This window comes from Snodgrassella alvi, from assembly GCF_002777425.1.
Classification (GTDB): Bacteria; Pseudomonadota; Gammaproteobacteria; order Burkholderiales; family Neisseriaceae; genus Snodgrassella; species Snodgrassella alvi_B.
Genome location: NZ_MDVC01000092.1, coordinates 1 through 40,520, shown reverse-complemented (window position 1 = coordinate 40,520; position 40,520 = coordinate 1). Strand labels below are relative to the sequence as shown.

Genomic DNA, 40,520 nt, shown 5'->3' with positions numbered 1-40,520 from the left:
GATTGCGCTGTATCTGTTTGTGTTGCAGCCGGCTGTTGCGGTCGTATTTGAACTGGGTGTTCAGGCGTCCCTGAGTGCGTAATACTTCGCGGTGCAGGTTGTCGCGTTCGATGTCGCTGATGATGTGGCCGTCGATGTTTATCTGGTGCAGGTGGCCGGAACCGTAATAGAGGTTGTTGATGGTGCGCCCATCCGGCAGGGTGGTGGCGATGCGGTTACCCAGTGGGTCGTACTGGTGGCTGAGGGTGCCCTGTGCGGTGGTTTCGCTCAGCAGGTTGCCCAGCTGGTCGTAGCTGAAGGTGATGAGGTCGGGTTCAGCTTCTGCGGGCAGGCCGGCTTTTTTGTAGCCGACTTTGATAAGGTTGTCGGCTTGGTCGTACTGGTAGGCGGTGTTGCCGTCGGTGGTGTATTTGCCGATCAGGCGGCCGATGGCATCGCGTTTGAAGCGGTGGGTGATTTCGGCACTGCTGCCGGCAGCAAAGTGCACGGCGCTGACGTTATTCAGTGCATCATAGCTTAGTTGTTGTTTACGCCCGTCCAGATCGGTCTGTTCGATCAGGCGGTCGGCAGCATCGTATTGAAACTGGTAGTGTTCGCCGTTTTCGTTGATGAGGGTGTTGAGGCGGCCATAGGCATCGTAGTTAAAGCCGAGTTTGCGTCCGGCAGCATCGATGCGGGTGTGTACCAGTCCGCGCGGGTCGCGCTGGTAGTGGGTGCTGTGGCCGGCTGGGTCGGTATAGGTCAGTAGCTGGCCGGCACTGTTGACGCGGTAGTGTTCCTGTCTGCCGTCGGTTAAGGTTACGCCGGTGAGCTGGCCGGCGGCGTTGTACTGGTATTTGCTGCTGTTGCATTGGGCGTCGGAGATGGTGCTGAGGTTGTTATGCGTCGTAATTGAGTTGGGTGGTGGTGCCGGAGCAGTCTCTGTGTTGGATTAGTTGGCCGTTCTGGTTCCAGCGCAGGTATTTTTTGCCACCGCGGGCATCGGTTATTTGACTATCTGGCCATGCTGGTCGTACTGGTAGTGGGTACGCTGTTTCATGGGATCGATAACGCTGCGCAGGTTGCCGCGCTGGTCGTAGTAGTAACGCCATGTGCTGCCATCGGGGTCGACGCTGATGGTGGGTAAAGCCCAGTGTGGCAGCCACTGGGTTTGGCTGGTACGGCCGAGGGGGTCGGTTTCTTCAGTTTGACGTCCCTGTTCGTCGTAACTGTAGCGCCACTTCCCACCCTGCGGATCGGTGACGCTGATCAGTTGCTGGTTTTCGTTCCAGTCAAATTCGGTGGTCTGCCCTAGGACATCAATGTAACGGGTGAGTTGATAGACTTCGTTCCAGTAATGCTGGCTTACTCGACCCAGGCTGTCATACGCAGTAGTCAGGCGTTTGCTTAGGTCATACTGGAAGCGGTAGTCTTCCAGACGTTTGCCATCGGCTTCACTCCAGTGACGGATGACGCGCCATTCGATGCCATCTGATCCGCTGAAGCTATCCCACTGGTAATGACACTGCAAGCCGGTGGGCAGGCGGTGGTAGTTCATGCGCCGGCCGTTGTCGTAGGCAAATTCTCTGGTGGGGCGGTTTTCTGCATCGATGACTTGTTGCAGGTCACCCTGTTCGTTGTAGTGGTACTGGCTCAGTAGCTGGCTGCTGCCATCGGCTAGTTCTCTTTTGATGTGGGTGACGCGCTGGGGATGGCGTTTATCCTGATAGTGCAGGGAGATGGTGGCGGTGTTGTTGTCGGCGCTGATGTGGCTGATGCGGCTGTGCTGATCGCGGTAGATAAACAGGTGGTTGTCGTTGCGGTCTTGCAGCAGGGTGAGGTAGAGGCGATTAGGCTGGTTGGGATCGGGTTCAAACAGGCGGTAGATGCCGTCATCGTCTTCGATGATCCAGCGATTCTGTTGGCCACGGCGGATGGTGAGGTTTTCGTTTACGCCGCGGATGCCTTCGCCCGGCTGCAAGGCTTCGATCTCAAGGCGCCGGCCTTGTTCTTCTATGTAGACGGCGGAGCAGGAGCCGTCTGGCTGCGGGGAGATTTCCATTTCTACTTCATAGGGGACGCTCCAGCCGGCGCCGAACATGTTATGGGTTCGTTCGTCTCTGCTGCTGTAGAAGCGTTGCCATTCGATGGGGAAATGGGCGGGGATGGTGAAGTCGAGTTCTTCCTGGTCTGTAAGTATTTTGGCGCCGGTAGGTAGATGGACGGGATTGCCTAGAAAAACAGTTGATGCAGCCCTTGTCCCTTGTGCTGTAAGATGGCTGAGAGCAACACCGGTGAAAAAATCTTTCCCAAAGCAGACTATTTTGGTACACAGTTTTCCGGGACGCAATATCGCTGTTGCTACGGAAACTATCAGGTTGATGGGATGTTTGCCGCTTTTGATTTCGCGCACGACAATGGGTTCACCACCGATGCGCACGTTGTTGGAAACTCTGACGCCACCTTTGCAGTTGTCGGTGACTTTGGCTTCGCAGGTGCTGCGGTCGTTGCTGCGTACGGCAGGCTGGCCGTTGATGTAGACTTTGCTGGAGCCTTCGGCCATGTATTCGGCACTACCGGTTAATGTGCCCCAGCCTGCGCTGAGTATGTCGATACCGCCTTCGATAATGCCAAGTGGTGAGATATCTGGTAATTTCTCGGAGTATTTGCTACCCAGATCGGAGAATGAGGATGGGTGTTTGTGGCAAATGATTTTGTCGTCTTCTTTAGGGACAGCCCGTGGGTCTGGAGAGGCAACGGTGGGTCTGACCATTTCTTTGGCTATTAGTGCTGCACCACCAAAGATGCCAGCAGCAATATCGATGAAGGTTGTGGGTTGTTGCGGTTGTTCGCTGCTATCGACTAGTTCTATGCTTGGGTCTATTGTACCTGCGGCGCGAGCTGCTGGTTTGCCGTTGATATGGGTGTTGGGTGAACCTGTTTTGATTCTGCCATCTTCGGAGGGAGGAAATAAGCCACTGACCCAGTCTGCTAACTATGATATCTTGGAGTACCGCCAGAAACGCCCATAACTACGCCGACAAGTGCCCCCAGAACAAGGGCGCTAGTGCCGCCGGTAAATGGAGCTCCCAGTATTAGGAAACTGGCGGCAGCGGTAAGAGCCGTATAGCAGGCTATTTCTACGGCGGCACCGGCGATATCGGCAATTAGTGAGGTATGTAGAAGTACATCGCCCTCTCGGGCAGCCCAGTAAGCTTCTCCCACGCTTATGTCTCCTTTAGGTTGTCATTTGCTTTGGTTGACTTTGTATCTGAAAGCAATATTTTAATTATTTCATATTTTAGTTCATATTTGTTAATTAATGGCTAATAAATAAATTTATGTGTTGTATTTAAGCTTTTTTGTAAATGAATTGATGGTTAAAATAAATCCCTACTATGATTGCATAGTAGGGATTTATTTTAAATTTGAATTGATTTTTTATTCGACTGTTACCGATTTTGCCAGATTGCGCGGTTTATCCACATCGGTGCCGCGTGCCAGTGCGGTGTGGTAGGCCAGTAGTTGTACTGGTATGGTGTGGACGATTGGGGAGAGTACGCCCATATGGCGCGGGGTGCGGATGATATGGATACCTGTGCCGGCGGTAAATTCGCTGTCGAGGTCGGTGAAGACGAAGAGTTCGCCGCCGCGTGCTGCTACTTCCTGCATGTTGGCTTTGACTTTTTCCAGCAGGCTGTCGTTGGGCGCAATCACGACGACGGGCATGTTCTGGTCTACCAGTGCTAGCGGGCCGTGCTTGAGTTCGCCGGCGGGATAGGCTTCGGCATGGATGTAGGTGATTTCTTTGAGTTTCAGTGCGCCTTCTAGGGCGATGGGATAGTGGATGCCGCGGCCAAGGAAGAGGGCGTTGTTTTTGGCGGCAAACTGGTTTGCCCAGCTGGCGATTTGCGGTTCGAGGTTGAGTACGTGCTGTATGCTGCCGGGCAGCAGGCGCAGTTCGCTGGTGTATTGTTCTTCTTCTGCGGGGGTAACCAGCCCGTGCATTTTGCCCAGTGTAACAGCTAAGCCAAATAGGGCTACTAGCTGGGTGGTAAAGGCTTTGGTGGAGGCCACGCCGATTTCGGCACCGGCACGGGTATACAGTACCAGCTCGCTTTCGCGTGGCAGGGCTGATTCCATGACGTTGCAGATGGATAGGCTGTGCTGTATGCCAAGTGATTTGGCATATTTGAGTGCTTCCATGGTGTCGAGGGTTTCGCCGGACTGGGAGATGGTGATGATGAGTTGCTCGGGGTCGGCGATGACTTTGCGGTAGCGGTATTCGCTGGCAATTTCAACATCGGTGGGTATCTGGGCGATGGCTTCGAGCCAGTAGCGCGCGGTAAGGGCGGCATAGTAGGAGGTGCCGCAGGCAAGGATTTTGATGCTGCGGATGCGCTCGAAGATGCTGGCGGCGTTGGCGCCGAAGTTTTCGGGCTCAAAGCCGCCAACGAGAAATACTTCGGCGGTGTCGGTGATGGCTTTGGGCTGTTCGTGAATTTCTTTCTGCATAAAGTGGCTGTATAGCCCCAATTCGAGGGAGGCTAGTGACAGCTCGGACATTTTGATTTCGCGCTCTGCCGGCTGGTTGTGTTTGTCGAGCAGGATGTCGATGCCCTGTGTGGATAACTGGACGATGTCGCCATCTTCAAGAAAGACAACGCGGCGGGTGTAGGCGATAACGGCAGAAACATCGGAAGCGATAAAGCTTTCGTTTGCGCCCAATGCTACCAGGAGGGGGCAGCCCATGCGTACGGCGATGAGTTTTTCGGGGTTGTCTGTGGCGATAACGCCGATGGCATAGGCGCCTTGAAAACGTTGGCATGCGGTCTGTACGGCCTGAAATAGGTTGCCGCTGCTGGTGTGGGTGTATTCGTAATGAATGCTGTGGGCGATGATTTCGGTATCGGTTTGTGAGGTAAATTCATAGCCCAGTGCTTGGAGGCGGCTGCGTTCGGTTTCGAAGTTTTCGATGATGCCGTTGTGGACGATGGCAATCAAATCATTGGAGATATGCGGGTGGGCGTTGGGCTCGGTAACGCCGCCGTGGGTAGCCCAGCGGGTATGGCCGATGCCAAGGGAGCCTTTGAGGCCGGCGGCCTGAGCGGCTTCTTCCATGAGTTTGACGCGGCCAACGCGGCGAACGCGCTTGATGCCGTCTGGTGTCCATACGGCGATGCCTGAGGAGTCATAACCGCGATATTCCAGCCGTTCAAGACCGCTGGTAAGAAATTCTACTACGTTATCCTGAGCGCGAATGGCGCCGACTATACCACACATGGTTTATCCTTTTGCTACACAGGCAGGTTGGGTGGTGCGGATGCGGGATTGTGGTCAGACGGGGCTATGTTGTTGCTGTTATGGTTTGATGCAGCGGTGGTAGCTTGTCTTGTGTGCATCGCAGTGCCTGTTGATGCTGTTTCCATTTTGTTTGAGAAGATGATTGTAATGGAAATGGCGGGTTTGCACAGTAGTGTTTGTTAGTGGTGGCTGGTGCTGAGGGGTGTATTTGGCTGTGCTGATGGTTTATGGTGGTGGGTGTTTGGGGTAAATTGTTTTTATTTATCAATTATTTTGTTTTTTGTGCTGCTGGTGCTGGCCGATATTTGCTCTGGCTGTATGTTGTTGGTATTGATTTATGCTGTCACTTTACTAATGTGTTTTGACTTAAATATGGGGTGTTCAGGCGCTGTGATTAATTGGATTAATGGGGATGGTTGTGCGCGGGCTGGTGACTGCCTGATAGATTTTTTTTACGCCGTCGGGGCAGGCGAGGCAGTCGCTGCATTTGTTCTGGTTACAGGCTGGCTGGCTGGGGGTAAGCTGGCAAATGGTGCCTTTTCTGAGCCAGAAGGCGAGCATTTGCTCCATGGCACTTTCCTGTACTTGAAAATGGCGCGCTAAATCTTGCAGGCTAGCCTGTCCGATGGTGAGGAGGTAGTCGCGAATGGCGGTGATAAGCATATTCTGGTAATCCTCTGCGGGTGTGAGTTGGTGGGTGATTTCTGTTGGTTGGACTATTGAGTGCAAATAGATAGTGATGATATGGGAAATATCACTATCTGTTTGGGTAAATATGTTTGATAGTTGGTAAAAATAGTTTGTTATTTAGTGGCAGCCGTTGTTTGTGCTGCGCGGGCTGGTTTTTATGGTTAGCTGGCTGGTCTGCCACCGGCTGCCGATGAGTTTCATGGCGCAGACGATGATGCTGAAGAGGCAGGCTACGCCGCCAATCCAGTAGGGGGCGCTGCTGCTGTGGCTAAGCTGGTGGTACTGATAATAGACGGTGGCGCAGCTCCAGCCGGTGAGAAATGTCCAGCCAGCGACAAACAGCATCCAGCGCGCGCCTGCTTCGCGGTAGATGGTGCCAAGGGCGGCGGCGCATGGGGTGTACAGTAGGATGAATATGAGGTAGGCCATGGCTGCGGTACTGCTGCCAAAGGAGGCTTCTAGTTTGGTAATGGTTCTGGCGCTGATGTCCATATCCTGCTGTACGCTGTCGGCGCTCTGGTCTAGTGCGCTGAAGCCAAGGGGGTCGAGGAAGGAGCTGGCCAGTTCTTTGATGTTGGTGGGAATGGTTTGCAGGGCTTTGATGACGCCGGCTTGCAGATTGAAGTGTTCTTCGCCGCCATCTTCTTCTGCTTTCATGGAGTACAGGGAGTTGAGGGTGGCAATAACGGCTTCTTTGGCAAAGATGCCGGTAAATATGCCTACGGTAGCCGGCCAGTTGTGTTCGCTGATGCCCATGGGGGCAAATACGGGGGTGATTTTCTGGCTGGCTACAGACAGGACAGACTGGCTGCTGTCGTTGTGGCCGAAAGAGCCATCGCTGCCGAGGGAGTTGAGCAGGCTGAGGATGGTTACCATGAGGACGATGGCTTGTCCTGCGCGGAAGATAAAGCCTTTGAGGCGTGACCATGTGAGGTAGAGCATGCCGCGCAGGGTAGGCAGACGGTAGGCGGGCATTTCCATGATGAATGGGGTTATGGCGCCCGGCAGCAGGGTGTGTTTGAGGATGAGGCCGGTGAGGATGGCCACGCCAATGCCGAGCAGATAAAGGATAAATACGACGGTGGAGGCGTTGTGGGGGAAGAAGATAACGGCAAAGAGGGTATATACCGGTAGTCTGGCACCACAGGACATGAAGGGAATCATGCTGATGGACATGAGGCGGTCGCGGGTGCTGTCGAGGGTGCGTGTGCCCATGATGGCGGGTACACCACAGCCGAAGCCTACCAGCATGGGTACGAAAGCTTTGCCCGGTAAGCCGATGGCGCGCATGCCTCTGTCGACTACCATGGCGGCACGCGCCAGATAGCCGGAATCTTCGAGAAACGACAGGCACAGGAACATGGCGGCAATAACGGGAATAAAGGTGGCGACGGTCTGTATCCCGCTACCGATGCCATTGGCGAGGATGGCAATCAGCCACTCTGGTGCGCTGATTTTGGTAAGCAGGGCGGAAAAGCCGTCGACAAATATGGTACCGAAAAGGATGTCAAAAAAGTCGATGAATACGGAGCCGAATTTCACTGCTACCATGAACATGAGGTACATGATGAGCAGGAAAAACGGGATGCCGCTGTAGCGGCCAAGGGTGATGCGGTCGATTTTGTCGGACAGCGACAGGTTGGCTTCGCGTGGTTTTTCGATAATGCTACGGCTTAGCTGGTCAATGGCATCGTAACGGGCGCTGGCCAGTGCGATGTCGATTTCGTAGTTGCACCAGTCGGACAGGGCATCGCGGCACTGTTGCAAGGTGTGGTTTTCTGCTTCGCTGAGGGGGATGGGATTTTGTTTGAGTAGCAGTTCAATCAGTGCCCACTGGTCGAGCTGATGAATGGCGCTGTCTGCGGGCAGTTGTGCCAGATGGTTGCGGATGATGCTGCTGTATTTGCTGCCAAGGGTGTCGAATTGCGGGTGAGCCGGTACGGGATGGGTAATGGCTGCGGTTATGGCCTGGTGCAGTTCGGACAGGCCGGTTTTTTTGGCGGCAGAAATGGCGATAACCGGACAGCCGAGCTGCTGGGTAAGGGTGCTGATGTTGATGTTTTCGCCTATGTTGTGCAGGGCGTCCATCATGTTGAGTACCACCAGCATAGGCCGTTTCAGGTCGAGAAGCTGAAAGGTGAGGTAGAGGCTGCGTTGCAGATTGGTGGCGTCGATGATGTTGATAATCAGGGTGTCGGGTTCGTTGAGGACGAATTCTCGCGCTATCATTTCGTCCTGTGAGGCGGCTATGTCGAGGTTTTCGATGGCATAGGTGCCGGGCAGGTCGACGATTTCAATTGGTTGCTGGTTTATCTGGATGCTGCCGGTTTTGCGCTCGACGGTGACGCCCGGCCAGTTACCTACTTGCTGGCGGGAGCCGGTAAGGGTGTTGAAGAGGGTGCTTTTGCCGCTGTTGGGATTACCAATTAATGCAATTTTCATTTTTTTACCTCAACTACGCTAATGGCTTTTGCTTCGCTGCGGCGCAGGCACAGGTAGAAACCACGGGTTTTGATTTCCAGTGGGTCGCCCATGGGGGCGGTGCGGATAACGGTGACGTGGCTGCCGGGGGTGATGCCCATGGCTAACAGGCGGCGGCGAAATGGCATGGATTCAGGCAATAGGCGGGTAATGACTGCCGGTTGCCCAAACGGTAGTTGATCGAGGGTAAGTGTTGACACTGCGCTAAACCTTAGGAAATAGGTATTGTGTTGTTGTTCTTAGTGGGAATCATTTTTATTGTACATGATATTACTTTTGCTTGTTAATTTGCATGCATGGATGGCTAAGGGAAGCTGCGGTGTTAGGAATTTGTGTCAAGTTTTTGGTAATGGATGTGATTATTATTTAGTTTATAATCTGGGTATGTTTAAGTTTGTGGTGACTATGTAATTTTGAGCAGGCTGATTCAGTGGCTGTGTGTGCCTGTTGACGGTGAATGCTGGTTAAAAGTGGGTGCGGCAGATGGTTTTCAACCCGTTATGCGGCTGAGGCATGACGGGTTGATGGTGCGGGTAAGGGCTGGTTTATTCTTTGGCCGGTTTTTCTGGGCGTTGCCATTCTGGCAGGGTGGTCTGGCGGCTGCGTGCCAGTGTCAGTTTGTCGGCCGGACAGTTTCTGCTCAGGGTGCTGCCTGCGCCAGTGGTGGCACGGTCACCGATGGTGATGGGCGCAACCAGCATGTTGCCGGAGCCGATGCGTACCTGATTGCCGATGATGGTGCGGTATTTGTTGACGCCATCGTAGTTGCAGGTGATGGTGCCGGCACCGATGTTGCTGTGTTCGCCGATGGTGGCATCGCCCAGATAGGTAAGGTGGTTGGCTTTGCTGCCATAGCCGATGTTGCTGTTTTTAATTTCGACAAAGTTGCCGATGTGCACAGCATCGCCAATCTGTGCCCGTGGGCGCAGACGGGCAAATGGGCCAATCTGGGCGTTGCTGCCAATGATGCAGTTATCCAGATGGGAGTTGGGGTGAATGGTGGTACCAGCGCCGATGATGGCGTTTTTAATCACGCAGTTGGCACCAATGGTAACGTTGTCGCCCAGTTCTATGTTGCCTTCAAGTATCACGTTGATGTCGATAACTACGTCCTGCCCGTGGGTGAGCTGGCCGCGTAAATCAAAACGTGCCGGGTCGCGCAGGGTAACGCCAGCCTGAAGCAGAGCGGTGGCCTGCTGCTGTTGCAGGATGCGTTCCAGTTGTGCCAGTTGCAGTTTGTTGTTTACACCTGCTGCCAGCCATGAAGCGCGTACTTGTAGCGGATGTACGGGGATGTTGTCCTGCTGTGCCAGTGCAATCACATCGGTGAGGTAGTATTCCTGCTGGGCGTTATGGTTTTGCAGGGCATTAAGCCATTGTGCCAGTTTGTGGTTGGGTAGTACGAAGATGCCGGTGTTGGTTTCGCGGATGGCTTTTTCGGCGGTGCTGGCATCTTTTTCTTCGACAATGGCTACAACGTTGCCCTGTTCACGAATGATGCGGCCGTAGCCGGTGGGGTTGTCGAGCACATCGGTCAGCAGGCCAATATCTTCACCGGCGGTGCTGAGTAAATCTTGTAAGGTTTGCTGGTCAATCAGGGGTACGTCGCCATACAGAATCAGGGTACGCCCGCTGCTGCCCAGATGCGGCAGTGCCATTTTTACCGCATGGCCAGTGCCTAGCTGCTGGTTTTGCTCAACCCAGTGCACATCTGCCTGAATGCGTTGCCGCACCAGTTCTTTGCCATGGCCGATGACGACGCTGATGTTGTCGGGGTGGAGGCTCTGGGCAGTGTGGATAACGCGCTCCAGCATGCTGATGCCACCGATTTCATGCAGCACTTTGGGCTGGCGGGAGTACATGCGGGTGCCTTTGCCGGCAGCGAGGATAACGATATTAAGGGGTGTAGTAGGCATAAATCAGTATGTATTCAGATGTATAAACGGGCTGCCAGAATTCATGTCTGATTCCGGCAGCCCTGTGTATGGGTGTATGTGGATTATTCGGCACTGTTGTCTGTGTTTGACCAGTGGGTATGTGCCGGCAGTTTTTCGTTGGCATCACCTACACTGGGTTTCATGACATGAGGTTCGGGACGCATGCTGTTGTAACGCATGTTGTGCGAGTAGGTACCATCCTGATATACCACTCGTGTACCCGGCTCGTATTTCTGGCGTAGTCTGGTTTGGCCGGTGGCATCCTGATAGGTTTCCCATGTACAGCCACTGAGAGCCAGTAAACCGCATAATAAAGAGATTCCCGCACGCATGGCGTTGTCCTTTGTGGTTGGTGATTTATATCTGTTATTGTAGAGAATTTGTGTGCTGGCGTATAGCGCTTCACAGTAGGTCTGAGGCGATGCGCAGCAGGCCGGACATGTCTGAGGCTGTGGCATCGGTTTCAGGGGTGGGATGGCTGTGCTTTCCATACCATACGGTACGCATACCCAGTGCATGTGCGGTTTTCAGGTTGGCCAGACTATCGTCTACCATAATACATTGCTGTGGCTGGATATGCAGTTGCCGGCACAGGTTGTGGTAGGCTTGGGGGTGAGGTTTGTAGTGCAGCTCAATGTTGTCTGTGCCAAGCAGGGCATGGAAGTGTGGCTGGATTTGCATGGTACTGACCAGTGCCTGTACATAATGGCTGGGGCCATTGGAAAAAACTACTTTGTGTCCGGGCAGGTGTGCCAATGTGTACTGTAGCTGTGGCATGGGCTGTAACAGGGGCAGAATCTGTGCCAGAGGATGACAGGCAAGCAGAAAATCGTGCAGGTTTATTTGGGGATGGTGCAGTCTGAGCCCCGCCAGTGTGGCGCCGTAATCCTGCCAGTATTGCTGGCGCAGTTGTGAGGCTGCTGCGCTATCCATGTGCAGGTTAGTAGCCAGATAGGCTGTCATGTGCTGATTGATAATGCTGAAGATGCCTGCATCCGCCTGATGCAGTGTATTGTCAAGGTCGAATAGCCAGTAATGGGTTGTCATGATTTGTAAGTTGGCGTCAGGTTTGTACTATGTACACGTAAAACAGGTATGATTGTACACAGGATATGGATAATTTTAAGTGCAGGAGGCTGGGATGAAGGCAGGTAAGTGGTTAATCGGGACATTATGCATGCTGATGGCCGCATGGGCACAGGCGCAGCCTGAAGTACGTCTGGCGGTGCATGATTCTTTTGCTTTGCCCAAAAATGTTCTGGCTCAGTTTGAGCAGGATAATCAGGTTAAATTAACCTTGATTAAGGTTGGCAGTGGCAATGAGATGCTCAATAAGCTGATTTTAACGCGTGCCAAACCGATTGCCGATGCGGTGTATGGTCTGGATAACAGTAATATCAGCAAGGCACAGCAGTTTAAGCTGTTTGCTGCCAGCCAGCCGGCCAGCCGCGCGGTAAACGTGGACTTGCCGCAGGTGCTGGCAGTGGATTATGGCTATATTGCCATTAATTATGATAAGGCCTGGTTCCATAAACACAAGAAACCTTTACCGCGTTCGCTGGAAGAGCTGGCCAGCCCGGCTTACAAGGATTTGCTGGTGGTGCCCAGCCCGGCCACTTCAACGGTGGGGCTGGGGTTTCTGCTGGCCAATATTGGTGGCCTCGGTGAACAGGGCACGTGGCAGTGGTGGGCAAAAATGCGCCAGAACGGGGTGAAAGTGACCAAGGGCTGGAGTGAGGCTTATTACACTGATTTCACGCTTAACGGCGGCAGCCGGCCGATGGTGGTGAGCTATGCTTCCAGTCCGGTAGCCGAGGTGTATTATGGTAAAGGCAAATACCAGACACCGCCAACTGGCGATTTGCGTTTTAAGGGTGCGGTATTCCGCCAGATTGAAGGTGCTGCGGTGCTGAATAATGCCAGCCAGCCGGTACTGGCGGCGAAGCTGGTGCAATATCTGCAAAGCAATCAGGTGCAAAGTGCTATCCCTACGTCAATGTGGGTTTATCCGGCGGTGAAAGGGGTGAAGCTGCCACATGTATATGCCCATATGAGTATTCCTACTTCTGTTGCCCTACCGAGTATGGCTGATATGGCTGCAAAACAGCAAGGCTGGGTGAAACAGTGGGTGAAAGTGGTGCAACGCTAGGCAGATGTTGGGCGCTGCTCTGAAATAGGGCTGTTTGCCATTGCTAGATTAGGGAATAACAACAGGGCATGGTGGTGCCCTGTTTGATTGTATAAACGGTGAATTTAAAGGTAATGAACAGGTGCATATGAAGGTAAACGGCATTAAAGCAAACGCTGGTGGTATGGCGCAAAAAGTGCTGCTGGGAATGCTGTTACTGTTGCCGCTGCTGTTTTTACTGGCTATGGTGCTGCTGCCGTTGTGGACGATGCTGCAACAAACGGATGCAGACAGTTTCCGTATGGTTTGGCAGGATGAGTATTTGCGCCGTTTACTGGGCTGGACAACTTGGCAGGCCGCTATCAGCAGCGGGCTGACTTTGTTGCTGAGTGTGCCGGTGGCGTGGGTGGTTACCCGTTTGCAGTTTGCAGGCCGAAGCTGGGTGTTGCGTTTGCTGATGCTGCCATTTGTGATGCCGACGCTGGTGGCTGGTGTGGGTATTCTGGCGCTGTTTGGGGCGCAGGGGCTGTTGTGGCATGGCTGGGAAGAAACGCCGTGGTTATTGTTGTATGGGAATGTGTTTTTTAATCTGCCGGTGATGGTGCGTGCGGCCTATCAGGGCTTGTGTCAGGTACCGGCGACGCGTTTGTATGCAGCGCAGACTCTGGGTGCAGGGGTGTGGCAGCGTTTTGTTCGTGTTGAGTTGCCACAGATGTTGCCATGGCTGGCCGGTGGTATGTGCATGGTGTTTTTGTACTGTTTCTCTGGTTTTGGTTTGGCTTTATTGTTGGGGGGTGAGCGTTACATTACGCTGGAAGTGCAGATTTATCAGTTGATTGCCTATGAGCTGGATATGGCACAGGCCGGTGTGCTGGTGCTGTGGACGCTGGCAACGACTTTTTTGGCGGGCATTGCACATGCCTGTCTAAGTAAATATACGACACAAACGGCTATGGTACAGATGCTGCCTGCGCAAAAACCGACTGCACGGCAGAAACTGGCGCTATTGCTGGTTTTGCTGCTGTTGCTGGGTTGTTGTGTGCTGCCCTTGCTGGCAGTTGGCTGGCGTGCCGTGCTGGCAGGCAGTTCGTGGCTGGTATTGCTGGAAAGTACTACATGGCAGGCACTGCTGAATACTTTACGCTTTACTGTAATGGCGATGGTGTTAGCCCTGCTGCTGGGTTTTACGCATGCGGCATTGGCGCAGCGGCTGGCGTGGGTGCGCAGTCTGACATTTTTACCATTTATGGTGTCGCCGGTGTGTGTGTCGTTTGGACTGTTGTTGTGCTACCCGGGCTGGACGGCATCATTAAGTATGCTGGTATGTACCTATGCGTTGCTCGCCTATCCGTTTATTACCAAGGATATACTGGCGGCGTGGGACAGTCTGCCGCGCAGTTATACACAGGCCGCGCGAACATTGGGAGCCAGTCGCATACAGCTGTTGCTGCATGTGATTTTGCCGTTGTTGCGGCCAGCCATGCAGCGCGGGCTGGCACTGGCTGCGGCCACTTGTGTAGGGGAGTTTGCGGCCACGCTGTTTTTGTCGCGGCCTGAATGGCAGACGTTAACTACGCTGATTTATCATTATCTGAGCACAGCCGGCCGTGATAATTATGACCGTGCTATGGTGCTGACTTTACTGTTGATGTTGCTGGCAATGCTGATTTTTGCTTTGCTGGAGTGGAGTAAGGGCAGAAAGGAACAACGCATATGCTGAGCTGGCAACAGATTAATAAAAAGTTTGCTGATAAGGTGGTGGCAGCGGATTTAAGTTTGCAGGTGGCCGATGGTCAGCTGGTGGCGGTATTGGGTGAAAGCGGCAGTGGTAAATCAACTTTGCTGAATATGGCTGCCGGTCTGGTGAAGCCGGATAGCGGCAAGATATTGATTAATGATACAGATATTACTTTTTTACCGCCGGAACTGCGCCGTATTGGGCTAATGTTTCAGGATTATGCTTTATTGCCGCATCTGAATGTCTGGCAGAATGTGGCTTTTGGCCTGCGTATGCATGGGGTAAGTAAATCATGTGCCCGGCAGCAGGCACAGCAGCTTTTAACGGAAGTGGGGCTGGCTGAAGCAGCTACTCAGCCGGTAGGGGTGTTATCCGGCGGAGAACGGCAACGGGTAGCACTGGCGCGGGCATTGATTCTGCAACCGCAGGCATTGCTGCTGGATGAGCCTTTTTCAGCACTGGATACCACTCTGCGAGCCAGTTTGCAGCAATTAACCTTGCGTTTGCTACGCCAGCAGAAATGTCCGGCGGTGCTGGTTACTCATAGCCCGCAGGAAGCGTTTGCACTGGCCGATTGCATCTGTCTGCTCAGGCATGGCCGCTGGGTACAGCAGGGCAAGAAATCTGAATTACTGGCGCAGCCGGCAGATGCTTGGGCTGCGCGTCTGCTGGGCTGCGATAATGTCAGTGATGCCTGCTATATTCCGCAGAATGCGTTGCAATATGACCCGCAAAACGGGGTGCAGGTACAGGTAACAGAGGTGTGTTTAACGGCCAGATCGTATGATGTACAGCTGCTGCATCCGCAATACGGGGTATTGCGCTGGTGGCTGCCACTGCATCAGGCCGTGAATGCGGGTGACTGGCTGCCATTAACTGTACAACGCGAACGAATCGTTTTTTTCCAGTAATTCCCGCGACTGTTTATTCAGGCACGGATTTACTGAATAGTGCATGCACATGCCTACAAACATGATGCTTGATGGTATAATTGCGCCGAATTTTTACCCATTCTTACCAAGTACCCCACGGAGAATCTCATGGCTTTAGTTTCTATGCGCCAACTGCTCGACCATGCTGCAGAAAACAGTTATGGTCTGCCGGCGTTTAATGTCAATAATCTTGAACAGATGCGTGCGATTATGGAAGCGGCCGATGAAGTTAACGCTCCGGTGATTGTGCAGGCCAGTGCTGGCGCGCGTAAATATGCTGGTGCACCGTTTCTGCGTCATCTGATTCTGGCTGCTATTGAAGAATTTCCGCATATTCCAGTGGTAATGCATCAGGATCACGGTGCTTCACCAGAAGTTTGCCAACGCTCTATCCAGCTGGGCTTTTCATCAGTGATGATGGACGGTTCGCTGCTGAGCGATGCCAAAACACCTTCTACCTATGAATACAATGTGGATGTTACCCGTCAAACTGTGTGCATGGCACATGCCTGTGGGGTATCGGTTGAAGGTGAAATTGGTTGTCTGGGCAATCTGGAAACTGGTGAAGCCGGTGAAGAAGATGGTGTTGGCGCTGCCGGTAAGCTCAGCCATGAGCAGATGCTCACCAGTGTAGATGAAGCAGCGCGCTTTGTGCAGGACACTGGCGTGGATGCACTGGCTATTGCCATCGGTACCAGCCATGGCGCCTATAAATTTACCCGCAAGCCTACTGGTGATGTATTACGAATCGACCGTATCCGCGAAATTCACGAACGCCTGCCCAATACCCATCTGGTGATGCATGGTTCCAGCTCGGTACCACAGGAGTGGTTACAGGTTATTAATGAATATGGTGGCAATATTCCGGAAACTTATGGTGTGCCGGTAGAAGAGATTGTGGAAGGAATTAAGTACGGTGTGCGCAAAGTAAATATTGATACCGATTTACGTCTGGCCAGTACAGGTGCGATTCGCCGTTTTCTGGCTACACATCCGGCAGAATTTGATCCGCGCAAATACTTTACTGAAACCATTAAAGCGATGAAACAGGTATGTATCGACCGCTATGTGGCATTTGGTGCGGCTGGTCATGCAGACAAGATTAAACCGGTTTCTCTGGAAAAAATGGCTAACCGCTATGCAGCGGGTGAGCTGGTACAGATTGTAAAATAAATATTTCTGCCAGCTATAACGGGCTGTACCAGTATGGACAGTCCGTTTTGTTTATCAGTGCCGACAGATATTAACAGCCAGTTTGCAGGGAAATGCTTCAGACATAGTCTGCTTCACACACTGGTGCAGCAGTTTGAGCAAATTGCCGCTGAAAATACAATAATCCCTGATTTTCCTGCGAATTAACGTTGATATGCTCAATCGCTACGTAAAACACACTGTGACTGCCCATATCATGGCTGTCGATAATGTGGCCGTGTAAATGTGCCAGTGCCCCCACTAACTGTGGTTGGGTAGTATGGTGGTGATTTTGCCATTCGTTCTGCAAAAAGCGCTCGCTTGCCGAAATGGATGTCAGGCCGGCAAAGTGCTCGGCTACGTCCTGTTGTGAAGCGGCCAGAACATTAACACATAGCTGCCCATTGGCACACAGAATCGGCTGAATGCGGGCATTGCGGTTAATACATAATAATAGTGTGGGCGGGGTGTCCGTTACCGACGTGACAGCAGTGAGGGTGATGCCATAACGTCCGGCATGGCCTTCTGTGGTGACAACGTGTACTGCTGCCGCCACTTTGGACATGGCTTCCCGATATTGCAAAGCCATGGTTGAGGATGGTTGATCCATGTTATCTGGTTTCTTTTTCTTCTTTATCAACAGCAATATTGGTAAATTCTTTCAATAGTTTACCCAGTTGTTGCAGTTTTTCCTGCGTAAAACGCTGTTCCAGTACTTTGTAACGTGCATCTACTGCGACACAGAAATCTTCATACAGTTTTTCCCCTACCGGTGTCAGTTTCAGAAATACCCGTCGCTGATCATTGGAGGGTTTGAGGCGTACCGCATAGCCCAGTTTTTCCAGCCGCGTCAGGATCCCAGTCAGGCTTGGGCGCAGAATGCATGCCTGTTTGGCCAGTTCCTGAAAATCCATAATACCATTTTCTGCCAGTAAACGGATAATACGCCATTGCTGGTCGGTGATACCAATATCATTCAGCATGGGCCGAAAATGGGAAAGTAATGCTTCGCGTGTCTGAATCAGGACGATGTTGAGGGATGAGTATTTAGATGTGTTTACCATCTTGTTGCTCCAATCTTTCAGTATATCCAGTTCATATGTCTTTGGAATATTAAACCAAAAAATAAGACATTATTTCTGAATTTTACATAAGATTATTATAAAATTAAATAATTATGTGTAAATTAAATACAAATTACATATATTGTTTTTATTTAAAATATTGTTTTATAAAGAAAAAATATTTATTATCAGGACATTCTTGGCTGCTATAAAAAACCACCAGACTGAGCAGACATATAGATATTGCCAGTGTTTCAGATCTATATATATGCTTATGGTCTGGTGGATGCTATTAGAACATGAATAATTTAATCAGCGGTATTTTTGCAACTGCAAATTGATTTTGCCCATTCTGTCCTGCAATTGTGCCAGTTCGCTGCGGTCTTTTTCTACCAGATGTGCCGGAGCCTTATCGGTATAGCCCGGTTTGGCCAGTTTATTGGCAATCTTGTCGATATTTTTCTGTAGCTTTTCTGCTTCTTTTTGCAGACGGGCGGTTTCGGCGGCTTTGTCTACCTCTACTTTCAGCATCAGGCGTGCACCCTGACATACTGCTACCGGCGCATCATCGCCTTCCGGTAATTGTGCTACCTGTTTGGCTTCACTCAGGCGCGCCATAAGCAGCAGATAGGGCAATAATGTACCCAAATCCGTTGTACTTTCTACCAGTAGCGGCACTTTCACACTCATGGCCAGCCCCATTTCACCGCGCAGATTACGTACGGAATTCACCAGCTCCTGCAAATAATGCATCTGGTTTACCGCTTCAGTATCAGCCAGGCTGTTGTCTGCCTGTGGCCATGCTGCCAGCATGATGCTTTCGGTATGCTTTGCATTGGCCAAAGGCGCGATGGTTTGCCACAGTTCTTCAGTAATAAACGGCATAATCGGGTGCAGCAGACGTAACACCACTTCCAATACCCGTACCAGTGTACGCCGAGTTGCACGCTGCTGCGCTTCGTCACCACGCTGGAGCTGGGTTTTGGCCAGTTCCACATACCAGTCGCAATAATCATTCCAGATAAATTCATACAGCGTTTGTGCAGCCATATCGAAGCGGTAGGTATCCAGTGCCTCACTTACTGCTGTGATTGTCTGTTGCAGACGGGTCAGCAGCCATTTATCAACGAAACTGTAGCTTAATGGCTGGCTTTCATCCTGTCCGCAATCGTGGTTTTCAATATTCATCAGCACAAAGCGGCTGGCATTCCACAGTTTATTGCAGAAGTTGCGATAGCCCTCGGCGCGCTTGAAGTCAAAATTAATGCTACGGCCAAGACTGGCATAGCTGGCCATGGTAAAGCGCAGTGCATCAGCACCAAATACTGGAATGCCGTCAGGGAATAGTTTTTGTGTGGCTTTGATTACCTGCGGTGCTTTTTCCGGCCGGCGCAGACCAGTCGTGCGTTTTACCAGCAATTTTTCCAGATCAATGCCATCAATCAAATCTACCGGGTCAATCACATTGCCTTCAGATTTAGACATTTTTTTGCCTTCATGGTCGCGCACCATGCCATGAATATAAACATCATGAAATGGTACTTTACCAGTGAAGTGGGTAGTCATCATAATCATGCGTGCTACCCAGAAGAAAATGATTTCATAGCCGGTTACCAGTACCTGAGATGGCAAAAACGCCTGCAATTCGGGAGTGTTTTGCGGCCAGCCCAGAGTAGAGAAGGGCACCAGTGCGGAAGAAAACCATGTATCCAGCACATCTTCATCGCGGGTTAATACCGCATCTGCACCGGCCTGTGCACGTGCTTCGGCTTCATTACGTGCAACATATACGCGGCCAGACTGGTCATACCAGGCCGGAATTTGGTGCCCCCACCACAACTGACGTGAGATACACCAGTCCTGAATATTATTCATCCACTGATTATAGGTATTTACCCAGTTTTCCGGAATAAAGCGTACCTGTCCGCTTTCCACGGCATGGATACATTTTTCGGTTAAAGTTTTACCTTTGAATTCTGATTCCGGTTCCGGATGGGCAACATCATTGTTGGCGCTGCGGGTCATGGCTACAAACCATTGACTGGTCAGCATCGGTTCAATCACACTGCCGGTACGGTCGCCTTTTGGCGTCATCAGCTTGTGTTCTTCTACCTTAACCAGCAAGTCTTCCGCTTCAAGGTCGGCTATCATCTGTTTACGTGCAGCAAAACGATCCAGACCAGCATATTTTGCCGGCAGATCGATAGCTGTCTGTGCCTGCCCCTGAAAATCGAACACTTCTGCCTGCGGCAGGATTTTGGCGTCCAGACTCAATACATTAATCAGTACAGTCTGGTGGCGTTTACCCACTTCGTAATCGTTGAAGTCGTGTGCCGGTGTGATTTTTACACAGCCAGTACCAAAGTCTTTATCCACATATTCATCGGCAATCACTGGGATGGTACGGTCTGATAATGGCAGGATTACCTGTTTACCAATAAAGCCGGCATAGCGTTCATCATCAGGATGTACGGCCACGGCTACGTCACCAAGCAGGGTTTCCGGGCGGGTAGTGGCCACAATCAGGGCATTGTTTGGGTCGTCGGCCAGTGGATAGCGGATATGCCACATATGGCCGTTTTCCTCAATATTTTCCACTTCCAGATCAGATACGGCCGTACCCAATACAGGGTCCCAGTTCACCAGCCGTTTACCGCGATAAATCAGTCCCTGCTCAAACAGGCGTACAAATACTTCGGTTACCACCTCAGCACGAACTTCGTCCATGGTGAAGTATTCGCGGTTCCAGTCTACTGAGCAGCCGACACGGCGCATTTGCTCAGTAATGGTGCCGCCGGAGAATTTTTTCCAGTCCCAGATTTTGGCAATAAACGCTTCTCGACCCAAATCATGGCGAGAAATATTTTCTACCGCCAGCTGACGTTCCACCACAATCTGGGTTGCTATACCGGCATGGTCAGAGCCGGGAATCCAGCAGACATTTTCGCCTTTCATGCGATGATAGCGGGTCAGGCCATCCATGATGGTCTGGTTAAACGCATGCCCCATATGCAGCGTACCGGTAACATTGGGTGGTGGTAGCTGAATAGCGAAAGAAGGCTTACTTAAATCCAGTGATGGTGTGAAATAGCCGCTCTGTTCCCATTGCTGATACAAACGGGTTTCAATTTCACTCGGAGAATATTGGGTATTTAACATGGTTACGAATTGGGAAAAAATCAAAAAAATAAGACTTCGATTATAACTCATGCATTAATGCATGGTTTAAGATGATGCGCTTTTGTTAAATTCTGAATAATATGGCAGCAAACTACGCGTTGTGAGCGTGTGAAAGTAAATCAGATGAGTAATGATTTGCCGGTAATATCGCTGAAAAAGTGAAGTGCAGGGTATATCAGTACGGTGATTGGCTGATATCGGTGTCAGCATATCCCGATTGCTGTGTCTGTTGATTATTTGCTCATAAATCAGCTATGCAAAAGCAATTAATAATCTTCCGGTATACTCATAATACTAGCAGCATACCGGAAGATAGCAATTAAAAGCTGATTAAATCAGTAACAGTACAAGTGGCAGAAATCAGCGGAAATAGTCATGTCTGTTGCTGCCATCGAAAGCAGCCTGTTTTTAGGCAACATTTTTTGAAAGCTGCGGCCGGAGCCGCATGGACAGCGATCATTGCGACCCAGCTTTTCATGCAAAACTTTATCGCCATGAACAATCCGTACCAATCCGCGTTTAACGCTGGTTTCGGATGGGAAACCTTTACGACGTTTACTGGTTGGCTCAAAAAAAGCCTTTATCATTAAATTTACGCATAATATTACTCCTTTTTAGGCAGAGTGATTAAACAGAAAGAATCAACTGTCCTGAATAATTTACAATAAAAATATCAGTCTGTACAGGCTGAATTAAAGCGTCTGCTCAGGTGGCACTGATAGCAGAAATAAAAAACTGCCTGAACAAGAATTCAGGCAGTGCGTTGATGATTTAGATTATTGCGGTATGATACCTTTTATGCCTTTGGCCAGACGCATCAGTTTACCCATACCGCCCTTGCTAAATGATTTCATCATTTTCTGTGACTGCTCAAACTGTTTGAGCATTTTATTCACTTCCTGCACGGTAACGCCGGAACCATTGGCAATGCGGCGTTTGCGGCTGGCTTTGATCAACAGCGGATTGGCGCGTTCCTTAGCTGTCATCGAATTGATGATGGCTTCTACCCGGTTCATGGCTTTTTCTGCTGTGCCTTCCGGTACCTGCTTGGCCATTTGTCCCATGTCGCCCGGCAGTTTGGACATAATTGATTCAATCCCGCCCATTTTGCGCATTTGCTGAATCTGTGCCTTAAAGTCATTCAGGTCAAAACCTTTGCCTTTATGCAGCTTTTTCGCCATTTGCTGCGCGGTTTTTTCATCAATGCCTTTTTGCACATCTTCAATGAGTGAAAGTACATCGCCCATGCCAAGAATGCGTGAGGCCAGACGGTCTGGGTAAAATGGTTCCAGACCATTGATTTTTTCACCGACACCGATGAATTTAATCGGCTTACCGGTTACATGGCGTACCGATAGGGCGGCACCACCACGGGCATCACCGTCCATCTTGGTTAATACCACACCGGTCAGGGGCAGGGTGTCATTAAAGGCCTGTGCCGTGTTCACTGCATCCTGCCCCTGCATGGCATCCACCACAAACAGCGTTTCCACCGGATTAATCGCCGCATGAATCTGCTGGATTTCGTCCATCATTTTCTGGTCAATAGCCAGCCGGCCAGCCGTATCTACCATCAATACATCATAGAAATGTTTTTTGGCGTGATCCAGTGCATTCAGGGCAATGTTAACCGGTTGTTCACCTTCATGAGACGGAAAAAAATCCACCTCAACCTGCTGAGCCAGTAATTTTAACTGTTCAATCGCTGCCGGCCGGTACACGTCGGCGGAAACCACCAGCACTTTTTTCTTTTGTTCATTTTTCAGCAGCCGTGCCAGTTTGCCTACGGTGGTGGTTTTACCTGCCCCCTGCAAACCAGCCATCAGAATGACAGCCGGTGGTACCGCGGCCAGATTCAGGCTGCTGTTCTCGGTACCCATCAGCTCGGTAAGGGCGTCATTCACCACCCCGATAAATGCCTGCCCCGGCGTTAGGCTGCCAACGACTTCCTGCCCGACTGCACGTTCTTTTACAGAAGACATGAAATTTTTTACAACTGGCAGGGCAACGTCTGCTTCCAGTAGTGCCATACGTACTTCACGCAGGGCATCCTTGATATTGTCTTCACTCAAACGCGCCTGTCCGCGCAGGGTTTTCGCAATTTTACTAAAGCGATCTGATAAATTGTCTAGCATCGAAACCATCTCCAGCTATGTGTAAGCAGCCTGTGTATATCGGGTGAAAATTGTCTATTGTCAGTAATTGACGCAATAAATGGGTAGGATAAGAAGCGATTTGGTTATAAAATGGCATCTTGTTGCTATGCCTGCCCAAGTTTGGAGCAGGCATAACAATAAATAATTGCCTATTTTACACTATGCGCGCCAAAATTTGGCGCGCTATTGCTGCGGAAAAATCATGAGCTTATTGCTGCTGGTGCTTATTCTTGCCTATGCCGTACTTTCTGTGCTGGCATGGCGGTTTTGGCAACACCATACGGATGTGCCCTATCCGTTGCGAGGTGAGCAGTCACTGTTGCTGCTGGTATTATTGCTGCATACCTTTGTGGTGTGGCAGCCAATGTTACAGCAACGGGTGCTACTGGTAGGGTTTGGTCATGCACTCAATCTCATTACCTGGTTGATGGTGGTGCTGTATTGGGTGGGCAGTTTTCGCTATCGACTTCAGGGATTGCAGTTAGCACTGTTTCCCTGTTCAGCAGTGGTATTGCTGATTGCCTGGCTGTTGCCGGGGCGGCCTACTGCTTACCTAATGCACAATAGTGCATTCATGATACATGTTTTGTCTGCATTGCTGGCATATGCCTTGTTTGGCATTACCGCACTTCTGGCTATGCTGATGCTGGTACGCAACCATTATTTGCACCGGCATAAAACTGTACCGCAGCAATCATTCCTGCCGCCATTGCTGGCGATTGAAAAATTAATGTTTCAAGGTTTACAGGCGGGATTTGTGCTTCTGACCATTGCGGCTGTCAGTGGCACAGTGTTTTCTGAGGCTGTGTTTGGTGAACCGGCACGCTTTAACCATAAAACGGTGTTTGGCGTGCTGTCGTGGCTAATCTATCTGGTTATCCTGTTCAGACACCATACTCAGGCCTGGCGCGGGAAAAAAGTGGCTTGGTGGGTCATTGTGTCATTTGTCAGCCTGATGCTGGCTTATATAGGCAGCAAGTTTGTGCTGGAAATTTTGTTTTAACCTTTTGTTTCTAAGTAGTATTACCCTGATTTGTAACCATAGGATATTTGAATGAGTGACTTACAATCGTCAGTTGACAGCCATGAGCAGAGCGCAGCTGAACAACGTTTAGCCACCCCCGAAGGACGACTGGAATTTATTAAGGCAACACTTTCCTGCTGGCTTGGAACCACCATGGAATATGTGGATTTTGCCCTGTATGGCCTGGCCACAGGCCTGGTGTTCAGCAAGGTATTTTTTCCAAATGTAAGCCCTAAAATTGCTTTGTTATCTAGTTTTGCCACTTATTCAGTTGGCTTTCTTGCCCGCCCGATTGGTGCCATTTTCTTTGGTCGGCTGGGCGACCGTAAAGGACGGAAATTCGTACTGGTAACCACTATTGCCCTGATGGGAATTTCCACCACCCTGATTGGCTTTATTCCCAGCTATGCCACCATTGGCATATGGGCTCCCTTGATTCTAGTCATGTTACGTTTTGTACAGGGCTTTGGTGCCGGTGCCGAGCTTTCAGGTGCTACGGTTATGCTAGGAGAGTATGCGCCGCCAAAACGGCGTGGTCTGATTGCTTCCATAATCGGCATTGGTTCCAACAGTGGTACGCTGATTGCTTCTGCGGTATGGCTGCTGGTATTAATGCTTGATGATGAAGATGTGATTAGTTGGGGCTGGCGTATCCCATTTATCCTCAGTGCTGTGATTGCCATTGCTGCAACCCTTATCCGCCGGCATGTACGTGAGACACCTGTTTTCGAACAGGAACAAAACGAATTAAAACAACTACAAGCTCAACCACAAACCGTTACTTCTACCCAATCACCAGTTGACACTCCGTCTAGCAAAACTTCGTTCTGGGCAAGGAATAAAGCCTTTTTTGTGATGCTGGGCTTGCGTATTGGCGAAAATGGCCCATCTTATCTTGCACAGGGCTTTGTCATTGGCTATGTAGTCGAATCTCTGCAAGTTAGTAAAACTGTTGCCACTACGGCGGTATTTATTGCCTCTCTACTGGGTTTCTTTGTGATACCTTTTGCCGGCTGGTTGTCTGATCGTTACGGTCGCCGTATTGTTTACCGCTGGTTTTGTTTCTTGCTGATGCTGTATGCCGTTCCGGCCTATATGTTTCTGGAAACCCGTGATCCATTTATTGTAGGCAGTATTATTGTTATTGGTATGTGTCTGGCTTCACTGGGTATTTTCGGTGTGCAGGCAGCCTATGGTGTGGAGCTGTTTGGCGTACGTAACCGCTATTCCAAAATGGCTCTGGCCAAAGAACTCGGTGGAATCATATCGGGTGGCACAGCATCATTAGTAGCCTCAGCATTACTGAAGCATTATCAAACATGGTGGCCGATTGCCATATACTTTGCAGCCATGGCCGGTATTGGTTTCTTCACCACATTCTTTGCTCCGGAAACCCGCGGACGCGATCTGAATGCGGTAGAAGACGCTATTTAATCGCTTTGACAAACTGATTGAAACATATGTAACGGAGTCAGCCACTGACTCCGTTACCATTGACGCATAGGTAATACTTATGAAGCGCATCGTGATTGACTGTGATCCCGGTAATGGCATTGCAGGTGCAAATGTTGATGATGGTCTGGCACTGGCGCTGGCACTGGCCGCAGATTCAATCAAACTTGAACTTATTACCATTGTGGCCGGTAATACACCACGTGATACCGGCTATCAGGTAGCCCGCCAGCTATTGCAAGAGCTGAATAAAGATATACCGGTAGTTAAAGGTGCGGCACAGGCACTGATTGAACCGGCCGCCCCATGGCGCGAACAGCTGGACAATAATGTTCGCAAACAGGGACTGCTCTCTTTATGGGATAATCTGCCGCCATTGCCCGCACTCAACGACCACAGCGCACCTCATGCTGCTCAGGCGATTGGCGAACTGGTGTGTGGCAATCCCGGAGAAATCACCGTAGTAGCCATCGGCCCGTTAACCAATATTGCCCATACCATTCAACTATATCCGGATTTTGCCCGTTCGGTAGCCGAAATCGTTATCATGGGTGGTGTCTTTCAGTTGGACGGCTATCTGAAAGATACCAACTTTGCAGTCGACCCTGAAGCAGCCAAAATTGTAATTGAAAGCGGTGCCAACATTACACTGGCTCCTCTGGATGTCACTACCCAGACTATGCTTACCCATCAGGATTTGGATAAACTGCAAAGCTTTGCCAATCCGCTAACCGACTTTATCGTGCGCACTTCACGCCCATGGATGGATTATTCCATCCAGACCCGTCATCTTGCCGGTTGCTGGATTCATGATGTTTTATGTGTGGCCAAACTGATAGACAGCAATATCGTTACCAGCTCGCCCTATATTGTTGACGTATCCACTGCGCGCGACTATACCCGTGCCAGCAGCCGCCGCTGGAAAGAAGGTGCCTTAAGACTCACTGTAGGCATGCCTGAAGTAACTCATCAGCCTGTCAATGTCATGGAAAGTGTGGATAACCAACGTCTGCTTGATATCATATTCAACGCATTAGGCCAGTATCGCTGCTAGGCGGGTAGAAAACTGGTTTAGAAAATGACGTATACAAAGACAAACCTAACTCTAGAACAAAAATAACTATTTATGGCTTTATAGCCATGTCGGTAACGCTAATCCGCACCAAAGATATTGCATTCGTTTATACTCGTGATTAGGATAAACAGGCAATACAAGAGAAGTCAGCAGGTTTATTATGCATGCAGTTAGTAGACATATTTCTTTTCCTGTTTTGTTGTGCCAACAAAACAGGAGAGCAGAATGTTAGCCAAAATCAGCCAAAAATTACCCGAATTATCCTCGGCAGAACGCCGCGTAGCCGAGTGTGTACTTGCTCAGAGCAAATGGTTTGTGCATGCTGCTGTCGCCAACATTGCCAAAGAGGCCCGTGTCAGCCAGCCTACTGTTATTCGTTTTTGTCGCAGTATGGGCTATAGCGGACTTTCAGAATTCAAACTCAATCTGTCTGCCAGCATTGGCCATGATGGCATGCCTTATGTGCATGAAGAACTGAATAGCACTGATTCCATGCAGGACGTGCTGAATAAAGTTATCGCCAACACCGCTGCCACCGTGCTGGGCAGTCGTAAGTCACTTAATGCTGCTGATCTGGATACCGCAGTAAAACTTATGGCCAAAGCTCGCCGCATCGAATTTTATGGTGCTGGTAATTCCGGCATCGTAGCGATGGATGCACAGCACAAACTGTTTCGTTTTGGCCTGTCTACTGTTGCCTATACCGATAGTCATGTACAGTTAATGGCCGCTGCTGTTCTGTCATCTCAGGATGTTCTGGTAGTCATTTCCCATTCCGGTTCCTCACGCGATTTACTGGATGCCATCAAAATAGCCAAAGGCAACGGCGCCAAAATTATCGGCCTTACCCGCGCCGGCTCACCGGTGGCACAAGCCTGCGATTGCGTAATTAGCGTTATTACCCCTGAAGACAGTGAAAAATATACACCGATGATTTCACGCCTGTTACAGCTAATGGTAGTCGATATGCTTACCATTGGCCTTGCCTTGTATCTGGGGGAGAACGTCAGCGAAATGCTGGCGAAAACCAAAGCTGGCGTTAAGCTGAAATTCCTGCAAAACTAATTGCTACACCGAAATCCAGCCACAAGATGTTTATCAAAACCATTACATCAATTAACCGAATATAGACAGCTTCAGGTATCATTCAGCATCAGACTGTCTGGTTACCCATATTTTAGTTTTCCCAATTGTTGGCCAATACAACTAGATGCTTGGTAATCAGCTATTTCCCTAAATTTGTCGCAACGAAATGAGCGCAAATGAGTAACAAAACCCGTCAAATCAAACGCCAAGCCGAACAACAGCAAAACAGAAAAGTTTCTGCACCGCTAGCAGAGCAGAAGAGAGGTTCTGCCGTAATGGTGGGCATTGTTGCCGCCTGTCTGCTGGCTGGCGGCTTATATATTGGTGGCTGGTTTAATCTGGTGACTCCGGCACAGATTCAGCAGTGTGAAGCTGCGGTTAGACAAGCCTATCCACAGCCGGCCGACCAGACAGCCTTACTGCCCAAGTGCAACAACCGTCATATGATAGCAGGCATGAGCAGCCCTAACGGCCAAAAACTGAGTGCCAAACAGGTCTTGGATAGTCTGGATGTGGGCAAAACCGTTGATCTGGTTTCCATGTTTATCGGTGGTGCACTGATTGGCGCCGCCATTGCTGCATTTGCTGCCAGTTACCGCATCTTTCAGCGCAAGCGAGGTAAAAACGTTGACTGATGCATAAGAGGGAACATATTGCCTATGCAGGATTAACACTGGCTAATAATGACATATTCTGTATAATTAACCATTATTTACCAAAAGCATAAGATTCAGATATGAACCAGAAATACATCCAGTCATTGCTGGCATTTGTTTTCAGCCTGTTACTTAGCCTGAATGTCTATGCCCAGAAGCCCTTTCACGTGCAAAATGGCGATCTTATCTTTCTGGAAGACTGCGCTGGCGGTATGAGCAGTGCCATCAAGGCCGCTACCAGCGGTCTGGAGGGATATAATTTTACCCATGTGGGCATTGTCTGGCAGAAAACTCCTAGCCAGCACTATGTAATCGAAGCAACACACCCCAAAGTAAAAATTACTCCCCTGCGCGCATATCTGCATCCGAAAAAACAGTGCCAGCCCCGTGCCGTGGTAGGCAGATTAAAAGCAGCTTACCAGCCATTGATTTCTTCTGCTTTGGTTCATGCGCGCCAGAAAGTGGGTAAAAAATACGATGATGCCTTCGATATCAACAACGACCAGTATTATTGCTCCGAATTAATCTACCAGATATTCAAAGAAGCCAATCACGGACAAGAAGTTTTCCCCTTGCGCGCCATGACTTTCAAATCCAAAGATACCGGTAAATTCCCAGAATACTGGGTAGAACACTTCAAAAAAATGGGCATTCCTATTCCCGAAGGCCAGCCCGGCAACAACCCTGGAGATATGTCCCGCTCGGATTTACTCAATATCGTCCATTACTATCAGTAACCAGCCTACAGACCAGCAGTAATTATGCTGGTTTGTTTTAATTAATCAGCAATAAAAAAAGTACCACTGGTATTGTTGGGCAGTATAAAGGGATGTCATTCACAATTTATTTACTACATAAGCCAATTTAATAAGCTGTATATCCTGAAGTTTTTTAACATATTGCAAATAAATCATTTAAACTTTCAAAACAGACTAAATAGCCGATAAGACAATAAGTGCAATACCCGCAAATAAATTGATTCTTTTTATAAGTTTACTTATCTCTCAGTTACCCATAATTGGTGCTTATAATTCAGCAAAGAGAAGAAAATTTATCCCGCAAACCATTATTGCTGGCATCTCTGCCAGCTAGACTGATTTATAAGTTTCAATATAATATTTTTAAAGAATCCCTAACAAATCCTATTACTAATACCAGCAGCAGGGAAGAAACAAAATATATCAGTACGATTTATTATGACAGGTATAAACTACATATCGCAAAGTTATAGAAAACATTGTCCAGCTTCTTATTCTTCAGTACATATAACTAACTGGTTTATATTGATAAAGTATAAAGACATGGCCAGCAGCAATTACCACTATTCCAGTATATTACCATGCAGCTTTTATCTGCCAGAGCAACATAGATAACCTGCTGCTGAAACATTGGCATTTACCTGTAGTAGCCATATAGATGGAACTGTACAGATGCTCAAAATTTGCCATCTGTTGAATACACCAGCTGGCAGTCTGTATAAAAGTGTCTGTAATATTGCTGCTAATAATTTCTTGCACTGGGCACAGTTTCTAATCAGTTTTGCTATATTTGATACGTGTAATAAGCAATCATATTCTGTTTACGCCATGAAAATATATTATTTATAATCTAGTGCTAGCCAAACCATACTCAAGAAAGCGCCCAGTAGTGTCGTCATCCGCTATACCATCACCTGCACAGGAGATTAAAAGAGGCTTGATTACCGCCTTGCCTGTTATGCTAAGCTTTATTCCGTTTTCACTGGTATTAGGCGCTCAGGCAATCCAGAAGGGCATGAGTACTGGTCAAATTTCACTGCTTACCGCAGTAAATTTTGCCGGTGGTTCCGAATTTGTTGCCGTCAACTTATGGACATCACCGCCACATCTATTTCTGATAGCCCTAATGACACTGCTGGTAAACAGCCGCCATATTTTAATGAGTGCCGCACTGACACCTTATTTAAAAGACTTACCCAAACGCAAAGTTTTACCTGCGCTGTTTTTTATGTGTGATGAAAGCTGGGCACTGGCGTTCACCGATGCCAAAAGCTCACCTGCGCAGAAATTCAGCTATTACTTTTATCTTGGTACAAGTTTTGGCCTGTATCTGGTCTGGATAGGATGTACAACAATAGGCGCGCTTATCGGCCCAATAATTGGCGATGTTACTCACTACGGCTTTGATATGGCCTTTGTCGCGGTATTTCTGGTGTTACTTAAAGGTATGTGGAAAGGTTGTAAAATGGCCATTCCGTGGCTGGTTAGTTTGCTGGTGGCTATTGCCAGCTACTGTTTTCTGCCCGGTGCACATGGTACGTTCTGCTGGGTATGCTAGCTGGTTTGGCTGTAGCATTTATGATAGCTGCTTATGATTGATTTACCTGCTGTCCTCACTATTCTGGCCATGGCACTGGTTACTTACGTAACCAGAGTCAGCGGTTATCTGCTACTGCGCAAGCGCGCACTGGGGTCGCGCCTGACCAGAGTACTTGAATCCATTCCCGGCTGTGTACTAATTGCAGTTATTGCACCAGCATTTGCCACTACTCATCCTGCCAATCTGTTATCGGTAATCATCACCATATTACTGGCATGGCGCTTTTCCCTATTGCCAACAGTAATATTCAGTATCGCCATTACCGCCTTTTTGCGCCACTATCTGCCATACTAAAACTAACAACCATAATCCTTACCGGAATAACTTACCTAATTAAACAACAGTAATTTTTATAAAAAATATATTAAAAACAGCCTGTTTGCTATATATATTTTGCCAGTTCAGCACAATTCAAAAAATCAATTCCTGTGAGGAAATGCTGTGTAACCACCAGCTAAAACCGCCGCCATAGCGGCAAATCTCAGCTATTCTTGTTTATTACATATTGTTTACAAAGCAATAAAATTAATTAAATATCAAAGATTGAAATCTGTTGTACTGGCAGACAGAGCTGGGTAAGTTGAAATTTTTCCGCTAATATAGCAATGTATGTTTGATTCAAATTAATAATTTAATTACAAAATGATAAAGGAAATAAAATGAACAACGCATTGATAGAAGCCATTGAAAAACGTCGTACCCAATATACACTGGGCAGAAATGTCTCGCAGGCACAGGAAGAAATAACTGCATTGATAGAACAGGCCGTTAAACTGTCACCATCAGCTTTCAATTCACAGAGCTCACGCGTAGTGATTCTCTTTGGCCAGCAAAGTCAAAAATTCTGGCAAATTGTCATGCAGGAATTACGCGCCATCGTTCCAGCCGACAAATTTGCCCCCACCGAAGCCAAAATCAACAGCTTTGCTGCCGGCATCGGTACAGTATTGTTTTATGAAGACCAGCAAACCATTGCCAGCCTGCAACAGCAATTTCCCAGCTATACCGAGCAGTTTCCCATTTGGTCGGAACAGGGGAGTGGCATTGCCCAGTTTGCTGTCTGGTCGGCTCTAGCTAATGCTGGCATCGGCGCCAGTCTACAACACTACAATCCACTGCCGGATGCCGCTGCTGCCAAAGAGTGGCAGATACCGGATAACTGGAAATTGCGTGCCATGATGCCTTTTGGTTCCAATGAAGCACCTTTCCCCGAAAAAACCTTTATTGATGACACAGAACGCTTTAAAGTATTTTATTAACTACTGCCAGTAAAGAAACCGTACAAGCAAAAATTGCATCTGTACAGACAAAAATCTTTTCATAACACCGGCCGGATTGAGGCTTAATCCGGCCGGTTTTGTACCTGTTTTTCTGCGTTCAGGTGTAAGCGTTACTTACTTATAATTCATAAACAATATATTAATACTTAATAAATTATGATTAAAATAAAAAAATCAATTTATTCTATTTATAGTGCGATTTCCCTCATCTTCTGAAAACGTTTTATGGCTTAGTGAAGTTATTCCAATAAAATCATTAATTAACTGCAATTTATAAATTAGTTGCTTTTTTTTTGGAAAATTCGTCATAATTTTAGTAAAATATTTCATTGATTTAACTTTCATTAAGGGGATGAAAGAAAATTTGTTTAATTTAAAATTTTTTCATTGAGCAAACTATTTATAGTTTTTAAATTTGAACGGCAATTTTTACTGTAAATACACAAATATTTATCAGCTTTCGATTAATCAGTAAAAAAATCCCCGTTGCTGCTAATTTAATTGAAAGACATATTATGTGCGCTTCATAAGAGCGCATAAATTCTGCTTATTAAGCAATATTTTGAATCTTAAGGAATAAAATGAACCGCATTTATCGCTTAATCTGGAGCACATTGCATCAAACATGGATTGCTATTGGTGAGCTCACTCGTGCACATAAAAAAACAGCCACAGTAAGCGTGGCCATAGCATTGAGTGGCATGATGTTCAGCACGCAGGCAGTAGCAGAAACACAGATTATTACCCTCCCTAGTGATGAAATAGAGTATGAACTTCAACCACTTAACGATGTGGATGGAATTGCAGGTACTAATGCTGGCAAAAACGGCACTGATGGGGAAGCAGCTTACATTTTTCAGACAATGGATGAAACTCTTGCCGCTGAGAATCCGATTTCTGTAAATTCAGACGTGATAATTCATGGTGATAATGGTGGGGATGGCAGTGCTAGTGGTGATGGTGACGAAGGTGCAGTAACGATCAGTGAAGATAGTCTGCAAATTAATAATAATGGTGAAATTTATGGTATTTGACCATTAAGGTGAAGGCAAATTCTGGAGACAATCCGTCAGATGGTACTGGAGACGGCTCCAGCACAGGCGGTTCAGACGCTGATAACAGCGGCGGCAACGGTTCTGGTACAGGAAATAATTCGCATTCTTCAAATAAAGAAATTTGCGTTTTCCGTCCCGAAGCCGGCAGCTATATCAGCAATCTGGCCGCAGCCAATACCTTTTTCAGCAAGCGTTTACACGATCGTCAGGAAAATGGCTGGTACACAAGCTCCCTAGTCACAATATATGTATATATTTAAACCATCATTAAATGATTTTTCCAGAAAATCAATAAAATGAATAATTGATCCAAGGTGTAACTTTTTTATTTTAATAAGACTTTCTAATTCCTTTATTAAGGGCTGAATCTCTCCATATAAAATAGTAGTATCGGCATAATAATTATCAAATTTTTTTATTATTGGGTACTGATTTAATGGTTTCGCATCATTAAATAATTTATCATAATCAGACTTCTCAAGTGAAAATACCTGTGTGTTTTCATCTATTTTCTTTTGCTTATTTGATGCTATAAAATCCAAAGCCATAAATACCTCATATTCATAAGCAATATGACCGTTGCCTGTAGTTTGGACTTCCCTTTTTAGTCCATTTAGCACTTAACTCCCACAGATCCACCCAAGTCAACCCATTAGGCGCATACTGATACAGATTAAATCCACCCAGCAACCCAATCGGGTCTGGCTGAGTAAATCTACCTATATCCGGATCATAGTACCTGAAAGTATTGTAATGTAAGCCGGTTTCCCTGTCTAAATATTGTCCCTGATATCTGAGGTTTTGCTCTACTGATTCATGTTCGATTTCATGAATCCGTTTTCCCCAGAGCTGAAAGCTGCATTCCCACAGTATCTTACCGTTTGCATCGGTTAACTCTTCCGGACAGCCGTTCAGGTCGGTGTGGAAATAGCGGATATGTTGTTCTTGGTTGCCGTCTGTGTCTATACGTGCCAGTGGTTCGTAGCTGTTCTGGTCGGTGTAGATATACAGGCTGGTAGGGTGATTCGGGCCGGTTTCCTGAATCATTCTTAAGCCGTCCCACAGGAAGCGGGTACGGTTGTAGGGTTGGCCTTCTATATAAATACAGGGCTTTAAAGAAATGCTATTTCTGCACTCCCTATTTTTTTCACTGATAAATCTTTAATTTTTACCCCTATCCCATGTTCTGTATCCCCTGACCAATCGAATAAAAAACCGTATTCATTTTCAATATCCGAGAATAAATAGATTTTCATTAATGTACATTTATATAAATTTTTGTTGTAAATTCTATTAGTATATAAAGCTATTTCTTTTTCAATTATATTATGAAGTTCAACTTGATGCGATATAATAAAATTAATATCTATTTTCATTTTTTTATCACATACATCTGACTCCAAATAAATAACTGGAATTTTTTGATGGCCAAAAGTATGTAAAATAATATCTATTGCTATGCCATCATCGTCATGATATGTTTCCATCTTATCAAAATTCATATCATATTCCTCCATTAACATTTACCAAAAAGCTTAGAAGAAATCTCTTTAGCTTTAGCCTTAGCTTTGGATGTTTCGTATTTAACATCGTGATATTTTTCAAATTGACTAACAGAACCTGCATGTGGATATGTAGCTTCATGCGCTTCTATTTTTACTAATTGCATAGTTGATGTATTTGTTTTGGAATCATAATCATTCAAATGATGCCATGTATATCCTTCTGGATGAGACCTGCCTGTTATATTACCTTTAGAATTTGTATAGCCTGCAATCTTATTGGCATTTTTAAAATCACCATATCTTCCTCCAGTCATTTCTATCTTAACAATATTTACACCATCCTGATATAAAGCATCTGTTCCAGAAAAATCAACACCCGAATATCGAGATAACCCCCACGGATCAATCCAAGTCAACCCATTAGGCGCATACTGATACAGATTAAACCCACCCAGCAGCCCTATCGGGTCTGGCTGGGTAAAGCGTCCTATATCCGGATCATAATACCTGAAAGTATTGTAATGTAAGCCGGTTTCTCTGTCTAAATATTGTCCCTGATATCTGAAGTTTTGCTCTACTGATTCATGTTCGATTTCATGAATCCGTTTACCCCATAACTGAAAGCTACATTCCCAAAGTATTTTACCGTTTGCATCGGTTAGTTCTTCCGGACAGCCGTTCAGGTCGGTGTGGAAGTAGCGGATATGTTGTTCTTGGTTGCCGTCTGTGTCTATCCGCGCCAGTGGTTCGTAGCTGTTCTGATCTGTATAGATATATAGGCTGGTAGGGTGATTCGGGCCGGTTTCCTGAATCATTCTTAAGCCGTCCCACAGGAAGCGGGTACGGTTGTAAGGTTTGCCCTCGCGGTCTAACTTTTGTTTTTCGATGCGTCTGCCAAGGGCGTCGTAGTGGTAGTATTAGGTACTGCCAAAATTTTTTACTTTATTACTATAGTATATTAAGTGTTTTATACAAATAAAAGTATTCTTCAACTTTTATTTATTCATACTGCTCTAATTCTTCTTCTAACAGTGTCTTTAATTCTAATGGATTAATAATACAACTTTTTTTTTCTTCAACAGGAAATATTAATAGGTCAATTTTTTCTTTTGTTAATCCCTTAATCCATTTGTCTAAAAAATAATCCAGATCAATTTCTTTAGGTGAACATTTAAACTTATGAGTAATATTATAATTAACTACAAATTCTTTTTCTGGCCAAAATGGCATTACTTTTCTACCATTTTCTGCATATAATTGTAACCAACCATTATCTCCATAATTACCCCATAATACTTCAAAATCAGCCACTTTTCTAATAAAATAGTCTAGTCTTTCTTCTGAATCCAATGATGTTACATTTAATATTTTCTCTTTATTCATAATAACTAATATCCTTCGTGTCTGTGTTCTAAAAGATGAAGATCATGATCTTGCATTACGGAGTGTTCATATGAATAACCATCTTTTGCCCTTTTTCCACGCTTATGTGCTAAAACTTTTCCTGGAGATTTTGAATTTCTTGAATTTCCTGGCAGACGTATAGTTTTTCTATTACCTGTCTCCTTATGTCGGATTTCATTCTTTAACCAGCCTCTAATATGTTTAGGTTGTTTTGGATCATCTGCTAGTTCTCTAAGTCTGTTTTGCTTTCCTGAGCGACCTTTACATGCTAACCCCCACGGATCAATCCAAGTCAACCCATTAGGCGCATACTGATACAGATTAAATCCACCCAGCAGCCCAATCGGGTCTGGCTGAGTAAATCTACCTATATCCGGATCATAATACCTGAAAGTATTGTAATGTAAGCCGGTTTCCCTGTCTAAATATTGTCCCTGATATCTGAGGTTTTGTTGGATGGGGATATGTTCGATTTCATGAATCCGTTTTCCCCATAGCTGAAAGCTACATTCCCACAGTAATTCGCCGTTTGCATCGGTTAGTTCTTCCGGTACTTTCTAGTATTAATGAATAGCCTTTTATTTTGTTAAATATTTATTGACTAAACATTTTTCTTAATAAATTATGATAATAACACCCCTAAATACCAATTCAAGACGTATAAAGATTTAGATCTAATATTGTTTAGATCTTACTTATCTGTATTTTCATCTTTTCTAATACTTTCTCTAAATTTATTAAGTCCAACACTTGAAAAATCATCAATATACACTAATGTCGGTATGCCGGTTTTATTATTTACTTCTCTTAGCCATTCACAAAAATTATCAAATATAATATCGTCACATTCCTCTTGTAATAAAAATCCACCATCCGTATGTGAGTCATGTAATTGGTCTAAAGCACAAATAAATTCATCTTTATTTTTAATGAGCCAACTCATAGGTAGTTTAGTCATAATACCTATTAGCTTTAGTTCATCATTATAATCTAAAAGGGATGGTCTATTTTTCAAAAAATTGTATAGTATATTCTCGTTCATAAATTAATATCCTGATCCATCTAATGGAATATGAGCTGCATTTCTATCACTGTCAAATTTTCCCCATGTTCCATCTGTTCTATAACTTTGCTTATTTGTAGTATTTGTAATCCTAGCCGTTGGGCCATTTGCTGAATTTGACGTTGGCCATTTTGATTGTGCAACAGGATTCATGCCATGTCCATGTACTTTATATCCTTCACCTTCATACTTAAATCCACCTTTGGGGAAACGATTAGGATCAGCATGCCAAGTATTTGGTATTCCTCCTTGTGTGGCCCATGCATCTATGTCTGCTTTATTCACCCTCCCATTTCTAACTAATTCTGATGGATCAGTTGGGCGTTTGGTAAAACGTCCTGTTTCATTATTACGCCAACGATTCGACTTACTATTAAAACTACAGCTCAACCCAAGTGGATCGACCCAAGTCAACCCATTAGGCGCATACTGATACAGATTAAATCCACCCAGCAACCCAATCGGGTCTGGCTGAGTAAATCTACCTATATCCGGATCATAGTACCTGAAAGTATTGTAATGTAGGCCGGTTTCCTGAATCATTCTTAACCCGTCCCACAGGAAGCGGGTACGGTTGTAAGGCTTGCCTTCGCGGTCTATCTGATGCTTTTCAATACGCCGGCCTAAGGCGTCGTAAACGTAGCCGTAACGCTGGCTGCGGCTGGCACTTTGTTTGCCTTTGATGCAATCAGATTGGCTGCAACATTTTATTGTGAGATGTTTCAGCAAACCTGATGCCACAACTCTTTATCTTACATATATCTAATTATTGAACCAGCTTCTATAATTTTATTTTTTAGTAATATTTAATTTCATATCTACCAATTACATCAAAAATATGATCATAAGTACTAAGTATTATACGTTGCTTTCCTTTTTTATGAACCTCATCAACTACATCAAAGCTAGATTTTGAATATTTTTCATAAGGATACTCATCTATTTTATAAATAAATAAACTATCAATATCACTGAAAATAAATGTAACTTTAACTTCTGGAACATTTAAAACTTCTGGTTTGCAGCCTGCTAATGACAATGACGTATCAACAACCAAGGTGAATGGATAACATTCTAGTTTAACCTCAGATAACATTAATGCATTTCGTGTATAAATAATACCATATTTTGTTTGTATTTCCTTCAGATTCATATTAACCACACTTTCTCACTTTTATTGATTTACCACCGGTTTTAGTTGAAAAACGCCGTACTAAAGTATCTGAAGACAACTCTTCTGGGGTAGCCCATCTAGATGAAATCTTAGATATTCCAGCCTCTTTAGCAGCATAAAGACGCCTATTATCCAAACTAAAAACAGAATCTTTATGCGCACCTTGTGATAATAACTTTGCTTGTATATCAGCGGGCAAATCACGCATTCTTACCTTTCTAATTGGTTCTAAATTATTTACGTATGAAGGATCATTTTTAAGCCTATGTATAAGTTCATTTACGCTTCTTTTATCACTAAAGTTAGAACCAATATCATCTTGTGAAAACAAAATGGTTTTAGGATTTATATAACTTAGCCCCCACGGATCAATCCAAGTCAACCCATTAGGCGCATACTGATATAGATTAAAGCCACCCAGCAATCCTATCGGGTCTGGCTGGGTAAAGCGGCCTATATCCGGATCATAATACCTGAAGGTATTGTAATGTAAGCCGGTTTCTCTGTCTAAATATTGTCCCTGATATCTGAGGTTTTGCTCTACTGATTCGTGCTCAATTTCATGAATCCGTTTTCCCCAGAGCTGAAAGCTACATTCCCACAGTATTTTACCGTTTTCGTCGGTCAACTCTTCCGGGCAGCCGTTCAGGTCGGTGTGGAAGTAGCGAATATGTTGTTCTTGGTTGCCGTCTGTGTCTATCCGCGCCAGTGGTTCATAGCTGTTCTGGTCGGTATAGATATACAGGCTGGTAGGGTGATTCGAGCCGGTTTCCTGAATCATTCTTAACCCGTCCCACAGGAAGCGGGTACGGTTGTAGGGTTGGCCTTCGCGGTCTATCTGATGTTTTTCGATACGTCTGCCAAGTGCATCGTAGACGTAGCCGTAACGCTGGCTGCGGCCTGTTTGTTCGATGCGTACTTCGCTCAGGCGGTGTTCGGCGTCGTAGTGGTAGTGCTGGGTAGCACCGATGCTCTGTTTGGTCTGGGTTCTGCCGTGCTCGTCATAGCTGTAGTGGTGTCCTCTGAAATGCAGCAGCTGGTTACAGCGAATCAGGTTGTGGTTGTTGTAGTCTTCTCTGTATTTGCTGTCCAGCAGGTTGGCGGCAGCGTCGTATTGCAAGGTCTCCCAGTATCTCTGGTTTCGGCAGCCTTCGATTCTGCCGGTGTGATCATAGCGGTAATCGGTCTGCCCGTGTTTACTGTGTTTTTTGCTTACCAGACGGTCGAGGTTGTCGTACTGGTAGCTGCGTTCGAGCAGGATATCAGGCAGGATGGGATTCTGATTGCGCTGTATCTGTTTGCGTTGCAGCCGGCTGTTGCGGTCGTATTTGAACTGGGTGTTCAGGCATCCCTGAGTGCGTAATACTTCGCGGTACAGGTTGTCGCGTTCGATGTCGCTGATGATGTGGCCGTCGATATTTATCTGGTGCAGGTGGCCGGAACCGTAATACAGGCTGTTGATGGTGCGCCCATCCGGCAGGGTGGTGGCGATGCGGTTGCCCAGTGGGTCGTAAGTAACTCTAGTTGTAGTTTTAAATCTATTTAGAAGAATTTATTATTCGCATCGTGATCAGTCGCATCACCACCTGTACCAGTAATTGATGTCATATTATCAACAGTCCAAAATCATCAATTAGGACTAGTAGTTATCTATATAGTCCTACTTCTACTTTCCATCTATCAAATTATCAAACGCTAAAATAAGATAATGATCGGGCTGGATGTAAGTCTGTATTATGACGATAAAATTAAAGGTTATAGACAAATTTTTGCTATTTAATTTACGTTTGAACTAGCTCATAAAATTCTAAAAATGAATGATCAAAATCAAGTGATAATATTTTATTTTTAAGTCTTTCTGAAATAATAATATTAAATGCCCCATCCCATTCATTTAAACAAAATGCATCTAAATGTTTAGGAATTTTATTTTCGTGGATAGCTGGTTTTAGAAAAAAACGCCCACGTTTTGATTCCCATTCTTTTGGAACATAGCCTGATGGCCATAAGTCTATTTCAGATAAATCCCAGTTAACACAATCAACACATTCAAAAGGGTACATTATTAAATATGCTTTTTCTGGCTTCTCACTATCAGAAATAGGAATTAATTTAACACCATTACCCGATATATTGTTTATCCTATTAATTTTACTATCAAAAAGGAGATATTTAGCTCCAATTGTACTTATTGGTGAGAAATAACCATCCCTTAATTTTTTAAAAAAAAGTTTTTTGTTTGTAGGTATTTTTATTAAAGACAAAAAATCAACGGGAATTACATTACCTCCATCATCAATCAACTCATCACGTGGAATAATACATCCTCTCCACTTTTTGCTGTTAACATTTGGATTTAGTTTAAAGTATTTCATTTATTAGTCACTCTTAGTTAATATTTTATTTAACCATGAATTTGGGGTCACAGCTTCTTTACCAAGTTCTGCTAAAGCTTCTTTAAATGCTTCTGGACTTTTATCACTAGCTTGTTTTAAACGTTTATATATTTCTTGATGCATTTCTTCTGGGTGTGGACCTTTATGTCCTGGAACATCTATTTTATTTAATGGATCATTAAGAACATCTTTTCGCCAATTTCCATTCTTAA

46 protein-coding genes are annotated in these 40,520 nt (G+C 46.7%); 19 read left to right on the top strand and 27 right to left on the bottom strand.

Translation table 11 applies throughout. The features are described from left to right. A partial coding sequence (locus BGI33_RS09250) for an RHS repeat domain-containing protein (protein ID WP_180298969.1) occupies nucleotides 1-487 on the bottom strand: 487 nt, incomplete at its 3' end. Between the two features lie 102 nt (nucleotides 488-589). Between BGI33_RS09250 and BGI33_RS14385 the strand changes: the two genes are divergently transcribed. Next, nucleotides 590-748, top strand: a complete 159-nt coding sequence (locus tag BGI33_RS14385) for a hypothetical protein (protein ID WP_257380425.1) — start codon at nucleotides 590-592, stop codon at nucleotides 746-748. Nucleotides 749-806: 58 nt separating this feature from the next. Next, nucleotides 807-935: a hypothetical protein gene (locus BGI33_RS14380; RefSeq protein ID WP_257380424.1), complete on the top strand. Its 129-nt coding sequence runs from the start codon at nucleotides 807-809 to the stop codon at nucleotides 933-935. A gap of 50 nt (nucleotides 936-985) precedes the next feature. On the opposite strand, the gene BGI33_RS09230 is transcribed toward BGI33_RS14380, so the two are convergent. The 9 genes from BGI33_RS09230 to BGI33_RS09190 all read right to left on the bottom strand — a co-directional run bounded on the left by BGI33_RS09230 (nucleotide 986) and on the right by BGI33_RS09190 (nucleotide 11,438). Then, on the bottom strand, nucleotides 986-2,752 hold the full coding sequence (locus BGI33_RS09230; protein ID WP_100090915.1) for a DUF6531 domain-containing protein: 1,767 nt from the start codon (nucleotides 2,750-2,752) through the stop codon (nucleotides 986-988). Between the two features lie 218 nt (nucleotides 2,753-2,970). Next, a complete protein-coding gene (locus BGI33_RS09225) occupies nucleotides 2,971-3,204 on the bottom strand; it encodes a hypothetical protein (RefSeq protein WP_100090487.1) in 234 nt (77 codons plus the stop codon). A 216-nt stretch (nucleotides 3,205-3,420) separates the two neighbouring features. Then, complete coding sequence (gene glmS, locus BGI33_RS09220) at nucleotides 3,421-5,262, bottom strand: glutamine--fructose-6-phosphate transaminase (isomerizing) (protein WP_100090914.1); 1,842 nt, start codon at nucleotides 5,260-5,262, stop codon at nucleotides 3,421-3,423. Between the two features lie 402 nt (nucleotides 5,263-5,664). Next, nucleotides 5,665-5,946 (bottom strand): FeoC-like transcriptional regulator, encoded by a 282-nt coding sequence (locus BGI33_RS09215; protein ID WP_100090913.1) that lies wholly within the window; start codon nucleotides 5,944-5,946, stop codon nucleotides 5,665-5,667. Between the two features lie 144 nt (nucleotides 5,947-6,090). After that, a complete protein-coding gene (gene feoB, locus BGI33_RS09210; RefSeq protein WP_100090912.1) occupies nucleotides 6,091-8,415 on the bottom strand; it encodes a Fe(2+) transporter permease subunit FeoB in 2,325 nt (774 codons plus the stop codon). Next, complete coding sequence (locus BGI33_RS09205) at nucleotides 8,412-8,654, bottom strand: FeoA family protein (protein WP_100090911.1); 243 nt, start codon at nucleotides 8,652-8,654, stop codon at nucleotides 8,412-8,414. Before BGI33_RS09205 ends, feoB begins: the two co-directional genes overlap by 4 nt. 345 nt (nucleotides 8,655-8,999) lie before the next feature. Continuing rightward, nucleotides 9,000-10,370, bottom strand: coding sequence for a bifunctional UDP-N-acetylglucosamine diphosphorylase/glucosamine-1-phosphate N-acetyltransferase GlmU (gene glmU, locus BGI33_RS09200; RefSeq protein ID WP_100090910.1), 1,371 nt, complete (start codon nucleotides 10,368-10,370; stop codon nucleotides 9,000-9,002). An 83-nt stretch (nucleotides 10,371-10,453) separates the two neighbouring features. After that, entirely contained in the window at nucleotides 10,454-10,723 is a 270-nt protein-coding gene (locus BGI33_RS09195) for a spore cortex protein (RefSeq protein ID WP_100090909.1), read from the bottom strand. Between the two features lie 70 nt (nucleotides 10,724-10,793). After that, nucleotides 10,794-11,438 (bottom strand): pyrimidine 5'-nucleotidase, encoded by a 645-nt coding sequence (locus BGI33_RS09190; RefSeq protein WP_100090908.1) that lies wholly within the window; start codon nucleotides 11,436-11,438, stop codon nucleotides 10,794-10,796. A 94-nt stretch (nucleotides 11,439-11,532) separates the two neighbouring features. Here BGI33_RS09190 and BGI33_RS09185 point away from each other — a divergent pair, with 94 nt between their 5' ends. From BGI33_RS09185 to fba, 4 genes are all read left to right on the top strand, one after another. Continuing rightward, on the top strand, nucleotides 11,533-12,540 hold the full coding sequence (locus BGI33_RS09185) for a thiamine ABC transporter substrate-binding protein (RefSeq protein ID WP_100090907.1): 1,008 nt from the start codon (nucleotides 11,533-11,535) through the stop codon (nucleotides 12,538-12,540). Between the two features lie 163 nt (nucleotides 12,541-12,703). Further along, entirely contained in the window at nucleotides 12,704-14,239 is a 1,536-nt protein-coding gene (locus BGI33_RS09180; protein WP_100090919.1) for an ABC transporter permease, read from the top strand. Further along, nucleotides 14,233-15,168, top strand: coding sequence for an ABC transporter ATP-binding protein (locus BGI33_RS09175; RefSeq protein WP_100090906.1), 936 nt, complete (start codon nucleotides 14,233-14,235; stop codon nucleotides 15,166-15,168). Before BGI33_RS09180 ends, BGI33_RS09175 begins: the two co-directional genes overlap by 7 nt. Nucleotides 15,169-15,297: 129 nt before the next feature. Beyond that, nucleotides 15,298-16,362 (top strand): class II fructose-bisphosphate aldolase, encoded by a 1,065-nt coding sequence (gene fba, locus BGI33_RS09170; protein ID WP_100090905.1) that lies wholly within the window; start codon nucleotides 15,298-15,300, stop codon nucleotides 16,360-16,362. 97 nt (nucleotides 16,363-16,459) lie between these two features. On the opposite strand, the gene hpaC is transcribed toward fba, so the two are convergent. The 5 genes from hpaC to ffh form a co-directional block, all read right to left on the bottom strand. Next, on the bottom strand, nucleotides 16,460-16,990 hold the full coding sequence (gene hpaC, locus BGI33_RS09165; RefSeq protein ID WP_100090904.1) for a 4-hydroxyphenylacetate 3-monooxygenase, reductase component: 531 nt from the start codon (nucleotides 16,988-16,990) through the stop codon (nucleotides 16,460-16,462). A 1-nt stretch (nucleotide 16,991) separates the two neighbouring features. Then, nucleotides 16,992-17,444 (bottom strand): homoprotocatechuate degradation operon regulator HpaR, encoded by a 453-nt coding sequence (gene hpaR / locus BGI33_RS09160; RefSeq protein ID WP_100090903.1) that lies wholly within the window; start codon nucleotides 17,442-17,444, stop codon nucleotides 16,992-16,994. Between the two features lie 312 nt (nucleotides 17,445-17,756). Beyond that, entirely contained in the window at nucleotides 17,757-20,603 is a 2,847-nt protein-coding gene (locus BGI33_RS09155) for a valine--tRNA ligase (protein ID WP_100090918.1), read from the bottom strand. A 356-nt stretch (nucleotides 20,604-20,959) separates the two neighbouring features. Then, entirely contained in the window at nucleotides 20,960-21,211 is a 252-nt protein-coding gene (locus BGI33_RS09150; protein ID WP_100090902.1) for an SEC-C metal-binding domain-containing protein, read from the bottom strand. Between the two features lie 189 nt (nucleotides 21,212-21,400). Then, the gene (gene ffh, locus BGI33_RS09145; protein WP_100090901.1) at nucleotides 21,401-22,759 is read right to left on the bottom strand and encodes a signal recognition particle protein; all 1,359 of its coding nucleotides are present in this window, start codon (nucleotides 22,757-22,759) and stop codon (nucleotides 21,401-21,403) included. A 223-nt stretch (nucleotides 22,760-22,982) separates the two neighbouring features. On the opposite strand from ffh, the gene BGI33_RS09140 reads away from it, so the two are divergent. From BGI33_RS09140 to BGI33_RS09085, 11 genes are all read left to right on the top strand, one after another. Next, nucleotides 22,983-23,783 carry a cytochrome C assembly family protein gene (locus tag BGI33_RS09140; protein ID WP_100090900.1) on the top strand — a complete coding sequence of 267 codons (801 nt, stop codon included), beginning with the start codon at nucleotides 22,983-22,985 and terminating at the stop codon, nucleotides 23,781-23,783. Nucleotides 23,784-23,834: 51 nt separating this feature from the next. Beyond that, nucleotides 23,835-25,238 carry an MFS transporter gene (locus BGI33_RS09135; protein ID WP_100090899.1) on the top strand — a complete coding sequence of 468 codons (1,404 nt, stop codon included), beginning with the start codon at nucleotides 23,835-23,837 and terminating at the stop codon, nucleotides 25,236-25,238. A gap of 79 nt (nucleotides 25,239-25,317) precedes the next feature. Then, entirely contained in the window at nucleotides 25,318-26,310 is a 993-nt protein-coding gene (locus BGI33_RS09130) for a nucleoside hydrolase (RefSeq protein ID WP_100090898.1), read from the top strand. A gap of 246 nt (nucleotides 26,311-26,556) precedes the next feature. Then, complete coding sequence (locus tag BGI33_RS09125; RefSeq protein WP_100090897.1) at nucleotides 26,557-27,396, top strand: MurR/RpiR family transcriptional regulator; 840 nt, start codon at nucleotides 26,557-26,559, stop codon at nucleotides 27,394-27,396. Nucleotides 27,397-27,593: 197 nt separating this feature from the next. Further along, complete coding sequence (locus BGI33_RS09120; protein ID WP_100090896.1) at nucleotides 27,594-28,052, top strand: hypothetical protein; 459 nt, start codon at nucleotides 27,594-27,596, stop codon at nucleotides 28,050-28,052. 101 nt (nucleotides 28,053-28,153) lie between these two features. Then, complete coding sequence (locus BGI33_RS09115) at nucleotides 28,154-28,810, top strand: YiiX/YebB-like N1pC/P60 family cysteine hydrolase (protein WP_100090895.1); 657 nt, start codon at nucleotides 28,154-28,156, stop codon at nucleotides 28,808-28,810. 910 nt (nucleotides 28,811-29,720) lie between these two features. Then, nucleotides 29,721-30,389, top strand: coding sequence for an AzlC family ABC transporter permease (locus BGI33_RS09105; protein ID WP_306807375.1), 669 nt, complete (start codon nucleotides 29,721-29,723; stop codon nucleotides 30,387-30,389). A gap of 33 nt (nucleotides 30,390-30,422) precedes the next feature. Next, on the top strand, nucleotides 30,423-30,725 hold the full coding sequence (locus tag BGI33_RS09100; protein ID WP_100090893.1) for an AzlD family protein: 303 nt from the start codon (nucleotides 30,423-30,425) through the stop codon (nucleotides 30,723-30,725). 365 nt (nucleotides 30,726-31,090) lie between these two features. Continuing rightward, nucleotides 31,091-31,690 carry a nitroreductase family protein gene (locus BGI33_RS09095; RefSeq protein WP_100090892.1) on the top strand — a complete coding sequence of 200 codons (600 nt, stop codon included), beginning with the start codon at nucleotides 31,091-31,093 and terminating at the stop codon, nucleotides 31,688-31,690. A 602-nt stretch (nucleotides 31,691-32,292) separates the two neighbouring features. After that, nucleotides 32,293-32,745, top strand: a complete 453-nt coding sequence (locus BGI33_RS09090) for an ESPR domain-containing protein (protein ID WP_100090891.1) — start codon at nucleotides 32,293-32,295, stop codon at nucleotides 32,743-32,745. Nucleotides 32,746-32,753: 8 nt separating this feature from the next. After that, a complete protein-coding gene (locus tag BGI33_RS09085) occupies nucleotides 32,754-33,026 on the top strand; it encodes a hypothetical protein (RefSeq protein WP_143557165.1) in 273 nt (90 codons plus the stop codon). Here BGI33_RS09085 and BGI33_RS09080 read toward each other — a convergent pair. The 10 genes from BGI33_RS09080 to BGI33_RS13495 form a co-directional block, all read right to left on the bottom strand. Next, nucleotides 33,000-33,314, bottom strand: coding sequence for a hypothetical protein (locus tag BGI33_RS09080; RefSeq protein ID WP_100089915.1), 315 nt, complete (start codon nucleotides 33,312-33,314; stop codon nucleotides 33,000-33,002). The genes BGI33_RS09085 and BGI33_RS09080 overlap by 27 nt on opposite strands. Before the next feature lie 13 nt (nucleotides 33,315-33,327). Continuing rightward, a complete protein-coding gene (locus tag BGI33_RS09075; protein WP_100090889.1) occupies nucleotides 33,328-33,813 on the bottom strand; it encodes an RHS repeat domain-containing protein in 486 nt (161 codons plus the stop codon). 65 nt (nucleotides 33,814-33,878) lie between these two features. Beyond that, nucleotides 33,879-34,268 carry a hypothetical protein gene (locus BGI33_RS09070; RefSeq protein WP_100090917.1) on the bottom strand — a complete coding sequence of 130 codons (390 nt, stop codon included), beginning with the start codon at nucleotides 34,266-34,268 and terminating at the stop codon, nucleotides 33,879-33,881. A 14-nt stretch (nucleotides 34,269-34,282) separates the two neighbouring features. Beyond that, a complete protein-coding gene (locus tag BGI33_RS09065) occupies nucleotides 34,283-35,086 on the bottom strand; it encodes an RHS repeat-associated core domain-containing protein (protein WP_218965181.1) in 804 nt (267 codons plus the stop codon). A gap of 184 nt (nucleotides 35,087-35,270) precedes the next feature. Next, nucleotides 35,271-35,654: a DUF2750 domain-containing protein gene (locus tag BGI33_RS09060; protein ID WP_100090887.1), complete on the bottom strand. Its 384-nt coding sequence runs from the start codon at nucleotides 35,652-35,654 to the stop codon at nucleotides 35,271-35,273. A gap of 5 nt (nucleotides 35,655-35,659) precedes the next feature. Continuing rightward, nucleotides 35,660-36,193 carry an RHS repeat-associated core domain-containing protein gene (locus BGI33_RS14245; protein ID WP_100090916.1) on the bottom strand — a complete coding sequence of 178 codons (534 nt, stop codon included), beginning with the start codon at nucleotides 36,191-36,193 and terminating at the stop codon, nucleotides 35,660-35,662. 173 nt (nucleotides 36,194-36,366) lie between these two features. After that, nucleotides 36,367-36,717, bottom strand: coding sequence for a hypothetical protein (locus tag BGI33_RS09050; protein ID WP_065588565.1), 351 nt, complete (start codon nucleotides 36,715-36,717; stop codon nucleotides 36,367-36,369). A 3-nt stretch (nucleotides 36,718-36,720) separates the two neighbouring features. Continuing rightward, nucleotides 36,721-37,467, bottom strand: coding sequence for an RHS repeat-associated core domain-containing protein (locus BGI33_RS13500; protein ID WP_257378936.1), 747 nt, complete (start codon nucleotides 37,465-37,467; stop codon nucleotides 36,721-36,723). Nucleotides 37,468-37,534: 67 nt separating this feature from the next. After that, nucleotides 37,535-37,891, bottom strand: coding sequence for a hypothetical protein (locus BGI33_RS09035; RefSeq protein WP_100090886.1), 357 nt, complete (start codon nucleotides 37,889-37,891; stop codon nucleotides 37,535-37,537). A gap of 1 nt (nucleotide 37,892) precedes the next feature. After that, complete coding sequence (locus BGI33_RS13495) at nucleotides 37,893-38,693, bottom strand: RHS repeat domain-containing protein (RefSeq protein WP_218965178.1); 801 nt, start codon at nucleotides 38,691-38,693, stop codon at nucleotides 37,893-37,895. A gap of 39 nt (nucleotides 38,694-38,732) precedes the next feature. Between BGI33_RS13495 and BGI33_RS13490 the strand changes: the two genes are divergently transcribed. Together BGI33_RS13490 and BGI33_RS14375 are read left to right on the top strand one after the other, a co-directional pair. After that, nucleotides 38,733-39,275: a hypothetical protein gene (locus BGI33_RS13490; RefSeq protein ID WP_218965177.1), complete on the top strand. Its 543-nt coding sequence runs from the start codon at nucleotides 38,733-38,735 to the stop codon at nucleotides 39,273-39,275. Between the two features lie 42 nt (nucleotides 39,276-39,317). Further along, entirely contained in the window at nucleotides 39,318-39,458 is a 141-nt protein-coding gene (locus BGI33_RS14375; protein WP_257378938.1) for a hypothetical protein, read from the top strand. A 235-nt stretch (nucleotides 39,459-39,693) separates the two neighbouring features. On the opposite strand, the gene BGI33_RS09025 is transcribed toward BGI33_RS14375, so the two are convergent. Further along, nucleotides 39,694-40,287 carry a hypothetical protein gene (locus BGI33_RS09025; protein ID WP_065610589.1) on the bottom strand — a complete coding sequence of 198 codons (594 nt, stop codon included), beginning with the start codon at nucleotides 40,285-40,287 and terminating at the stop codon, nucleotides 39,694-39,696. A gap of 3 nt (nucleotides 40,288-40,290) precedes the next feature. Further along, nucleotides 40,291-40,520 (bottom strand): AHH domain-containing protein (locus BGI33_RS09020; RefSeq protein ID WP_180296968.1); only part of this gene is annotated, 230 nt, incomplete at its 5' end.

Coding starts and splice junctions, on each gene's coding strand:
- BGI33_RS09230 (WP_100090915.1), bottom strand. CDS start 2,752: ATGGTCAGACCCACCGTTGCCTCTCCAGACCCACGGGCTGTCCCTAAA.
- glmS (WP_100090914.1), bottom strand. CDS start 5,262: ATGTGTGGTATAGTCGGCGCCATTCGCGCTCAGGATAACGTAGTAGAA.
- BGI33_RS09215 (WP_100090913.1), bottom strand. CDS start 5,946: ATGCTTATCACCGCCATTCGCGACTACCTCCTCACCATCGGACAGGCT.
- feoB (WP_100090912.1), bottom strand. CDS start 8,415: ATGAAAATTGCATTAATTGGTAATCCCAACAGCGGCAAAAGCACCCTC.
- glmU (WP_100090910.1), bottom strand. CDS start 10,370: ATGCCTACTACACCCCTTAATATCGTTATCCTCGCTGCCGGCAAAGGC.
- BGI33_RS09195 (WP_100090909.1), bottom strand. CDS start 10,723: ATGCGTGCGGGAATCTCTTTATTATGCGGTTTACTGGCTCTCAGTGGC.
- BGI33_RS09190 (WP_100090908.1), bottom strand. CDS start 11,438: ATGACAACCCATTACTGGCTATTCGACCTTGACAATACACTGCATCAG.
- BGI33_RS09185 (WP_100090907.1), top strand. CDS start 11,533: ATGAAGGCAGGTAAGTGGTTAATCGGGACATTATGCATGCTGATGGCC.
- BGI33_RS09180 (WP_100090919.1), top strand. CDS start 12,704: ATGGCGCAAAAAGTGCTGCTGGGAATGCTGTTACTGTTGCCGCTGCTG.
- BGI33_RS09175 (WP_100090906.1), top strand. CDS start 14,233: ATGCTGAGCTGGCAACAGATTAATAAAAAGTTTGCTGATAAGGTGGTG.
- fba (WP_100090905.1), top strand. CDS start 15,298: ATGGCTTTAGTTTCTATGCGCCAACTGCTCGACCATGCTGCAGAAAAC.
- hpaC (WP_100090904.1), bottom strand. CDS start 16,990: ATGGATCAACCATCCTCAACCATGGCTTTGCAATATCGGGAAGCCATG.
- hpaR (WP_100090903.1), bottom strand. CDS start 17,444: ATGGTAAACACATCTAAATACTCATCCCTCAACATCGTCCTGATTCAG.
- BGI33_RS09155 (WP_100090918.1), bottom strand. CDS start 20,603: ATGTTAAATACCCAATATTCTCCGAGTGAAATTGAAACCCGTTTGTAT.
- BGI33_RS09150 (WP_100090902.1), bottom strand. CDS start 21,211: ATGATAAAGGCTTTTTTTGAGCCAACCAGTAAACGTCGTAAAGGTTTC.
- ffh (WP_100090901.1), bottom strand. CDS start 22,759: ATGCTAGACAATTTATCAGATCGCTTTAGTAAAATTGCGAAAACCCTG.
- BGI33_RS09140 (WP_100090900.1), top strand. CDS start 22,983: ATGAGCTTATTGCTGCTGGTGCTTATTCTTGCCTATGCCGTACTTTCT.
- BGI33_RS09135 (WP_100090899.1), top strand. CDS start 23,835: ATGAGTGACTTACAATCGTCAGTTGACAGCCATGAGCAGAGCGCAGCT.
- BGI33_RS09130 (WP_100090898.1), top strand. CDS start 25,318: ATGAAGCGCATCGTGATTGACTGTGATCCCGGTAATGGCATTGCAGGT.
- BGI33_RS09125 (WP_100090897.1), top strand. CDS start 26,557: ATGTTAGCCAAAATCAGCCAAAAATTACCCGAATTATCCTCGGCAGAA.
- BGI33_RS09120 (WP_100090896.1), top strand. CDS start 27,594: ATGAGTAACAAAACCCGTCAAATCAAACGCCAAGCCGAACAACAGCAA.
- BGI33_RS09115 (WP_100090895.1), top strand. CDS start 28,154: ATGAACCAGAAATACATCCAGTCATTGCTGGCATTTGTTTTCAGCCTG.
- BGI33_RS09100 (WP_100090893.1), top strand. CDS start 30,423: ATGATTGATTTACCTGCTGTCCTCACTATTCTGGCCATGGCACTGGTT.
- BGI33_RS09095 (WP_100090892.1), top strand. CDS start 31,091: ATGAACAACGCATTGATAGAAGCCATTGAAAAACGTCGTACCCAATAT.
- BGI33_RS09090 (WP_100090891.1), top strand. CDS start 32,293: ATGAACCGCATTTATCGCTTAATCTGGAGCACATTGCATCAAACATGG.
- BGI33_RS09080 (WP_100089915.1), bottom strand. CDS start 33,314: ATGGCTTTGGATTTTATAGCATCAAATAAGCAAAAGAAAATAGATGAA.
- BGI33_RS09075 (WP_100090889.1), bottom strand. CDS start 33,813: ATGATTCAGGAAACCGGCCCGAATCACCCTACCAGCCTGTATATCTAC.
- BGI33_RS09070 (WP_100090917.1), bottom strand. CDS start 34,268: ATGAATTTTGATAAGATGGAAACATATCATGACGATGATGGCATAGCA.
- BGI33_RS09065 (WP_218965181.1), bottom strand. CDS start 35,086: ATGATTCAGGAAACCGGCCCGAATCACCCTACCAGCCTATATATCTAT.
- BGI33_RS09060 (WP_100090887.1), bottom strand. CDS start 35,654: ATGAATAAAGAGAAAATATTAAATGTAACATCATTGGATTCAGAAGAA.
- BGI33_RS09050 (WP_065588565.1), bottom strand. CDS start 36,717: ATGAACGAGAATATACTATACAATTTTTTGAAAAATAGACCATCCCTT.
- BGI33_RS09035 (WP_100090886.1), bottom strand. CDS start 37,891: ATGAATCTGAAGGAAATACAAACAAAATATGGTATTATTTATACACGA.
- BGI33_RS13495 (WP_218965178.1), bottom strand. CDS start 38,693: ATGATTCAGGAAACCGGCTCGAATCACCCTACCAGCCTGTATATCTAT.
- BGI33_RS09025 (WP_065610589.1), bottom strand. CDS start 40,287: ATGAAATACTTTAAACTAAATCCAAATGTTAACAGCAAAAAGTGGAGA.